This window comes from Streptomyces sp. NPDC057445, assembly GCF_042802855.1.
Taxonomy (GTDB): Bacteria; Actinomycetota; Actinomycetes; order Streptomycetales; family Streptomycetaceae; genus Streptomyces.
Genome location: NZ_JBHVDH010000016.1, coordinates 110520 through 168190, shown reverse-complemented (window position 1 = coordinate 168190; position 57671 = coordinate 110520). Strand labels below are relative to the sequence as shown.

The 57671-nt window shown below is 70.2% G+C and carries 48 protein-coding genes (2 of these 48 cut by a window edge); 33 read left to right on the top strand and 15 right to left on the bottom strand.

Going from position 1 to position 57671, the window contains the following annotated elements; genetic code table 11:
* The 3 genes from ACFU5O_RS27670 to ACFU5O_RS27660 form a co-directional block, all read right to left on the bottom strand.
* Positions 1-1012 carry the 5' portion of an MFS transporter gene (locus ACFU5O_RS27670; RefSeq protein ID WP_384244655.1) on the bottom strand. The gene continues 272 nt to the left of window position 1, outside the view, so the window shows 1012 of its 1284 coding nt (coding positions 1-1012); its start codon is at positions 1010-1012; its stop codon lies off the left edge, out of view.
* Between the two features lie 137 nt (positions 1013-1149).
* Positions 1150-1806, bottom strand: coding sequence for an MBL fold metallo-hydrolase (locus ACFU5O_RS27665; protein WP_384244653.1), 657 nt, complete (start codon positions 1804-1806; stop codon positions 1150-1152).
* A gap of 21 nt (positions 1807-1827) precedes the next feature.
* On the bottom strand, positions 1828-2529 hold the full coding sequence (locus tag ACFU5O_RS27660) for a maleylpyruvate isomerase family mycothiol-dependent enzyme (protein ID WP_384244652.1): 702 nt from the start codon (positions 2527-2529) through the stop codon (positions 1828-1830).
* Positions 2530-2762: 233 nt separating this feature from the next.
* On the opposite strand from ACFU5O_RS27660, the gene uvrA reads away from it, so the two are divergent.
* Entirely contained in the window at positions 2763-5798 is a 3036-nt protein-coding gene (gene uvrA, locus ACFU5O_RS27655; protein ID WP_384244651.1) for an excinuclease ABC subunit UvrA, read from the top strand.
* Between the two features lie 329 nt (positions 5799-6127).
* Here the strand turns inward: uvrA and ACFU5O_RS27650 are convergent, their stop codons facing one another.
* Positions 6128-7048 (bottom strand): carbohydrate kinase, encoded by a 921-nt coding sequence (locus ACFU5O_RS27650; protein ID WP_384244650.1) that lies wholly within the window; start codon positions 7046-7048, stop codon positions 6128-6130.
* A 163-nt stretch (positions 7049-7211) separates the two neighbouring features.
* Between ACFU5O_RS27650 and ACFU5O_RS27645 the strand changes: the two genes are divergently transcribed.
* From ACFU5O_RS27645 to ACFU5O_RS27575, 15 genes are all read left to right on the top strand, one after another.
* Positions 7212-7640, top strand: coding sequence for a Rieske (2Fe-2S) protein (locus ACFU5O_RS27645; protein ID WP_384244648.1), 429 nt, complete (start codon positions 7212-7214; stop codon positions 7638-7640).
* A gap of 49 nt (positions 7641-7689) precedes the next feature.
* On the top strand, positions 7690-9780 hold the full coding sequence (gene uvrC / locus ACFU5O_RS27640; RefSeq protein ID WP_384244647.1) for an excinuclease ABC subunit UvrC: 2091 nt from the start codon (positions 7690-7692) through the stop codon (positions 9778-9780).
* The gene (gene rapZ, locus ACFU5O_RS27635; protein WP_384244645.1) at positions 9777-10817 is read left to right on the top strand and encodes an RNase adapter RapZ; all 1041 of its coding nucleotides are present in this window, start codon (positions 9777-9779) and stop codon (positions 10815-10817) included. The genes uvrC and rapZ overlap by 4 nt, the downstream gene beginning before the upstream one ends.
* Positions 10814-11848, top strand: a complete 1035-nt coding sequence (gene yvcK / locus ACFU5O_RS27630; protein WP_384244644.1) for a uridine diphosphate-N-acetylglucosamine-binding protein YvcK — start codon at positions 10814-10816, stop codon at positions 11846-11848. The genes rapZ and yvcK overlap by 4 nt, the downstream gene beginning before the upstream one ends.
* Complete coding sequence (gene whiA, locus ACFU5O_RS27625; RefSeq protein WP_093653140.1) at positions 11839-12828, top strand: DNA-binding protein WhiA; 990 nt, start codon at positions 11839-11841, stop codon at positions 12826-12828. Before yvcK ends, whiA begins: the two co-directional genes overlap by 10 nt.
* Before the next feature lie 957 nt (positions 12829-13785).
* Positions 13786-16725, top strand: coding sequence for a M14 family zinc carboxypeptidase (locus ACFU5O_RS27620; protein WP_384244643.1), 2940 nt, complete (start codon positions 13786-13788; stop codon positions 16723-16725).
* Positions 16726-16916: 191 nt separating this feature from the next.
* Positions 16917-17921, top strand: a complete 1005-nt coding sequence (gap, locus tag ACFU5O_RS27615; RefSeq protein ID WP_384244641.1) for a type I glyceraldehyde-3-phosphate dehydrogenase — start codon at positions 16917-16919, stop codon at positions 17919-17921.
* A gap of 108 nt (positions 17922-18029) precedes the next feature.
* Entirely contained in the window at positions 18030-19250 is a 1221-nt protein-coding gene (locus ACFU5O_RS27610; RefSeq protein ID WP_384244640.1) for a phosphoglycerate kinase, read from the top strand.
* A gap of 39 nt (positions 19251-19289) precedes the next feature.
* A complete protein-coding gene (tpiA, locus tag ACFU5O_RS27605; protein ID WP_384244670.1) occupies positions 19290-20045 on the top strand; it encodes a triose-phosphate isomerase in 756 nt (251 codons plus the stop codon).
* A 144-nt stretch (positions 20046-20189) separates the two neighbouring features.
* Positions 20190-20420, top strand: coding sequence for a preprotein translocase subunit SecG (secG, locus tag ACFU5O_RS27600; protein WP_384244669.1), 231 nt, complete (start codon positions 20190-20192; stop codon positions 20418-20420).
* 110 nt (positions 20421-20530) lie between these two features.
* Positions 20531-20866 (top strand): RNA polymerase-binding protein RbpA, encoded by a 336-nt coding sequence (locus ACFU5O_RS27595; protein WP_338675831.1) that lies wholly within the window; start codon positions 20531-20533, stop codon positions 20864-20866.
* A gap of 237 nt (positions 20867-21103) precedes the next feature.
* On the top strand, positions 21104-22321 hold the full coding sequence (locus ACFU5O_RS27590; RefSeq protein WP_384244638.1) for an MFS transporter: 1218 nt from the start codon (positions 21104-21106) through the stop codon (positions 22319-22321).
* A 56-nt stretch (positions 22322-22377) separates the two neighbouring features.
* Entirely contained in the window at positions 22378-24051 is a 1674-nt protein-coding gene (pgi, locus tag ACFU5O_RS27585) for a glucose-6-phosphate isomerase (RefSeq protein ID WP_384244668.1), read from the top strand.
* A 13-nt stretch (positions 24052-24064) separates the two neighbouring features.
* A complete protein-coding gene (locus ACFU5O_RS27580; RefSeq protein WP_384244637.1) occupies positions 24065-24565 on the top strand; it encodes a PH domain-containing protein in 501 nt (166 codons plus the stop codon).
* Positions 24562-26064 carry a PH domain-containing protein gene (locus ACFU5O_RS27575; protein WP_384244635.1) on the top strand — a complete coding sequence of 501 codons (1503 nt, stop codon included), beginning with the start codon at positions 24562-24564 and terminating at the stop codon, positions 26062-26064. Before ACFU5O_RS27580 ends, ACFU5O_RS27575 begins: the two co-directional genes overlap by 4 nt.
* 773 nt (positions 26065-26837) lie before the next feature.
* On the opposite strand, the gene pgl is transcribed toward ACFU5O_RS27575, so the two are convergent.
* From pgl to tkt, 5 genes are read right to left on the bottom strand one after another with little or no spacing between them, the layout of a single operon-like run.
* A complete protein-coding gene (pgl, locus tag ACFU5O_RS27570) occupies positions 26838-27620 on the bottom strand; it encodes a 6-phosphogluconolactonase (protein WP_384244634.1) in 783 nt (260 codons plus the stop codon).
* Positions 27617-28663 (bottom strand): glucose-6-phosphate dehydrogenase assembly protein OpcA, encoded by a 1047-nt coding sequence (gene opcA / locus ACFU5O_RS27565; RefSeq protein ID WP_384244633.1) that lies wholly within the window; start codon positions 28661-28663, stop codon positions 27617-27619. Before opcA ends, pgl begins: the two co-directional genes overlap by 4 nt.
* Positions 28660-30192: a glucose-6-phosphate dehydrogenase gene (gene zwf / locus ACFU5O_RS27560; protein ID WP_384244632.1), complete on the bottom strand. Its 1533-nt coding sequence runs from the start codon at positions 30190-30192 to the stop codon at positions 28660-28662. The genes opcA and zwf overlap by 4 nt, the downstream gene beginning before the upstream one ends.
* Positions 30193-30197: 5 nt before the next feature.
* Positions 30198-31340, bottom strand: coding sequence for a transaldolase (gene tal, locus ACFU5O_RS27555; RefSeq protein WP_384244631.1), 1143 nt, complete (start codon positions 31338-31340; stop codon positions 30198-30200).
* 34 nt (positions 31341-31374) lie between these two features.
* Positions 31375-33477 carry a transketolase gene (gene tkt, locus ACFU5O_RS27550; protein WP_384244630.1) on the bottom strand — a complete coding sequence of 701 codons (2103 nt, stop codon included), beginning with the start codon at positions 33475-33477 and terminating at the stop codon, positions 31375-31377.
* 364 nt (positions 33478-33841) lie between these two features.
* Between tkt and ACFU5O_RS27545 the strand changes: the two genes are divergently transcribed.
* From ACFU5O_RS27545 to ACFU5O_RS27535, 3 genes are all read left to right on the top strand, one after another.
* Positions 33842-34789: a heme o synthase gene (locus ACFU5O_RS27545; RefSeq protein ID WP_384244628.1), complete on the top strand. Its 948-nt coding sequence runs from the start codon at positions 33842-33844 to the stop codon at positions 34787-34789.
* Between the two features lie 196 nt (positions 34790-34985).
* Positions 34986-35339, top strand: a complete 354-nt coding sequence (locus ACFU5O_RS27540; RefSeq protein ID WP_384244627.1) for a hypothetical protein — start codon at positions 34986-34988, stop codon at positions 35337-35339.
* Positions 35340-36169: 830 nt separating this feature from the next.
* On the top strand, positions 36170-37252 hold the full coding sequence (locus ACFU5O_RS27535) for an amidohydrolase family protein (RefSeq protein WP_384244626.1): 1083 nt from the start codon (positions 36170-36172) through the stop codon (positions 37250-37252).
* A gap of 27 nt (positions 37253-37279) precedes the next feature.
* Here ACFU5O_RS27535 and ACFU5O_RS27530 read toward each other — a convergent pair whose 3' ends face one another.
* Entirely contained in the window at positions 37280-38248 is a 969-nt protein-coding gene (locus ACFU5O_RS27530; RefSeq protein WP_384244666.1) for a heme A synthase, read from the bottom strand.
* Positions 38249-38346: 98 nt separating this feature from the next.
* Entirely contained in the window at positions 38347-41040 is a 2694-nt protein-coding gene (locus ACFU5O_RS27525; protein WP_384244624.1) for a tetratricopeptide repeat protein, read from the bottom strand.
* A 228-nt stretch (positions 41041-41268) separates the two neighbouring features.
* Here ACFU5O_RS27525 and ACFU5O_RS27520 point away from each other — a divergent pair, with 228 nt between their 5' ends.
* Positions 41269-42393, top strand: coding sequence for a glycosyltransferase family 4 protein (locus ACFU5O_RS27520; RefSeq protein WP_384244623.1), 1125 nt, complete (start codon positions 41269-41271; stop codon positions 42391-42393).
* Here ACFU5O_RS27520 and ACFU5O_RS27515 read toward each other — a convergent pair.
* Genes ACFU5O_RS27515 through ACFU5O_RS27505 form a run of 3 tightly spaced genes read right to left on the bottom strand, consistent with a single transcriptional unit; the run spans position 42361 to position 46250 of the window.
* Complete coding sequence (locus ACFU5O_RS27515; RefSeq protein ID WP_384244622.1) at positions 42361-44481, bottom strand: glycogen debranching N-terminal domain-containing protein; 2121 nt, start codon at positions 44479-44481, stop codon at positions 42361-42363. The genes ACFU5O_RS27520 and ACFU5O_RS27515 overlap by 33 nt on opposite strands.
* A gap of 42 nt (positions 44482-44523) precedes the next feature.
* Complete coding sequence (locus ACFU5O_RS27510) at positions 44524-45291, bottom strand: ABC transporter permease (RefSeq protein WP_384244665.1); 768 nt, start codon at positions 45289-45291, stop codon at positions 44524-44526.
* 32 nt (positions 45292-45323) lie between these two features.
* Positions 45324-46250 carry an ABC transporter ATP-binding protein gene (locus tag ACFU5O_RS27505; protein WP_384244620.1) on the bottom strand — a complete coding sequence of 309 codons (927 nt, stop codon included), beginning with the start codon at positions 46248-46250 and terminating at the stop codon, positions 45324-45326.
* 133 nt (positions 46251-46383) lie between these two features.
* Between ACFU5O_RS27505 and ACFU5O_RS27500 the strand changes: the two genes are divergently transcribed.
* The 10 genes from ACFU5O_RS27500 to ACFU5O_RS27455 all read left to right on the top strand — a co-directional run bounded on the left by ACFU5O_RS27500 (position 46384) and on the right by ACFU5O_RS27455 (position 54458).
* A complete protein-coding gene (locus ACFU5O_RS27500; protein WP_384244619.1) occupies positions 46384-47148 on the top strand; it encodes a DUF72 domain-containing protein in 765 nt (254 codons plus the stop codon).
* 235 nt (positions 47149-47383) lie between these two features.
* On the top strand, positions 47384-48151 hold the full coding sequence (locus ACFU5O_RS27495) for a helix-turn-helix transcriptional regulator (protein ID WP_384244618.1): 768 nt from the start codon (positions 47384-47386) through the stop codon (positions 48149-48151).
* Positions 48148-49569 (top strand): Fe-S cluster assembly protein SufB, encoded by a 1422-nt coding sequence (gene sufB / locus ACFU5O_RS27490; protein WP_384244617.1) that lies wholly within the window; start codon positions 48148-48150, stop codon positions 49567-49569. The genes ACFU5O_RS27495 and sufB overlap by 4 nt, the downstream gene beginning before the upstream one ends.
* A 59-nt stretch (positions 49570-49628) precedes the next feature.
* On the top strand, positions 49629-50810 hold the full coding sequence (gene sufD / locus ACFU5O_RS27485; protein ID WP_384244616.1) for a Fe-S cluster assembly protein SufD: 1182 nt from the start codon (positions 49629-49631) through the stop codon (positions 50808-50810).
* Positions 50810-51127 (top strand): non-heme iron oxygenase ferredoxin subunit, encoded by a 318-nt coding sequence (locus ACFU5O_RS27480; protein ID WP_017948817.1) that lies wholly within the window; start codon positions 50810-50812, stop codon positions 51125-51127. Before sufD ends, ACFU5O_RS27480 begins: the two co-directional genes overlap by 1 nt.
* Positions 51128-51134: 7 nt before the next feature.
* Positions 51135-51899: a Fe-S cluster assembly ATPase SufC gene (sufC, locus tag ACFU5O_RS27475; RefSeq protein WP_384244615.1), complete on the top strand. Its 765-nt coding sequence runs from the start codon at positions 51135-51137 to the stop codon at positions 51897-51899.
* Positions 51896-53164: a cysteine desulfurase gene (locus ACFU5O_RS27470; protein ID WP_384244614.1), complete on the top strand. Its 1269-nt coding sequence runs from the start codon at positions 51896-51898 to the stop codon at positions 53162-53164. Before sufC ends, ACFU5O_RS27470 begins: the two co-directional genes overlap by 4 nt.
* A gap of 13 nt (positions 53165-53177) precedes the next feature.
* A complete protein-coding gene (sufU, locus tag ACFU5O_RS27465; RefSeq protein ID WP_384244613.1) occupies positions 53178-53642 on the top strand; it encodes a Fe-S cluster assembly sulfur transfer protein SufU in 465 nt (154 codons plus the stop codon).
* On the top strand, positions 53639-54034 hold the full coding sequence (locus tag ACFU5O_RS27460; RefSeq protein ID WP_384244612.1) for a metal-sulfur cluster assembly factor: 396 nt from the start codon (positions 53639-53641) through the stop codon (positions 54032-54034). Before sufU ends, ACFU5O_RS27460 begins: the two co-directional genes overlap by 4 nt.
* 58 nt (positions 54035-54092) lie before the next feature.
* Positions 54093-54458 (top strand): VOC family protein, encoded by a 366-nt coding sequence (locus ACFU5O_RS27455; RefSeq protein WP_384244610.1) that lies wholly within the window; start codon positions 54093-54095, stop codon positions 54456-54458.
* Here the strand turns inward: ACFU5O_RS27455 and ACFU5O_RS27450 are convergent.
* Positions 54448-55608, bottom strand: a complete 1161-nt coding sequence (locus ACFU5O_RS27450; RefSeq protein WP_384244609.1) for a hypothetical protein — start codon at positions 55606-55608, stop codon at positions 54448-54450. The genes ACFU5O_RS27455 and ACFU5O_RS27450 overlap by 11 nt on opposite strands.
* 113 nt (positions 55609-55721) lie before the next feature.
* Here ACFU5O_RS27450 and ACFU5O_RS27445 point away from each other — a divergent pair, with 113 nt between their 5' ends.
* From ACFU5O_RS27445 to dapD, 3 genes are all read left to right on the top strand, one after another.
* Entirely contained in the window at positions 55722-56042 is a 321-nt protein-coding gene (locus ACFU5O_RS27445) for a DMT family transporter (RefSeq protein WP_384244608.1), read from the top strand.
* Positions 56042-56584, top strand: a complete 543-nt coding sequence (locus ACFU5O_RS27440) for a TetR/AcrR family transcriptional regulator (protein ID WP_384244606.1) — start codon at positions 56042-56044, stop codon at positions 56582-56584. Before ACFU5O_RS27445 ends, ACFU5O_RS27440 begins: the two co-directional genes overlap by 1 nt.
* Before the next feature lie 156 nt (positions 56585-56740).
* Positions 56741-57671 carry the 5' portion of a 2,3,4,5-tetrahydropyridine-2,6-dicarboxylate N-succinyltransferase gene (gene dapD, locus ACFU5O_RS27435; RefSeq protein ID WP_384244605.1) on the top strand. It continues 59 nt past the right edge of the window, so the window shows 931 of its 990 coding nt (coding positions 1-931); the start codon lies at positions 56741-56743; its stop codon lies beyond the right edge, outside the window.

Here is a 57671-nt window from a genome sequence, read left to right as displayed (position 1 = left end):
CGGCGAACATCGTGATGAACGCCAGCAGGGCTCCGAGGAAACCGACGAACATCAGCAGCGGCTTCGCGGTCTGGAGCAGCGCCACCATCGGAAACATCCAGAGCACGGTGGCGGTGCAGCCGATGAGGCAGAGCGGTCGCCGCCCGTAGCGGTCGCCGAGCAGGGCCGCCACAGGTGTGGCCGCCCCCTTGATCGCCACCGCGGCCATGATGCAGCCGAGCATGGTCGTACGGCTGACCCCCAGCTTCTCGGTGCCGTACGCGAGCGACCAGGTGGAGACGGCGTAGAACACGGCATAGCCGACCGCCAGCGCGCCGGCGGTCAGCAGCACCAGCCGCCAGTGCCCGTGGAGCACCTCGGCGAGCGGCAGCCGGGCCGGTTCGGTGATCTCCCGGAACTGCGGGGTCTCGGCCAGCGAGCTGCGCAGCAGCAGGCCGCCGGCGGCGAGCAGACCCGCCGCCCAGAAGGGCACCCGCCAGCCCCACTCCTGGAACTGGGCATCGCTCAGGGTCGAGGACAGTGCCAGCATCACCCCGTTGGCCAGCAGGAACCCGACGGCGGGCCCGATCTGCGGGAAGCTCGCCCACAGTCCGCGGCGGGCCGCCGGCGCGTGCTCGGCGGTCAGCAGTACGGCCCCGCCCCACTCCCCGCCGAGCCCGAGACCCTGCACAAAGCGCAGCACCAGCAGCAGGAGTGGTGCGGTGACACCGAGCGTCGCGTACGACGGCACACAGCCGACCAGAACGGTGGCCAGACCGGTCAGCATCAGCGAGGCGAACATCACCGGCCGCCGTCCGTACCGGTCACCGATGTGTCCGAAGAGCACGGAACCGAGCGGACGCGCGATGAAGCCGACCGCGAACGTGCCGAAGGCGGCCAGTGTCCCCGCGAGCGGGGAGAAGGTCGGAAAGAACAGCGGCCCGAGCACCAGCGCGGCGGCGGTGCCGTACACGAAGAAGTCGTAGAACTCCACGGCGGTCCCGGCGAGGGAGGCCGCAGCGAGCCGGGTCATGGAAGGGGGATCGGTCGGGACAGGAGGGGACGGAGTGTGATTTTTGCGCACGTGGCGCCAACTACCCGTGATCGTCCCGGGTTACGGGGGCGCACGGAAGCACAGTGCGCCCCCTGAGGGGCGGGGAGGGGTGGTGGCTACCAGCCGCGTGCGCGCCACTCCGGCAGATGCGGCCGCTCGGCGCCGAGGGTGGTGTCGTTGCCGTGCCCCGGGTAGACCCAGGTCTCGTCCGCGAGTGTGCCGAAGAGCTTGGTCTCCACGTCGTCGATCAGGCTGTTGAAGGCCTTGGGGTCCTTGTGGGTGTTGCCCACCCCGCCCGGGAAGAGGCAGTCCCCCGTGAACACATGGGGGTGGCCGTGCGGGTCGTCGTAGACCAGGGCGATCGATCCCGGGGTGTGGCCGACGAGTCGGCGGGCGGTGAGCTCGACGCGGCCCACCCGGATCGTGTCGCCGTCCTCGACCGGCACATCGGTCGGTACGGGGATGCCCTCGGTGTCGTACCGGCCGGCATAGGTGCGGGCTCCGGTGGCCTCGACCACATCCGCCAGCGCCTGCCAGTGGTCGCCGTGCCGGTGGGTGGTGACGACGGACGCGATGCCGTCGTCACCGATCAGCCGGAGCAGGGTCTCTGGCTCGTTCGCCGCGTCGATCAGAAGCTGCTCGCCGGTGGTCCGGCAGCGCAGCAGGTACGCGTTGTTGTCCATCGGTCCGACCGCGACCTTGGAGATCATCAGGTCCGTCAGCTCGTGCACATCCGCCGGACCGCCGACCTTCACCGCTCCGCTGTATGTCATGGGGTCAGCGTACTCAGCCGACTAGAGCGGCGGCAGCACGGGAAGGGGACCGCCCGAGACCTCCAGGGCCGTGCCGTCGCGGCGGCCCGCCAGCCAGCCGAGCAGGTCGGCGGCCGTTCCCCTGAGGGCCACTGGACCGCCTTGCGCGCCGCCGCCCGTCGTCCAGGTACGGCCTGCGGTGTCGGTCAGGCCGGTCGACGGCACGTCCTTGTGTCCGGCGAACCGCTCGGCGAGGAAGTCGATCTCCCGCGTGGTGAACTCCTCGGGGAGGTCCTCCAGCTCGTAGCCGACGCCGAGGTCGACGTGGTGGAGCTCGACCTCGACGAGCCGCCGGAAGGGGATCCGGGCCGCCGCGTCCTTGACTCCGTTGCGCAGCTCGACCGAACGGTCCCAGCTCGTGTCCCCGGCCCCCTGGGCGGTGCCCGTGGCGTGGAAGCGGGCGCCGGTCCTGCGCAGGTCGTCGAGCTGGACGCCGAGCGGCCGGGGCGCGTCCCGCTCGATGTCGGCGTCGCGGGCCTCGGCGCTCAGGTACATGGGCCGGCCTTCGAGGACATTGACGAGGGCGTCGGCGTTACGGGCGATATGGGCGAGGACGTGGCCCCGGCTCCAGCCGGGGAGCCGTGACGGCGTGGCCACCGCCGCGTTGTCCAGTCCGGCGGTCGCACCGAGGAGCCGTTCGGTCGCTTCGCGTACAGAGGCCAGGTCGCGCACGGGATCGATCATGGGGAAGACGATAGCCGCGCCACACGTTCGAGTGAAGGTGGCTCAGCATCGCCGGAAATCGAATGCGCGTGCTATAGGCTCGGTGGAGGCATCCTTGATAGCCGGGCATCGAATCGTCCGGCAGTCATCGGTCTCGTGGTCCCCCTAGCCTGGAGCAGTCCGGGGCGGGGGCTGTGCCCCCGAATTCTTCTCACGACCTGTTACGACCTCTTCAAGAAAGGTGCGGACCCGGCGTGGCCGACCGTCTCATCGTCCGTGGCGCTCGCGAGCACAATCTCAAGAACGTCTCGCTCGACCTCCCGCGTGACTCACTCATCGTCTTCACCGGGCTCTCGGGGTCGGGCAAGTCGTCTCTCGCGTTCGACACGATCTTCGCCGAGGGACAGCGCCGGTACGTCGAATCGCTGTCCTCGTACGCCCGGCAGTTCCTGGGCCAGATGGACAAGCCGGACGTCGACTTCATCGAGGGCCTTTCACCGGCCGTCTCGATCGACCAGAAGTCCACCTCGCGCAACCCTCGCTCGACGGTCGGCACGATCACCGAGGTCTACGACTATCTCCGCCTGCTCTTCGCGCGGATCGGCAAGCCCCACTGCCCCGAGTGCGGCCGCCCCATCTCGCGCCAGTCGCCGCAGGCCATCGTCGACAAGGTGCTGGAGCTGCCGGAGGGCAGCCGCTTCCAGGTGCTCTCGCCGCTGGTGCGCGAGCGCAAGGGAGAGTTCATCGATCTCTTCTCCGACCTCCAGACCAAGGGCTACGCCCGGGCCAGGGTCGACGGGGAGACGATCCAGCTCAGTGACCCGCCCAAGCTGAAGAAGCAGGAGAAGCACACCATCGAGGTGGTCGTCGACCGCCTCACGGTCAAGGACAGCGCCAAGCGCCGGCTCACCGACTCCGTGGAGACCGCGCTCGGCCTCTCCGGAGGCATGGTCGTGCTCGACTTCGTCGACCTCCCCGAGGACGACCCAGAGCGCGAGCGGATGTACTCGGAGCATCTGTACTGCCCGTACGACGACCTGTCCTTCGAGGAGCTCGAGCCCCGCTCCTTCTCCTTCAACTCCCCCTTCGGCGCCTGCCCCGACTGCACGGGTATCGGTACGCGCATGGAGGTCGACCCGGAGCTGATCGTCCCCGACGAGGAGCGCTCGCTCGACGAGGGCGCGATCCACCCGTGGTCCCACGGCCACACCAAGGAGTACTTCGGACGGCTGATCGGCGGTCTCGCCCAGGCGCTCGGCTTCAGCACGGACATGCCGTGGGCCGGGCTGCCCCAGCGTGCCAAGAAGGCCCTGCTGTACGGGCACAAGACCCAGGTCGAGGTCCGCTACCGCAACCGGTACGGCAGGGAGCGGGCGTACACCACCCCCGCCTTCGAGGGCGCGGTCTCCTTCGTCAAGCGGCGCCACAGCGAGGCCGAGAGCGACTCCAGTCGTGAGCGCTTCGAGGGCTATATGCGCGAGGTGCCCTGCCCGACCTGTGAGGGCACGCGCCTCAAGCCGATCGTTCTCGCGGTCACGGTGATGGGGAGGTCGATCGCCGAGGTCGCCGCCATGTCGATCAGTGACTGCGCCGACTTCCTCGGCGAGCTGAAGCTCAACGCCCGTGACAAGAAGATCGCGGAGCGGGTGCTCAAGGAGGTCAACGAGCGGCTGCGGTTCCTGGTCGACGTCGGCCTCGACTATCTCTCGCTGAACCGCGCCGCGGGCACACTCTCCGGCGGTGAGGCGCAGCGCATCCGGCTCGCCACCCAGATCGGCTCCGGGCTCGTGGGAGTGCTCTACGTGCTGGACGAGCCGTCCATCGGCCTGCACCAGCGCGACAACCACCGGCTCATCGAGACCCTCGTCCGGCTCCGGGACATGGGCAACACGCTGATCGTCGTGGAGCACGACGAGGACACCATCAAGGTCGCCGACTGGGTCGTGGACATCGGCCCGGGTGCAGGCGAGCACGGCGGCAAGGTCGTCCACTCAGGACCGCTGAAGCAGCTTCTGGCCAACAAGGAGTCGATGACCGGGCAGTATCTGTCCGGGAAGAAGTCCATCCCGACACCGGACATCCGGCGCCCCGTGGACGCGACCAGGCAGCTGACCGTGCACGGCGCCCGGGAGAACAACCTCCGGGACATCGACGTGTCCTTCCCGCTCGGCGTCCTCACCGCCGTCACCGGAGTCTCGGGCTCCGGTAAGTCGACGCTGGTCAACGACATCCTTTACACGCATCTGGCGCGTGAGCTCAACGGCGCCAAGTCGGTGCCCGGGCGGCACACACGGGTGGACGGGGACGACCTGGTCGACAAGGTCGTGCACGTCGACCAGTCGCCCATCGGCCGTACGCCCCGGTCCAACCCGGCCACGTACACCGGAGTCTTCGACCATGTCCGCAAGCTCTTCGCGGAGACGATGGAGGCGAAGGTCCGCGGCTATCTGCCGGGTCGCTTCTCCTTCAACGTCAAGGGCGGGCGCTGCGAGAACTGCTCGGGCGACGGCACGATCAAGATCGAGATGAACTTCCTGCCCGATGTGTACGTCCCGTGCGAGGTCTGTCACGGTGCGCGCTACAACCGGGAGACCCTGGAGGTCCACTACAAGGGCAAGTCCATCGCCGAGGTGCTGGACATGCCGATCGAGGAGGCGCTGCACTTCTTCGAGGCGGTGCCGACGATCGCCCGCCATCTGAAGACGCTGACCGAGGTGGGACTGGGATACGTCCGGCTCGGGCAGCCCGCTCCGACCCTGTCGGGCGGTGAGGCGCAGCGGGTCAAGCTGGCGAGCGAGCTCCAGAAGCGGTCCACGGGCCGCACGGTCTATGTCCTCGACGAGCCGACCACCGGTCTGCACTTCGACGACATCTCGAAGCTCATCACGGTTCTGTCCGGCCTGGTCGACAAGGGCAACTCGGTGATCGTCATCGAGCACAACCTGGACGTCATCAAGACCGCGGACTGGGTCGTGGACATGGGCCCCGAGGGCGGGAGCGGCGGTGGCCTCGTCATCGCCGAGGGCACGCCGGAGCAGGTCGCGGGGGTCCCGGCGAGTCACACCGGCAAGTTCCTGCGGGACATCCTCGGAGCGGACCGCATCAGCGACGCGGTCCCGCCGCAGTCCCGCAAGAGCGCGCCCGTGCGGAAGACGGCCGCGAAGAAGACAGTCGCGGCGAACTCCACTCCCACCAAGAAGGCCGCCACGGTGAAGACGGCCACGGCCAAGACGGCCACGGCCAAGACGGCGAAGACCGCAACGACACGGGCCCGGGCCCGCAAGGCCTGAGCCGCCGGGCGTGTACAGCCCTGCCGCTGCCCGGGGGTGGCAGGGCTGTACGACGGCTTTCGCCGAGGTCGCGAAGGCCGTGTCATCGGCTTCCGCTGCCCGCTGCCCGCTGCCCGTCGCCTGCCGCCTGCCGCCCGCGTCGGCGAGAGCCGCGCAACCGGGTGGCGCGGCTCTCGATCGACAGCGGGCATACCGGAGCGCCACCTTGCCGCGCCCCGATCACTGCGTCCCAAGCGCGGCACGTGCGCGGCTCGTGCGCGGCCCTCTACCGCCGGCGGTCTTCGGCACGCCTACGGGCAGGCCCGGCCCTCCACCGCGGCAGCCCCCGATCAGTCCAGCTCGGATGCGTACGGGGGCTCCGCGCCCGTGCGGGAGCAGGTCAGCGCAGCCGCGCGGGCCGCGAAAGCGAGGACCTCGGCCCAGGCGGGCCCGTCGAGGGCCCGCAGGGCGTCGGGGGAGAGGGCGTCCCTGCACGCCAGAGCATGGAGCAGCGCCGCGTTCACGGTGTCGCCCGCGCCTATCGTGTCCGCCACCCTCACCGGCACCGCGGGGACGGAGGTCTCCGCCCCGTCGCGGGTGAGCACCGTGAGTCCCCGGTCGCCACGGGTCAGCACCACCGCCGCCGGACCGCCCTCCGCCGGCCAGCGCCCGGGATCGCCCCCGAGCCACTGCGCGTCGTCCTCGGACACCTTCAGCAAGGACACCGAGGGCAGCCAGCCCGAGAAGCGTGCCCGATAGGCGGCGGGGTCGGCGATCAGCCCGGGGCGGATGTTCGGGTCGAGGAGCGTGAAGGTCCCCCGCCCCGCCTCGCGCCGCAGCAGCGCCTCGTACGCGCTCGCCCCCGGCTCCAGCACCAGCGAGCACGTACCGAACGCCAATGCCCTTACGGTCCCCGGAAGTTCCGGTGGGAGCTCGAAGAGTCGGTCCGCGGTGCCGGACGCGTAGAAGCCGTACCTCGCGGAACCGTCAGCCCCGACCGAGGCGACCGCGAGCGTCGTCGGTTCCGGACCGCGCTGCACCAGCGCTGTCCCGACCCCCGCCGTGCGCAGTCCGCCGAGCAGTGCCTCGCCGAAACCGTCCGTCGAGACACGGGAGCAGAAGGTGACGGACGCGCCCAGCCGCCCGAGCGCCACGGCCGTGTTGTACGGTCCGCCGCCGAGCCGTGGAAGCAGCGCCGGCAGGGGTGCGCCGTCGGTCGCGGCCCGCTGCGGGACCAGGTCGATAAGGGACTCACCGGCGACGACGATCACGGCTGAAAACGTAACTCATCGTTCCGATCGGCGACAGTGCGTCCGGGACCGGGCCCGCCCAGGACCCGGTCGCCGGCGCCGTGATCTGCGCCGGTATCGTCGGGTCTGTTCCGACGCCCGCGCCTCATCCGCGCCCGCACCCGCCCCGACCAGTGGAGAGCCGATGTCCGGCCAGCCGACCGCCCGCCGCACCGTGCTGAAAGGCGCGGCCCTCGCCGGGGCCGCGGGGCTGGGGGTCGCGGCCTGCTCCACCGAGTCCAAGCTCGGCCACGCCCAGGTGCCCACCCCGACCGCACCCGTCGACCTCGGCGCAGCGGACGCGGTCCCGGTCGGCGGCGCCAAGCTCTACCGCGAGCAGCGCCTCGTCGTCCACTGCCCTGCCAAGGGCCAGTACAAGGCTTTCAGTGCCCAGTGCACCCACGCCGGCTGCGTCCTGGAGAAGCTGGAAGGCACCGAGGGCAACTGTCCCTGCCACGGCAGCCGGTTCGACGTCACCACCGGCGAGGCCCTCCAGGGTCCGGCGACCGTGCCGCTGCCGGAGGTCCCGGTCAGCGTCCGGGGCGGAAAGCTGGTCGCGGGCCCGGAGGCGTAAGCCCCTCGCCGGAGCCCGGTTGTCGGCAGCCGCCAGTAGGGTGGGCGGCATGGCAGACCCCTCCAGCTACCGCCCCAAGCCGGGAGAGATTCCCGACTCGCCAGGGGTCTACAGGTTCCGTGACGAGCACCGCCGGGTGATCTACGTCGGCAAGGCGAAGAGCCTGCGGCAGCGTCTCGCCAACTACTTCCAGGACCTGGCGAGTCTGCACCCGCGCACGCGCACGATGGTCACGACCGCGGCCTCCGTGGAGTGGACGGTCGTCTCCACCGAGGTGGAGGCGCTGCAGCTGGAGTACACCTGGATCAAGGAGTTCGACCCCCGGTTCAACGTGAAGTACCGGGACGACAAGAGCTATCCGTATCTCGCGGTCACGATGAACGAGGAGTTTCCGCGGGTCCAGGTCATGCGCGGGGCCAAGCGCAAGGGCGTGCGCTACTTCGGTCCTTACGGGCACGCCTGGGCGATCCGCGAGACCGTCGATCTGATGCTCCGGGTCTTTCCCGTGCGGACCTGCTCCGCAGGGGTCTTCAAGAATGCCGAGCGGACCGGCCGCCCCTGCCTCCTCGGCTACATCGGCAAGTGCTCGGCGCCCTGCGTATCGCGGATCACCGGGGAGGAGCACCGCGAACTGGCCGAGGAGTTCTGCGACTTCATGGCCGGCCGTACCGGGACGTACATCCGCCGCCTGGAGAAGGACATGATGGCGGCGGCCGAGGAGATGGAGTACGAGCGGGCGGCCCGGCTCCGCGACGACATAGAGGCCCTGAGGCGGGCCATGGAGAAGAACGCCGTCGTGCTGGCCGACGCCACCGACGCCGATCTGATCGCGGTCGCCGAGGACGAGCTGGAGGCGGCCGTCCAGATCTTCCATGTACGGGGCGGCCGGGTGCGCGGTCAGCGCGGCTGGGTCACCGACAAGGTCGAGGCGGTCGACACCGCGGGTCTGGTCGAGCACGCGCTCCAGCAGCTGTACGGGGAGGAGAGCGGCGACGCCGTCCCCAAGGAGGTGCTGGTCCCGGCCCTCCCCGAGGATCTGGACGCGGTCACGCAGTGGCTGAGCGGCCGGCGCGGGGCGAACGTCTCGCTGCGCATTCCGCAGCGCGGGGACAAGAAGGACCTGATGGCCATGGTCGCGCGCAATGCGCAGCAGGCCCTGGTCCTGCACAAGACGAAGCGCGCCAGTGATCTGACGACCCGCTCCAGGGCCCTGGAGGAGATCGCGGAGGCGCTCGATCTGGACTCGGCGCCGCTCAGGATCGAGTGCTTCGACATCTCGCATCTGCAGGGTGAGGACGTCGTCGCGTCCATGGTCGTCTTCGAGGACGGGCTGCCCCGCAAGAGCGAGTACCGGCGCTTCCAGATCAAGGGGTTCGAGGGCCAGGACGACGTCCGCTCGATGCACGAGGTGATCAGCAGGCGCTTCAAGCGGTATCTCGCCGAGAAGGAGAAGACGGGGGAGTGGGATCTCGCCGCCGACGGTGGTGGACCGGCCGCCGGGAACGGTGAGACCGGAGGCCTGACCCCCGCCGAAGCCGCGGCCGGCATCCCCGCCGAGATCCGCACCGAGGACAACGGCAGGCCGAAGCGGTTCGCGTACCCTCCCCAGCTCGTGCTCGTCGACGGCGGACAGCCGCAGGTCGCCGCAGCCCAGCGGGCCCTGGACGAGCTGGGAATCGACGACGTCGCCGTCTGTGGCATCGCCAAGCGGATGGAGGAGATCTGGCTGCCCGGGGAGGACGACCCGGTTGTGCTGCCGCGCTCCAGCGAGGGGCTGTATCTCATCCAGCGCGTCCGTGACACCGCTCACGATTTCGCGATCCGCTACCAGCGCTCCAAGCGCTCCAAGCGTCTGCGCACCAGCCCGCTCGACGACATCCCCGGGCTCGGCGAGACCCGCAAGAAGGCTCTGATCAAGCATTTCGGCTCGGTGAAGCGGCTTCGGCAGGTCACAATCGAGCAGATCTGCGAGGTGCCCGGCATGGGCCGGAAGACGGCCGAGTCCGTCGTCGTGGCCCTCGCCCGGACGGCCCCGGCCGCGCCTGCCGTGAATATGGCGACAGGAGAGATCATTGAAGAGGAAGCGGATTACGGGGCAGAGGCAACACGCACGACCGAGGACGGGGGAAACACGGAATGACCGGCCAGGACAGAACCGAGCAGCAGGCCGCGAGCGCTGATCCCGGCGGCACAGGCCGACCGGGCGGCGCCACTCAGCACGATGCCGCCGGGCGGCCGGACGGCCCGGACCGAGACGAACACGGAGCAGGAGACGTGAGTACGGATACGACCGAGGCCGGGCAGGCCGCCGAGGCGGCCATCCCCGAGCTGGTGATCATCTCCGGTATGTCGGGCGCGGGCCGCAGCACCGCGGCGAAGTGCCTGGAGGACCTCGGCTGGTTCGTCGTCGACAACCTGCCGCCCGCGCTGATTCCCACCATGGTGGAGCTCGGCGCACGTTCCCAGGGCAATGTGGCCCGTATCGCCGTCGTCGTCGACGTGCGCGGCAGGCGGTTCTTCGACAACCTCCGCGAGTCCCTCGCGGACCTCGACGCCAAGCAGGTCACCCGGCGGATCGTCTTCCTGGAGTCGTCCGACGAGGCCCTGGTGCGTCGTTTCGAGTCCGTGCGGCGCCCGCACCCGCTGCAGGGCGACGGCCGGATCGTCGACGGCATCGCCGCCGAGCGGGACCTCCTGCGGGAGCTGCGCGGCGACGCCGACCTGGTGATCGACACCTCCAGCCTCAACGTCCACGAGCTGCGGGCCAAGATGGACGCCCAGTTCGCGGGCGACGAGGAGCCGGAGCTGCGGGCCACGGTCATGTCGTTCGGCTACAAGTACGGCCTGCCGGTCGACGCCGACCTCGTGGTGGACTGCCGCTTCCTGCCGAACCCGCACTGGGTCCCGGAGCTGCGGCCGTTCACCGGCCTCAACGACGAGGTGTCGGGTTATGTGTTCAACCAGCCCGGCGCCAAGGAGTTCCTCAACCAGTACACGGAGCTGCTGCAGCTGATCGCGGCGGGCTACCGGCGCGAGGGCAAGCGGTATGTGACCATCGCCGTCGGCTGCACCGGCGGCAAGCACCGCTCCGTCGCCATGTCCGAGAAGCTCGCCGCCCGCCTCGGCTCCGAGGGGATCGAGACCGTCGTCGTCCACCGTGACATGGGGCGCGAGTGACCGGTCGTAATCTCCGTCTGCGCCGGCTGCGGGGCAGCGACGCTGCGCGCACCGGCCGCAGGCGCGGCACCCAGCCCAAGGTCGTCGCGCTCGGCGGGGGAATGGGCCTTTCGGCATCGCTGGCGGCGCTGCGCCGGATCACCGGTGACCTCACCGCGGTCGTCACCGTCGCCGACGACGGCGGCTCCAGCGGCCGGCTCCGGGAGGAACTCGGCGTGCTGCCGCCCGGCGATCTCCGCAAGGCGCTCGCGGCGCTGTGCGGCGACGACGACTGGGGCCAGACCTGGGCCAGGGTCATCCAGCACCGTTTCCAGTCACAGGGCGACCTGCACGAGCACGCGGTCGGCAATCTGCTGATCGTCGCCCTGTGGGAGCAGCTCGGCGATCATGTACAGGCCCTGGACCTGGTCGGCAGGCTGCTCGGTGCGCACGGCCGGGTGCTGCCCATGTCCGCCGTGCCGCTGGAGCTGCAGGCCCTGGTCAAGGGGCACGATCCGGACCTGCCCGACGAGATCCGGACGGTCCGGGGGCAGGCGACGGTCGCCCTGACCCGGGGCGAGGTGCAGTCCGTGCACCTCGTGCCGAACGATCCGCCCGCTGTTCCGGAGGCGGTCGAGGCCGTCCTCGACGCCGACTGGGTGGTGCTCGGACCGGGCTCCTGGTTCTCCTCGGTGATCCCGCATCTGCTCGTCCCCGAGCTGCTGGACGCGCTCGTGGAGACGAAGGCCCGGCGGGTTCTGTCCCTCAACCTCGCGCCACAGCCGGGAGAAACGGAAGGGTTCTCTCCGCAGCGTCATTTGGAGGTTTTGGGACGACACGCCCCTAAACTCGCCCTGGACGTGGTGCTGGCCGACGAGGCCGCCGTGCCCGACCGCGAGTCCCTCGCCGACGCCGCCAAGCGGCTCGGTGCCGCGGTCGAGCTCGCGCCGGTGGCCAGGCCCGACGGTACTCCGAAGCACGACCCGGAGCTGTTGGCCGCCGCGTACGACCGTATTTTTCGGATGCATGGAAGGATCGGCCCATGGCGATGACGGCAGCGGTGAAGGACGAAATCTCCCGGCTCCCCGTCACCCGGACCTGCTGCAGAAAGGCAGAGGTCTCGGCGATCCTCCGGTTCGCGGGCGGACTGCACCTGGTCAGCGGCCGCATCGTGATCGAGGCGGAGCTGGACACGGGGATCGCGGCGCGCAGACTCCGCAAGGACATCCTGGAGATCTTCGGGCACTCCTCGGATCTTGTGGTGATGGCTCCCGGCGGGCTGCGGCGCGGTTCGCGCTACGTCGTACGGGTCGTGGCGGGCGGCGATCAGCTGGCCCGCCAGACCGGTCTCGTCGACGGCAGGGGCCGCCCGATCCGCGGGCTGCCCCCGCAGGTCGTCTCCGGGGCCACGTGTGACGCAGAGGCGGCCTGGCGCGGGGCGTTCCTGGCGCACGGTTCGCTGACCGAGCCGGGCCGGTCCTCCTCGCTGGAGGTGACCTGCCCGGGCCCGGAGGCCGCGCTGGCGCTCGTCGGCGCCGCCCGCCGGCTCTCCATCGCCGCGAAGGCCCGCGAGGTGCGTGGTGTCGACCGTGTCGTGGTCCGTGACGGTGACGCGATCGGCGCCCTGTTGACGCGCCTCGGCGCCCATGAGTCGGTGCTGGCCTGGGAGGAGCGGCGGATGCGCCGCGAGGTCCGCGCCACCGCCAACCGCCTCGCCAACTTCGACGACGCCAATCTGCGCCGTTCGGCCCGTGCCGCGGTGGCCGCGGGGGCCCGGGTGCAGCGTGCCCTGGAGATCCTCGGCGAGGAGGTGCCCGAGCACCTCGCCGCCGCCGGCCGGCTCCGCATGGAGCACAAGCAGGCGTCCCTGGAGGAGCTGGGTGCCCTCGCCGACCCGCCGCTGACGAAGGACGCGGTCGCGGGCCGTATCCGCCGTCTCCTGGCGATGGCCGACAAGCGTGCCCAGGACCTCGGCATCCCGGGCACGGAGTCCAATCTGACGGAGGAAATGGCCGACGGCCTGGTGGGCTAGGGGCCTCTCGTCCGGGTCGTGCCGGGCTCGCGTGCCCTGGCGCCGCGAGCCGCCGGACGGCAACCATGCCTTGCGGTCCGCACCTCGATGCGTTGCCGTCGGTCGTCGACGTCCCCCGGCTATCGCTGGGAGGTGCCCCCACCGCGGGGGCTCCTTCCTCGGCCTTGCGAGGTACGCCGCCGGACCCGCCGCAGGGCGGGGCTCGCGGGGAGATCATCCTCGTACTGGACGTACTTGGACGACTCCGGCAACGCGGCGAGTGTGCGTGCCGCGGATACTTCCCGGGCGAAGCTCCGGGGGAGTCGCGAGCCGGGCGGGAGTTCGCGAACACGGTCCGGGTCGTTTCCGCGAAGCAGCGCCGTCCGCCCGAAGGGCGGGGCCTGCGACGTCCGGTGCTGGGGGCACTCCCTCCCGACTTCGCCGGGGGTACCTCCCCCGTGCCCGAAGGGCCACGTGGGAGTTCGCGAGGCGGTGGGGCCCCGTCCGGCCGGAGGCCGGGGAGAGGTCGTCCTCGTACTGGACGTACTTGGACGGGCCCGACAACGCAGCGAGCGGGCATCTCCCGTGCCCGAAGGGTCACTGGGGAGTGCGTGCCCGGAGGTACCTCCCAGGCGAAGCTCCGGGGGAGTCGCGGGCCGGGCGGGAGTTCGCGGACACGGCCCCAGGACCTGGGCGGGCGCCTTCCCGGGTCCCGCGGTCTCGGGCCGGGTTTCCGATGAACTCAGGTACCCCTTCCGGGCCCCGGTGTCCGTGCTCGAGCCCCGGACGGGCTTGATGTTTGTGGCCGGGAGACACAGCCATCTCCCTCAACTCCCCGCTGCCGACGCACACATGGGCGTCGCCGGCGGCGTTTCGGCCGCATCGCCCCGGAAGAGGGAGGCCATCTTGACATGATCATGAACTGTCATGAGCCTGGCATCTGTTTTCTTTCGCGACAGACGACAGCAAGGGGGGCCAATGAGACGAAGAGCGAGATCGATCCTCGCCGCGACCTCACTCCTGATCGCCGGCCTGGCGGCCGCACCGTTCGCCCAGGCGGAGGAGGGCGGGGGCGACGCCGGACTCTCCGTATGGCAGGCCGAAGTCAGCAAGGAACAGGTGCCACTGCTCCTCGAGGCCGGAGCCGACGGCCATGAACTGACCGAGCAGGTACCGGACAAGGGCACCGCCACCGTCGAGGTGTTCCTCACCGACGACCAGGCCGGTGCGCTCCGCGAACGAGGCGTGAGCCTCACCGAGCACACCGTCCCGGCCGCCGCGAAGAGGCGTGCCGCGGCCGCGGGCGACGGGGTCTACCGGCCCTACGGCGGCGCCGGAGGCCTCAAGGAGGAGATCCTCTCCACCGCCCGGGCCAACCCGTCGCTCACCAAGGTCGTCAGCATCGGCAAGACGCTCAAGGGCCAGGACATTCTGGCCCTGAAGCTCACCAAGGGCGCCGACAAGTACCGCGACGGAGCGAAGCCGTCCACCCTCTACATGTCCAACCAGCACGCCCGTGAGTGGATCACCCCCGAGATGACCCGGCGGCTGCTCCACCACTACCTCGACGGTTACGGCAAGGATCCGCGCATCACCAAGGTCGTGGACAGGACCGAGCTCTGGTTCCTGCTCTCCGCCAACCCTGACGGCTACGACTTCACCCATGAGTCCGCGACCAACCGGCTCTGGCGCAAGAATCTGCGCGACAACAACGGCGACGGTCGCATCACCACCGGCGACGGCGTCGACCTCAACCGGAACTTCGCCTACAAGTGGGGTTACGACAACGAGGGTTCGTCCCCCAACCCGGGAAGCGAGACCTACCGCGGCCAGGGCCCGTCGTCCGAGCCGGAGACGGTCGCGCTCGACCGCTTCGAGAAGCGCATCGGCTTCGAGTACGGCGTCAACTACCACTCCGCCGCCGAGCTGCTGCTGTACGGCGTGGGCTGGCAGGTCGCCACCCCGACCCCCGACGACGTGCTCTACAAGGCGCTCGCCGGGACGCCAGGCAACTCCGCCGTCCCCGGCTACTACCCCCAGGTCTCCTCAGAGCTCTACACCACCAACGGTGAGGCCGACGGCCACGCGGCCAACGTCAACGGGATGATGATGTTCACCCCGGAGATGACCACCTGTCAGACAGTTTCCGCCGCCGACCCGAACGACGCGTGGAAGCCCCAGGACTGCCAGTCCGGCTTCAACTTCCCCGACGACGAGAAGCTGATCCAGGCCGAGTTCGCCAAGAACGTCAACTTCGCGCTCGCGGTCGCCGAGACCGCCGGCCACCCCGACCAGCCCTCCTCCCCGGTCGGCGTGACGGCCCCCGACTTCACCGTCGACCCCTTCACCACCTCCTACGCCCGCGGCGGCGACCAGGAGGTCTCCGTCACCGTCCGGAAGTCGGTGCGGGACAAGGAACTCAAGTACCGGGTCAACGGCGGCCGTACGTACGACATGGCCCTCAAGCCGTGGAAGGGCGGCGGGACCTACGGCGGCGAGGACAACATCCGCTTCGACCAGTACCGGGCCAAGGTCAAGGACGGAGACGTCGGCGACAAGGTCGAGGTCTGGTTCACCGGCGAGACCCGAGGCGGAAGGCCCACCTCCAGCGAACACTTCACCTACACCGTCGCGCCGCGTCCGAAGGCCGACACCGTGGTGATCGCCGAGGAGGGTGCGACCGCCCAGCACGCCCAGAAGTACGTCGACGCGCTGAAGGCCAACGGCCGCAAGGCCGTCGTCTGGGACGTCGCCACCCAGGGCGCGCCTCATCCGCTGGGCGTCCTCGGTCACTTCTCCACCGCGGTCCACTACACCGGCGCGGTGGCCCCGGGCGGCCCCACCCAGCTCGCCGTCCGTGACTTCCTCAACGAGGGCGGGAAGCTGATCGAGGCCGGTGAACTCGCCGGCGGCAACGCCCAGGTCGGCCGCGCCGCGACCAACGACTTCAGCCAGTACTACCTCGGTGCGTACGGCCGCGCGTCCGCCACCACCGCCACCGGCTTCGAGGGTGCCGGAGGCCTCGGCGGGCTCACCGGTCCGCTGAGCGGCGCCACGGGCAACCCGCTGAACGCGGCCGGTGCGTACACCGTCACCTCCGACACCCTGCCGGCGGCGGACTTCCCGCAGTTCAGCAGTGCACAGGCGGGCCGCTACAGCGGCGTCACCAACCCCTATGCCCCGTACGCGGGACGGTCGATGGTCTCCGCCACGCACGAGGACAACGACTGGAAGCGCCTCACCAGGACCGTCGACCTCACCGGTGTCGCGGCGGCCGACAAGCCGCAGCTGAGGCTCGCGCTCAACTGGAACACCGAGCCGGGCTACGACCACGCGATCCTGGAGGCGCACACCGTGGGCGCCGAGGACTGGACGACACTCCCCGAGGCGAGCGGGCTCACCGGAACCGCCGTCCCCGACGAGTGCGAGGCCGGGTTCTTCCTCAACGGCCATCCCTTCCTGCGCCATTACCTCACCCTGGGCGCCGGCGGCTGCACCGCGGCCGGTACCAGCGGATCGTGGAACAGCTTCACCGGCTCCTCGGCCGGCTGGAAGCAGGTCTCGTTCGACCTGAGCGCCTACGCGGGCAAGAAGGTCGAGCTCTCGGTCAGCTCCGTCACCGATCCCGGCAGCGGTGGACGCGGAGTCTTCGTCGACAACGCGGCCCTGTTCGCCGGGGGTACGGAGAAGGACGGCGAGGGCTTCGAGACCTCTCTCGGTCCCTGGACCACTCCGGGTGCCCCCGAGGGCAGTCCCGAGGTCGCGGGCGACTGGGCGCGCTCCGGCGAGCTCTTCGTCTCGTACGCGGCGGTCACGACGCGCGACACGGTCCTGCTCGGCTTCGGACTGGAGCACATCGCCGAGCCGGCGGCCCGCAACCGGCTCCTCGGAAAGGCGCTGACAGTACTCCGTCGCTGACGTTGCGTGGCCATTTCCCCGCCCGGGAAGGGCGGCCCGCATCCTACTCACGGGTACGGGCCGCCGCCTCGTTTCCCGCCGTGGCCGATGTCACTGCCGGGCTCCCGGAGGGGTAGGGTCGTAGGCGGTCGGGGACATCCCATACAGCTCGCCGGCGTCGAAACCCGGCGTACCAACGAGGAGATCGGTTCGTGACGATCCGCGTAGGCATCAACGGCTTTGGCCGCATCGGTCGTAACTACTTCCGCGCGCTGCTGGAGCAGGGTGCAGACATCGAGATCGTGGCTGTCAACGACCTGGGTGACACCGCGACCACCGCCCACCTGCTGAAGTACGACACCATCCTGGGCCGCCTCAAGGCCGAGGTGACCCACACCGCCGACACCATCACCGTCGACGGCCACACCATCAAGGTGCTCTCCGAGCGCAACCCGGCCGACATTCCGTGGGGTGAGCTGGGCGTCGACATCGTCATCGAGTCGACCGGCATCTTCACCAAGAAGGCCGACGCCGAGAAGCACATCGCCGGTGGCGCGAAGAAGGTCCTCATCTCGGCTCCGGCCAGCGACGAGGACATCACCATCGTCATGGGCGTCAACCAGGACAAGTACGACCCGGCGAAGCACAACATCATCTCCAACGCTTCCTGCACCACCAACTGTGTGGCGCCGATGGCCAAGGTCCTCGACGAGAACTTCGGCATCGTCAAGGGCATGATGACGACGGTCCACGCGTACACGAACGACCAGCGCATCCTGGACTTCCCGCACAAGGACCTGCGCCGCGCCCGCGCCGCCGCGGAGAACATCATCCCGACCTCGACCGGTGCCGCGAAGGCCACCGCCCTGGTCCTTCCGCAGCTCAAGGGCAAGCTGGACGGCATCGCCATGCGCGTCCCGGTCCCGACCGGCTCCGTCACCGACCTGGTTCTCGAGCTCGACCGCGAGGTCACCAAGGACGAGATCAACACCGCCTTCCAGAAGGCGGCCGAGGGCCAGCTCAAGGGCATCCTGGAGTACACCGAGGACCCGATCGTCTCCTCGGACATCGTGAACTGGCCGGCCTCCTGCACCTTCGACTCGCTGCTGACCATGGTCCAGGGCAAGCAGGTCAAGGTCGTCGGCTGGTACGACAACGAGTGGGGCTACTCCAACCGCCTCGTCGACCTGACCGTGTTCGTCGGCAGCCGGCTCTGAATCACCTGCCGGTAGGCATCTCGATGTGAGCCGCAGGGCTCGGGCAGCGCAACGGCGCGCTGTCTGGGCCCTGTCGCTTGTCCTCGACCTCCTTAGGAGTCACCAAGCATGAAGACGATCGACGAACTTCTCGCCGAAGGCGTCACCGGCAAGCGGGTCTTCGTCCGCGCCGACCTCAACGTGCCGCTCGACGGCACCACCATCACCGACGACGGCCGTATCCGCGCCGTGCTGCCGACCGTGAAGGCCCTGGCCGACGCGGGCGCGCGGGTTGTCGTCGCCTCGCACCTGGGCCGCCCGAAGGGCGCCCCCGACTCGGCCTTCTCGCTCGCCCCCGTGGCGGCCCGTCTCGGTGAACTGCTCGAAAGCTCTTCCGGTGAAGTGGCGTTCGCGACCGACACGGTCGGCGAGTCGGCCCGCAGCACCGTCGACGCCCTGGCCGACGGCCGGGTCGCCGTCATCGAGAACCTCCGCTTCAACCCCGGCGAGACGTCCAAGGACGACGCCGAGCGCGGCGCCTTCGCCGACGAGCTCGCGACCCTCGCCGATGTGTACGTCGGCGACGGCTTCGGGGCCGTCCACCGCAAGCACGCCTCGGTCTACGACCTCCCCGCGCGTCTGCCGCACGCTGCCGGCTACCTGATCGCCACCGAGGTCGCCGTGCTGAAGAAGCTCACCGACGACGTCAGGCGGCCCTACGTCGTCGTCCTCGGCGGCGCCAAGGTCTCCGACAAGCTCGCCGTCATCGACGCGCTTCTCGGCAAGGCCGACCGGCTGCTGATCGGCGGCGGCATGGCGTACACCTTCCTCAAGGCCAAGGGCTACGAGGTCGGCATCTCCCTCCTTCAGGAGGACCAGATCCCGACGGTGACCGAGTACATGGAGCGCGCCGAGAAGAACGGCGTCGAGCTGGTGCTTCCGGTCGACGTCCTCGTCTCGTCCGAGTTCCCGGACCTGAAGACCAAGGCCCCGGCCGAGTACACCACGGTCGACTCCGACAAGATCCCCTCCGACGAGGAGGGCCTGGACATCGGCCCGAGGACGCGTGAGCTGTACGCGTCGAAGATCGCCGATGCCGAGACCGTGTTCTGGAACGGCCCGATGGGCGTCTTCGAGCACCCCGACTTCGCGGGCGGCACCCGCGCGATCGCCCAGGCGCTCGTCGACAGCTCCGCCTTCACCGTCGTCGGCGGTGGCGACTCGGCCGCCGCGGTCCGTACCCTCGGCTTCGACGAGAACGCATTCGGACACATCTCGACCGGTGGCGGCGCGAGCCTCGAGTACCTCGAGGGCAAGACGCTTCCCGGCCTCGCCGCACTGGAGGACTGAACAAAAGTGACTGCTGCTTCCCAAGAGCGCACCCCGCTGATGGCGGGCAACTGGAAGATGAACCTCAACCACCTCGAGGCCATCGCCCACGTCCAGAAGCTCGCCTTCGCCCTGACGGACAAGGACCACGACGCCGTCGAGGTCGCCGTCCTGCCGCCCTTCACCGATCTGCGCTCGGTGCAGACCCTGGTGGACGGCGACAAGCTCAGGATCAAGTACGGCGCCCAGGACCTCTCGGCGCACGACTCCGGTGCCTACACCGGTGAGATCTCGGGGTCCATGCTCGCCAAGCTGAAGTGCGCGTACGTGGCCGTCGGTCACTCCGAGCGACGCCAGTACCACGGCGAGTCCGACGAGCTCTGCAACGCCAAGGTCAAGGCCGCGTTCAGGCACGGTCTGACCCCGATCCTCTGCGTCGGCGAGGGCCTGGACATCCGCAAGGCCGGCGAGCACGTCCGGTACACGCTGAACCAGATCGACGGCGGTCTGAAGGACATCCCGGCCGACCAGGCCGAGTCCGTCGTGATCGCCTACGAGCCCGTCTGGGCCATCGGCACCGGAGAGGTCGCCACCCCTGAGGACGCCCAGGAGGTCTGCGGGGCGATCCGCGGGCGCCTTGCCGAGCTGTACGGCCAGGAGCTTGCCGACAAGGTCCGGATCCAGTACGGCGGCTCGGTGAAGGCCGGGAACATCGCGGCGATCATGGCGCAGCCCGATGTGGACGGCGCCCTGGTCGGTGGGGCCTCGCTCGACGCGGACGAGTTCGTCAAGATCGTCCGGTTCCGCGACCAGTGAGTAGGCCGTAGGGCCGATCCGTCGTACCCTTGCGGGGGCCGAGGCTTTCGGGCCCGGCCCCCGTCTTCTTGAGCGACTGTTCGGATGGATCAGTCGCCGAGTTACAGTCCTGTCCCGTCCGAGGAAGTTGGTCCAGCCGTGATCATGGGGTTCTCGATCGCCCTCATCGTCTTCAGCCTGCTGCTGATGCTGCTGGTGCTGATGCACAAGGGAAAGGGCGGCGGCCTCTCCGACATGTTCGGTGGCGGCATGCAGTCCTCCGTCGGCGGCTCCTCGGTCGCCGAGCGCAACCTCGACCGCATCACCGTCGTGCTCGGTCTGATGTGGTTCGCGTGCATTGTCGTACTTGGTCTGCTGGTGAAGCTGGACGGCTGAGCCACCGCGGGCGTCCCGGGGGTGGGGGTGTAACTCCAATCACTGGACGCGCGTTGGGCCTTACGTAGACTGGGGCATCTTCGAGCACCATCACGCAGGGAGTTACGACCGTGGCAAGTGGCAACGCGATCCGGGGAAGCCGGGTCGGAGCGGGGCCGATGGGGGAGGCCGAGCGGGGCGAGTCCGCACCGCGTCTCCGCATCTCCTTCTGGTGCTCGAACGGGCACGAGACGCAGCCGAGCTTCGCCAGTGACGCACAGGTTCCGGAGCACTGGGACTGCCCGCGCTGCGGGTTCCCGGCCGGCCAGGACCGGGACAATCCGCCGGACCCGCCGCGCACCGAGCCGTACAAGACGCATCTGGCGTATGTACGGGAGCGCCGCAGCGACGCGGACGGGGAGGCGATCCTCGCCGAGGCGCTCGCCAAGCTCCGGGGCGAGATCTGAGCGGTTGACGCTCATCCACTGACAGCGGGCCCGGCCCACGCAGGAATCGACCGATTCCCGTGTGGGCCGGGCCCGACGCGTTCACGTGCCGTGCCTGAGGCGCCCGTCCTCCCCGCCGTGGCCCGATCCGCTCCCTCGGGCCCAAGCCGACTGTCGTCCACCGGAGTTCGGGACGTTGTCAGTGGTGCCCTCTACGGTCGTGTGCGACGGACGCTCACGGCCGCAGAGGGGGAGCGCGTGACAACAGCGGAAGCGGTGGACACCGCCCGGGCGACGCCGACGTGGAGCGGCGGATTCGGGCGGCTGTGGACCGCGGCTGTCGTATCGAAGTTCGGCGACTCTCTGCGTACCGCCGCGATGCCGCTGCTCGCCGCATCGCTCACCGGTGATCCGCTGCTCATCGCCTCGGTGACGGCGTGCGGATATCTGCCGTGGCTGCTCTTCGGGCTGCTCGGCGGCGCGCTCGCCGACCGGGTCGACCAGCGGCGGGCGATGTGGGCGGTCGATCTGGTCAGGGGCGTGCTGATGGCCGCGTTCGCCGTCGCCGTGGCCCTCGGCCATGCCTCGATCGCCCTGCTGATCGCGGTGGCCTTCGCGCTCACGACCCTGCAGACGCTGTTCGACAACGCGGCGACGGCCCTGCTGCCGTCGCTGGTGCCCGCGGAGGCGCTCGGCAGCGCGAACACCCGGCTGGCGACCGGGCAGCAGATGGCGGGCACGTTCCTGGCCGGCCCGCTGGTGCCGGTGCTGCTCGTCGCGGGCGCCGCCGCGCCGTACGCGGCGGATGCGGCCACGTACGGACTGGCGGCGCTGCTGGTCGCCTCGCTGCGGGTGGCGGGGCCCGAGCGGGGGCCACGCAAGGCCGGGTCCACCCTGCGGGCCGAGATCGCAGAGGGCCTGCGCGCGCTCTGGCGGGACCGGACGCTCCGGGCGCTGTGCATCGCCACCACCCTGTGCAACATCGGGATGGGCGCGCTCATCGCCACGCTGGTCCTGCACGTCACCCGCCGGCTCGACGCGGGCAACGGCGGCTATGCCGCGGTCATCACGGCGTACGGTGCGGGCGCCGTCGCCGGAGGGCTGCTCGCGCGCCGGATGTCCGAGCGGATCGGCAGGATACGCAGCGTGTTCCTGGCCGGGACCGTACAGACAGGCTGCCTCTTCGCCATGGGGACGGTCCGTGAGCTGTGGGTGACGATCGCGGCGATGGCCCTGTTCGGTCTCATGGGACTGGTGTGGAACACCAACCAGGTCACGCTGATGCAGGAGCGCAGTCCCGAGGGCATGCTCGGCCGGATCGGCTCCGCGTTCCGTACGGCCGCGGTCGCGGGGGCTCCGCTCGGGGCCGTGCTCGGCGGCGCGGCCGCGGCCGGATGGGGTCTGAACACGCCGGCGCTGCTGGCGGCAGGACTGTTCACGCTCGCCGTCGCGTCGCTGACCCCTCAGATCAATTAGGTTGGTGGAGCAGCGGGGCACGCAGGCAGGTACGAGAAGAAGTGGGCTGAATGTCAGTGAATACGGAAAGCCGTACCCGGCTCAACCGGATGCCCGAATGGGCTGCTCTGGTCAAGCACCGTGAGCAGTTGGGCGACACTCATCTGCGGGAACTGTTCGCCGCCGACGCGGGCCGTGGCAGCCGGTACACCCTGCAGGTCGGCGACCTCCACCTCGACTACTCCAAGCACCTGGTGACCGACGAGACGCTCGCGCTGCTGCGCGAGCTCGCCGCGGCCACCGATGTCGCAGGGCTGAGGGACGCCATGTTCCGCGGCGAGAAGATCAACATCACCGAGAAGCGGGCCGTACTGCACACCGCGCTCCGCGCTCCGCGCGACGCCGTCATCGAGGTCGACGGTGAGAACGTGGTGCCCGACGTGCACGCCGTGCTCGACAAGATGAGCGCCTTCTCCGAGCGGATCCGTTCGGGCGGTTGGACCGGCCACACCGGAAAGCCCATCAGGAACATCGTCAACATCGGCATCGGCGGCTCCGACCTCGGCCCGGCGATGGCGTACGAGGTACTGCGCTCCTACACCGCACGGGATCTGACGTTCCACTTCGTTTCGAACGTGGACGGGGCCGATCTGCACGAGGCGGTCCGCGACCTCGACGCGGCCGAGACGCTGTTCATCGTCGCGTCCAAGACGTTCACCACCATCGAGACCATCACCAATGCGACATCCGCACGCGACTGGCTGCTCACGGAACTGAAGGCCGGTCAGGAAGCCGTCGCCAAGCACTTCGTCGCCGTGTCGACGAATGCTGAGAAGGTCGGCGAGTTCGGCATCGACACGGCGAACATGTTCGAGTTCTGGGACTGGGTAGGCGGTCGCTACTCCTACGACTCCGCCATCGGGCTCTCTCTGATGGTCGCCATCGGCCCGGACCGCTTCCGCGAGATGCTCGACGGCTTCCACCTCGTCGACGAGCACTTCCGCACCGCGCCCGCCGCGGAGAACGCGCCGATGCTGCTCGGCCTGCTGGGCATCTGGTACAACAACTTCTTCGACGCCCAGTCGCACGCGGTACTGCCGTACTCGCACTATCTGAGCAGGTTCACGGCGTATCTGCAGCAGCTCGACATGGAGTCCGACGGCAAGTCCGTCGACCGCGGGGGCGAGCGGGTCGACTGGCAGACCGGGCCCATCGTCTGGGGCACGCCCGGCACCAACGGACAGCACGCGTACTACCAGTTGCTCCACCAGGGCACCAAGATCGTCCCGGCCGACTTCATCGGCTTCGCCCGGCCGGTCGCCGACCTGCCTCCCGGACTGGTGCCCCAGCACGATCTGCTGATGGCCAACTTCTTCGCCCAGACACAGGCACTGGCCTTCGGGAAGACCCCGGACGAGGTACGGGCGGAGGGCGTCGCGGACGAACTGGTGCCGCACAAGACCTTCCCCGGCAACCGCCCGACGACCACCGTCCTGGCGAACGAGCTGACGCCGTCGGTGCTGGGCCAGCTGGTCGCGCTCTACGAACACAAGGTGTTCGTCCAGGGAGCCGTCTGGAACATCGACTCCTTCGACCAGTGGGGAGTCGAGCTCGGCAAGGTGCTGGCGAAGCGGATCGAGCCCGTGCTCACCGAGGGCACGGGCGGCGAGGGCCTCGACAGCTCGACCGCCGCCCTCGTGGCGAAGTACCGCACCCTGCGCTCGCGGTCGCCCCACACGCGCGAGGCGTAGAGGGGCCGGTCCGGTGGCGGGGGAGGAGACCGTGCGGCTGAGGCCGCCGAACAACACGCTGAACGAGCGGGCCGTCGGCTGGTGGCGTACGCAGTTGCTGCTGACCACGCTGGTACCGACGGCCGTGCTCGTGGCGCTCGGAGCGTTCATCGCGCCCGCCAGGGGCTGGCTGCTGGCCGCTGCCGCCGCGGCGGCAGCCCTCGGCCTGGCAGGCACGGCCCTCTTCCCCGCCTGGTGGTACCGCGTGCACCGCTGGGAGGTCACGGACGACGCGGTGTACGTCCGCACCGGCGCGCTCTGGCAGGAGTGGCGGATCGCCCCGATGTCGCGGATCCAGACCGTGGACACCGAACGCGGCCCCCTGGAGCAGGCGTTCCGGCTCGCCACTGTCACCGTCACGACAGCCTCCTCCAGGGGCGCGATCAGGATCGAAGGCCTGGATCACGAGCTCGCGCAGGAACTGGCCGGACGGCTGACCCGGATCACCGGGGCGACGCCCGGAGACGCCACATGAGTGACGGCTGGCTGAGGCTCGACCGGCGCACCGTTCTTGTCACCGCCGTCGTCATGGGCGCAGTCGCATGTGGCGCAGGTCTGCCCGCCCTGCTCGCTCTGGCCGGCACCATGCCGTGGTGGCAGGCACTGGGCAGGGTCGTGGCGGGAGCCGCCCTGCTCATCGCGGTGGGCGCTGCCGCGGACCATGTGCGATGGCGCAGAACGCGGTACCGCATCGGGCCGGAGCGCGCCGAACTCCACACCGGACTGCTGCTGACGAAGCGCCGCTCGCTGGCCCGGGACCGTATCCGCAGCGTCGATCTGACGGCCGATCCGCTGCTGCGAATACTCGGACTGGTGAAAGTGCGGATCGGCACCGGCGAGCACACGGGGGTCGGTGAATCCACGCTGGAGCTCGACCCCGTCACCAAGGAGGAGGGCGAGCGGCTGCGCCGTGAACTGCTGGCGCGCGCCCAGCCGGAAGGCCCGGGGACGCACCGGGAGGGCGAGCTCGCCGTCCTCGACCCCCGCTGGATCCGCTACGCGCCGGTGTCCTTCGTCGCCCCGCTGCTCGGCGGTGCGGCGGCGGGCGCCGTGATGCAGGTCAGCGAATGGTTCGGCGCCCAGGGCGAGGTGATCGACTGGACGGTCGACCGGTTCCGCCACACTCCCGTCCTCTGGACGGCCGTCGTACTGGCCCTCGGGTTCCTGGCAGCCGGGGTCGTGGGCGCGCTCGGGCTCTGGGCCGAGATGTGGTCCAACTACCGGCTGGAGCGCGAGCCCGGCGGCACCCTGCGGGTGCGCCGCGGGCTCTTCACGACCCGCTCGGTCTCCATCGAGGAGCGGCGGCTGCGCGGCGTGGAGCTCGTCGAGCCGCTCGGCGCCCGGCTGTGCGGCGCTGCGCGCGTGGACGCCGTGGCGACCGGTCTGGTGAAGGACGACGACGACAAACACGCCGACCTCAAGACACTCCTGCCGGCCGCGCCACGTGCCGTCGCGGACGACGTGGTGGCGCTGGTGCTCCGCGAGGCCGGTGCGCCGACGAGCGTGCCGCTGACCCCGCATCCGCGTGCGGCCCGCACACGCAGGCTGCGCCGGTCGCTGGGGGCGGCGCTGGTCGCGGTGGTGACTCTCACCGTGCTGGGTCTGCTGGTCACCGATGTCCTCCTGTACATCGCTGCGGCCTGCGCTCCGGTTCTGCTGACGCTTGCGGTGCTGCTGGCCCTGGACGCCTACCGGAGCCTGGGCCATGCGATGGCCGGTGACTATCTGGTGGCCCGCTCCGGAACCGTCCGGCGCGGGACGGTCGCGCTCCGGCGGAACGGGGTCATCGGATGGACGCTCAAGCAGTCCTGGTTCCAGCGCCGCGCGGGACTTCTCACCCTGACCGCGACGACCGCGGCGGGCGACGGGGCGTACTCGGTGTACGACGCGGGCGAGCACGAGGTGCTCGACTTCGCCTCCCTGGTGGTTCCGGGTCTTCTGGAGCCGTTCCTCGATCGCCGGCAGGACCTCTGAGTCGGTTTCGTCGGTAGTTCTCTGTGCGTGAATCGGCACCCCGGGCCTGCCTGGCGCTCACGGATGCCGACTTCGCCCTCGACCGCGAACTCGGCGCCCGGCGGCGGGAACTGCCCAAGAATCTCCGACTCGGGACACCAGGGCCTGTCCGCTCACCGGTCCGGCCTGATCCCGACGGAAGACCCTGGCCGGCGGCGGAGGACAATTCCGGTACCGGCGAGCACAATCCCGGTATGGCCAGTTCCGGGTATTCGGGAACCCTGCTCGCCGAGAAGCCCGGTGTCCGACCCGGCCACCGCGTCGCCCTGCTGGGAGCGCCCGACGGCTGGCGGATCCTGGACCTGCCGGACGGCACCACCGTGGACGCAGGCCCTGCGGACCGTGCCGACATCGTCCTCACGGTCCACCGCAGCCGCGCCGCCTCACGGCCGCGGCCCCGGGACCGGCGGCCTTCCTCGCCGACCCCGCCGCCCTGTGGATCGCGTGGCTCCGCCGGGCCGCCGGCCACACCAGCGATATCACGGAGAACGATCTGCGCGATCTCTTCCTCCCGCTCGGACGGGTGGACGTCAAGGTCGCGGTGATCGGGGAGGACTGGTCGGGTCTCACGTTCGTCCGCCGCAGGGAGCACCGCAGGGAGCACCGCAGGGTGTGACGCCACAGAGGGGCCTGCCCCACAGAGGCAGCCGCCTCCGGTGAGGCGTGCCGGGAACGCCGACGGCCCGGTCCGCAAGCGCGGAACCGGGCCGTCCGGACAAGGCAGGGCCGGAGGCTCAGGGCGAAGCCGGCGGGTACAGCTCCCGCGGGAGCTGGGACGCCGCCGCCGAGTCGAGGAGCCAGAGCGTCCGTGACCGGCCGTACGCGCCCGCCGCCGGAGCCTGGATCTCACCCGCTCCCGACAGGGCGATCGCCACCGCGTTCGCCTTGTCCTCGCCCGCGGCGAGGAGCCACACCTCGCGCGCCGCCCGGATCGCCGGGAGCGTCAGTGAGATCCGGGTCGGCGGGGGCTTCGGGGCGCCGTGGACGCCCACCACCGTGCGCTCGGTCTCCCGGACCGCGGGGTGCTCGGGGAACAGGGACGCGACATGCGTGTCCGGGCCGACGCCCAGCATCAGCACATCGAAGGTCGGGACGTCCCCGTGGTCCTCAGGGCCGGCCGCGGCGGCGAGCTCCGCGGCGTGGGCGGCGGCCGCCGCGTCCGCGTCATTGCCGTAAGGGCCGTCCGACGCGGGCATCGGACGGACCCTGGACGGGTCCACCGGGACCGAGTCCAGCAGGGCCTTGCGGGCCTGGGTGACGTTGCGCTCGGGATCGCCCTCGGGCAGGAACCGCTCGTCACCCCACCACAGGTCCAGCCGCGACCAGTCGATCGCGTCCCTCGCCGGAGCGGCGGCGAGTGCGGCCAGCAGGGCGTTGCCGTTGCGCCCGCCGGTGAGGACCACCGACGCGGAGCCACGCGCGGCCTGGGCGTCCACGACCTTCGTGATCAGCCGTGCCGCCGCGGCCTGCGCCATCAGTTCCTTGTCGCGATGGACGACGAGCTGAGGGGCGCTCACTTCGTGGCCGCCTTCTTGGCCGCGGTCTTCGCCGCGGTCTTCTTGGCCGCGGTCTTCTGTGCCGTCCCCGGTGCGGACGCGGCCTCGCCGCCGGCGTCCGCCAGTTCGGCCGACTCGTCGTTCAGCCGGCCCACCCCGTACCGCAGGGCCGCCGCAAACACCTCGTCCGGGTCCAGCCGCCGCATCTCCTCGGCGATCAGCTCGGCCGTTTCACGCCGCTTCAGCGCCACTCCGCGGTCCGGCTGGCCCTCGATGGACAGCGTCGCCAGCGAGCCGTCCGCCCGGTCCAGCCCGATCAGGCCGTTCTTCGTCTGAAGGCGTACGGACGTGAGCCCGGGACCCGACGACGCCGAGCGCTTCACCGGCACCTGCAGGCGGTCGCCGAGCCACATCCCCAGCAGTTCGCAGCTCGGGTTGAACTCCTCGCCCACCACCTCGGCCGCCGTGACCTCCCAGGGAGCCTGGTCCAGCGCCGCCGCGAGCATGGAGCGCCACGGGGTGATCCGGGTCCAGGACAGATCCGTGTCGCCCGGGGTGTAGGTATCCGCGCGGGCCGCCAGCTCGGCGACCGGCTGCTCGCAGGCGTAGGTGTCGATGACCCGGCGCTGGGCCAGCGCGCCCAGCGGGTCGGCCGCCGGGTCGCCCGGCGCGTTCACCGGCCACCACACGACGACCGGTGCGTCCGGCAGCAGCAGCGGCAGCACCACCGACTGGGCGTGGTCGGTCACCTCGCCGTACAGCCGAAGTACGACCGTCTCGCCGGTGCTGCCGGCGTCCGCGCCCACCCGAACCTCGGCGTCGAGGCGCGTCTGCGCCCGGTCGCGCGGCGAGCGCGAGACCCGCTTGATGACGACGAGCGTGCGCGAAGGGTGCTCGCGGGACGCGTCGTTGGCGGCCTTCAGCGCGTCGTACGCGTTCTCCTCGTCCGTGACGATGACGAGGGTGAGGACCATGCCCACGGCAGGTGTGCCGACCGCCCGCCGCCCCTGCACCAGGGCCTTGTTGATCTTTCCGGAGGTGGTGTCCGTAAGGTCGATCTTCATGGCCGACGCCAGCTCCGTCCGTCTCGTGCGAGCATTTCGTCCGCCTCGACCGGGCCCCACGTCCCGGCCGGATACTGCGCGGGCCTGCCGTGCCTCTCCCAGAACTGCTCGATCGGGTCGAGGATCTTCCAGGACAGCTCGACCTCCTCAACCCTCGGGAAGAGGTTGGAGTCACCGAGCAGCACATCGAGGATCAGCCGCTCGTACGCCTCGGGACTGGACTCCGTGAAGGACTCGCCGTACGCGAAGTCCATCGAGACGTCGCGCACCTCCATCGACGTGCCCGGCACCTTCGAACCGAACCGCAGGGTCACGCCCTCGTCCGGCTGGACCCGGAACACCAGGGCGTTCTGCCCCAGTTCCTCCGTGGCGGTGCGGTCGAAGGGGGAGTGCGGGGCGCGCTGGAAGACGACCGCGATCTCCGTGACCCGGCGGCCCAGCCGCTTGCCCGTACGGAGATAGAACGGGACGCCCGCCCAGCGACGGTTGTCGATCTCCAGCTTTATGGCCGCGTAGGCGTCGGTCTTCGAGTTGGGGTCGATGCCCTCTTCCTCGAGGTATCCGACCACCTTCTCGCCGCCCTGCCAGCCCGCGGCGTACTGCGCGCGCACCGTGCCGGTCGCCAGGTCCTTCGGCAGCTTCACGGCGCCCAGCACCTTGGTCTTCTCCGCCGCCAGGGCGTCCGCCTCGAAGGACGCGGGCTCCTCCATCGCGGTCAGCGCGAGCAGCTGGAGCAGATGGTTCTGGATGACGTCACGCGCGGCGCCGATGCCGTCGTAGTAGCCGGCTCGGCCGCCGATGCCGATGTCCTCGGCCATGGTGATCTGGACATGGTCGACGTACGACCGGTTCCAGAGCGGCTCGAAGAGCGTGTTGGCGAAGCGGAGCGCCAGGATGTTCTGGACGGTCTCCTTGCCCAGGTAGTGGTCGATCCGGAACACCTGGTCCGGGTCGAAGACCTCGTGGACGATCTTGTTGAGGTCCTGGGCGGAGGCCAGGTCGTGACCGAAGGGCTTCTCGATGACGGCACGCCGCCAGGAGCCCTCCTTCTGCTCGGCCAGGCCGTGCTTCTTCAGCTGCTGGACGACCTTGGGGAAGAACTTCGGCGGTACCGACAGATAGAACGCGAAGTTGCCGCCGGTGCCCTGGGCCTCGTCGAGTTCCTTGATCGTCTTCTTCAGCGTCTCGAACGAGTTGTCGTCGTCGAAGGTGCCGGGGACGAAACGCATTCCCTGGATGAGCTGCTGCCACACCTCCTCGCGGAAGGGCGTCCGGGCGTGCTGTTTGACGGCGTCGTGGACTTCCTGTGCGAAGTCCTGGTCGTCCCAGTCGCGGCGGGCGAAGCCGACGAGTGAGAAGCCCGGCGGCAGCAGGCCCCGGTTGGCGAGGTCGTAGACGGCAGGCATCAGCTTTTTACGTGACAGATCGCCTGTAACGCCAAAGATCACCAGGCCCGACGGCCCCGCGATGCGCGGGAGCCGTCGGTCCTTGGCGTCACGAAGCGGGTTGGCTCCGTGTGCGGGAGTCAAGGTGTTCAGCCCTCCGAGGGAGCGAGGCGCTGGAGCTCCGCCTCGGTCGACTTGAGCAGGTCGTTCCAGGACGTCTCGAACTTGTCGACGCCCTCGTCCTCCAGCAGCTGGACCACGTCGTCGTACGAGATCCCGAGCTTCTCGACGGCGTCGAGCTCGGCGCGCGCCTGCTCGTAGCGTCCGCGCACCGTGTCGCCCGTGACCTCTCCGTGGTCGGCCGTCGCCTCCAGCGTGGCCTCCGGCATGGTGTTCACCGTGCCCGGGGCGACCAGTTCCACCACGTACATCGTGTCCTTGAACGCCGGGTCCTTGACGCCGGTCGAGGCCCACAGCGGGCGCTGCGGGTTGGCCTGCGCCTTGTCCAGCGCGGCCCAGCGGTCGGAGGGCGACGTCGACTTGTCGGCCGAGCCGAACACCTCCTCGTACGCCTGGTAGGCGAGGCGGGCGTTGGCGATGGCCGCCTTGCCGCGCAGCTGCTTCGCCTCGTCCGTGCCGAGGGCGTCCAGTCGCTTGTCGATCTCGGTGTCCACCCGGGACACGAAGAACGACGCCACAGAACGGATCTTCGACAGGTCAAGGCCGGCGGCCTTCGCCTTCTCCAGACCGGCCAGGTAGGCGTCCATCACCTCGCGGTAGCGCTCCAGCGAGAAGATCAGCGTGACATTGACGCTGATGCCGAGGCCGATGACCTCGGTGATCGCCGGCAGACCGGCCTTGGTCGCCGGAATCTTGATGAAGGTGTTCGGCCGGTCCACCAGCCAGGCCAGCTGCTTGGCCTCGGCGATCGTCGCCTTGGTGTGGTGCGCGAGGCGCGGGTCGACCTCGATCGACACACGGCCGTCCTGGCCGCCCGTCGTGTCGAAGACCGGACGCAGCACGTCCGCGGCGTCGCGGACGTCCGCCGTCGTGATCATGCGGAGGGCTTCCTCGACGGTCACCTTGCGGGCGGCGAGATCGGCGAGCTGCTGCTCGTAACCGTCGCCGGACGAGATGGCCTTCTGGAAGATCGACGGGTTGGTGGTGACGCCCACGACGTGCTGCTGGTCGATCAGCTCGGCGAGGTTGCCGGACGTGATCCGCTTGCGCGACAGGTCGTCGAGCCAGATCGCCACGCCTTCGTCGGAGAGGCGCTTGAGTGCGTCTGTCATGAGAGTTGCATCTCCTACTAGTCGTATACCGGCGTCAGCGCGCGGCGGCTTCGATCGATTCCCGGGCGGCGGCGGCCACGTTCTCGGGCGTGAACCCGAACTCGCGGAACAGCACCTTGCCGTCGGCGGATGCCCCGAAGTGCTCCAGCGAGACGATGCGGCCCGCGTCCCCGACGTAGCGGTGCCAGGTCAGACCGATACCGGCCTCGACCGCTACACGCGCCCTCAGCGACGGAGGCAGGACGCTGTCCTTGTACGCCTGGTCCTGCTCCTCGAACCACTCGACGGACGGCATCGAGACGACCCGTGTCGGGATGCCCGCGGCCTGCAACTGCTCGCGCGCCTCCACGGCCACGTGCACCTCGGAGCCGGTGCCGATCAGCAGGACCTGCGGCGCAGCGTTCTGCCCCTCGGGCCCTTCGGCCTCGAACAGCACATAACCGCCCTTGGCGGCATCCTCGTTGGGCTCGTACGTCGGAACGCCCTGGCGGGTCAGCGCCAGACCGTGCGGGGCGCCCACACCGAACTTCTTGGTGTAGCGCTTCAGGATCTCGCGCCACGCGATCGCGGTCTCGTTGGCGTCGGCCGGGCGCACGATGTTCAGGCCCGGGATGGCGCGCAGGGAGGCCAGGTGCTCCACCGGCTGGTGGGTGGGGCCGTCCTCGCCGAGACCGACCGAGTCATGCGTCCAGACATAGGTCACCGGCAGGTGCATCAGCGCGGACAGGCGCACGGCGTTGCGCATGTAGTCGGAGAACACCAGGAAGGTGCCGCCGTAGATACGGGTGTTGCCGTGCAGTGCGATGCCGTTCATCGCCGCGGCCATCGCGTGCTCGCGGATGCCGAAGTGGAGGGTGCGACCGTAAGGGTCGGCCTCCGGCAGCGGGTTGCCCTCCGGGAGGAACGACGAGGTCTTGTCGATCGTCGTGTTGTTCGACCCGGCGAGGTCGGCGGAGCCGCCCCACAGCTCGGGGATGACCTCGCCCAGCGCCTGCAGGACCTTGCCGGAGGCGGCGCGGGTGGCGACCCCCTTGCCCGCCTCGAACACCGGGAGCTTCTCCTCCCAGCCCGTGGGCAGCTCGGTCGAGCGGATCCGGTCGAACTCGGCGGCGCGCTCCGGGTCGGCGGCACGCCACTCGGCGAAGGCCTTCTCCCACTTCTCCCGCGCCTCACGGCCGCGGTCGAGGGCCTTGCGGGTGTGCGCGATGACCTCGTCGGAGACCTCGAACGTCTTCTCCGGGTCGAAGCCCAGGACCCGCTTCGTGGCCGCGACCTCGTCCTCGCCCAGCGCCGAGCCGTGCGCCGCCTCGGTGTTCTGCGCGTGCGGGGCGGGCCAGGCGATGATCGAGCGGGCCGCGATGAAGGAGGGACGCTCGGTCTCCTCCCGGGCGGCCTTGAGCGCCTCGTACAGGCCGACCGGGTCCAGGTCGCCGTTCGGCAGCTGCTCCACGCGCTGGACGTGCCAGCCGTAGGCCTCGTACCGCTTCAGCGTGTCCTCGGAGACCGCGGTCTCGGTGTCGCCCTCGATCGAGATGTGGTTGTCGTCCCACAGCAGCACCAGGTTGCCGAGCTTCTGGTGGCCGGCCAGCGAGGACGCCTCGTGGGAGATGCCCTCCTGGAGGCAGCCGTCACCGGCGACGACCCAGATGTTGTGGTCGAAGGGGGAGGCGCCGGGGGCGGCGTCCGGGTCGAACAGACCGCGCTCGTAGCGGGCGGCCATGGCCATGCCCACCGCGTTGGCGACACCCTGGCCCAGCGGCCCGGTGGTGGTCTCCACGCCGACCGTGTGACCGTACTCCGGGTGACCGGGGGTCTTGGAACCCCAGGTGCGGAAGGCCTTGAGGTCGTCCAGTTCCAGGCCGTACCCGGCCAGGTAGAGCTGGATGTAGAGGGTCAGGCTGGAGTGACCCGCGGAGAGGACGAACCGGTCACGGCCGGTCCAGTCCGCGTCGGCGGGGTCGTGGCGCATCAGCTTCTGGAAGAGGACGTACGCCGCGGGGGCCAGGCTCATGGCCGTCCCCGGATGGCCGTTGCCGACCTTCTGTACGGCGTCTGCGGCAAGGACGCGGACGGTGTCCACGGCCCGCTGGTCCAATTCGGTCCACTCGAGGTCTGTGGTGGTCGGCTTGGTGCTCACCCTGGGTCAGGGCTCCTCTCCACATGTTCGTGTCCCGGTGACTAGGGGCGTACCGGGCGTTGTCGAGCCTACCCTCGCAGCAGGGCGCGTCCTTTCGAGAGCACGTCTCTCCCCTCGGACACTGCCCGCACTGCCAGGGTGCGCTCCGTGGCTCGACTTCGCCTCCTGTCGCTGATCCCGACGGTCAATACGTTCCGTCCACCCGCAGCGCTCAACACGACCCCACCCCCGCGAAGATCGGCATGCGGCCAACGTCTAGAGTGGCGTGGTACGCGCAAGTCTTCACCGGGATTCGCCCCCATGGCCCTTCGGTATGGGATGTGCCCCCGCGGGACTTGCTGGGATTTCTCTGTCAGGGGTGTGCGTGACGGCCGTCGAGTCCCGACCCGCAGGGGTCGTCTTGACTCCCAGCCCGGGGGGCCATCGGCCGTTCGGGGCCCGCGTCAAGGCGTTCGTGGCGCTCACGAAGCCCCGGATCATCGAGTTGCTGCTGATCACCACCGTGCCGGTGATGTTCCTGGCGGCGCAGGGTGTGCCCGACCTCTGGCTCGTGGTCGCCACATGCATCGGCGGATACCTCTCCGCGGGCGGTGCCAACGCGCTCAACATGTACATCGACCGCGACATCGACGCCCTGATGGACCGTACGTCGCAGCGCCCCCTCGTGACGGGAATGGTCTCGCCGCGCGAGGGCCTGGTCTTCGGTCTCAGCCTCGCGGCGGTCTCCACGCTCTGGTTCGGGCTGCTGGTCAACTGGCTCTCCGCCGCGCTCGCGCTCGGCGCGCTCCTGTTCTACGTCATCGTCTACACGATGCTGCTGAAGCGGCGCACCTCGCAGAACATCGTGTGGGGCGGCATCGCCGGCTGTATGCCGGTGCTGATCGGCTGGTCCGCCGTCACCAACTCGATGTCGTGGGCCGCGGTCATCCTCTTCCTGGTCATCTTCTTCTGGACGCCGCCGCACTACTGGCCGCTGTCGATGAAGGTGAAGGACGACTACGCACGCGTCGGCGTGCCGATGCTCCCGGTCATCGCCTCGAACCAGGTCGTCGCCCGCCAGATCGTGCTCTACAGCTGGGTGATGGTCGCCGTCTCGCTGCTGCTGACACCGCTCGGGTACACCGGCTGGTTCTACACGGCGGTGGCGCTGGTGACGGGCGGCTGGTGGCTGTGGGAGGCGCACGCGCTGCAGAGCAGGGCGAAGACCGGCGCGACGGGCGGCAAGCTCAAGGAGATGCGGCTCTTCCACTGGTCGATCACCTACGTCTCGCTGCTCTTCGTGGCGGTGGCGGTGGACCCCTTCCTGCGCTAGTGGCTCTGCGGCCGATTCGCTGATCCGCCGATCTCAGGGACGGGCCGGTGGTCCCGCCCGTCCTCTGCTCTCTCCGTGCCCGTGCCCGTGCCCGTGCCCAGTGCACGTTCCCTGCCGCGGGCCCGGACGGTGGCGTGGCCCAGGCCACGTGGCCCGGCGGTCGCCGGTGGATCTACCCGCGAGTAGCATCCTGTTCATGGCAGACACCCAGCAGGTCGACGAGACCGCGCCCAAGTCCGACGCCCGCGCCGAGCGCAAGGCGGCGAAGCTCGCCAAGCAGATCGGCGCCTTCGCCAAGGCGCACGGCGGCGCCGAAGGGCAGCTCGCGTACATCGGGCAGGTGGGCACCCGCATCGTGCTCGTCGGCGAGGACGGTGGCTGGGGCGACCTCGTCGCACCGACGCACGCCATCGCGGTGAGCGCCGCCGAGAAGTCCGGCATCACCCTGCACGAGTCCTTCGACGGCGAGTTCGCGGCGAAGGTCCGCACGGGCCCGTACGAGTGGACCCGCATGGCCGGTATCCAGCTCGGCGGCCCGAAGAACGACTGACGCAGCGCGGCCGAGGACTCGTCGGCGGCTGCTGCGGCTGCGGGCGCGAATGCGTCACGCGAACGCCGCGGCATCGCCCGTGCCCGGGTGCCGGGGCACACCGGTCCAGGAGGCCGGCGATCTGCCCTGCACCCGCCTCGCGCTGATCCACCCCCAGTACGCGCGCGGGTCGACCGGCGCCGACGGCAAGGCGGCGCATCGCCCGTGCCCGGCCGCCGTCCCGTGCGCTCCGGCGTCCCTTCCTCGGCCCGCGCGCGGCGTCCGAGGGGCCCTGCATTGCCCGTGCGACAGGCCCTGCATTGCCCGCGCCCGGCCATCGGGAGCATTGCCTGTGTGTGTCGGCCATCGGTCCCGTGTGCTGCGGCGGCTTCTCTTCCTCGGCCGGCGTGTGACGCCCGACAGGGCCTGCCGGCTGAGCGAGCGCCTCGCAGGTGACCCGGCCGTCCGTCGGCATCGCGTGCTCCCGCACGTACGGCCGGGGAGTCCCCCCTGGGGCTGACTCCCTGGAGCCCGATGACCGGTGCCGAGCCGCCGTGCCGGTGTACGGGAGCTTCCGCGCCCCCGGGCCCGGGGCGGCGCCGATCGTCCGGTTCGCGACGTCCCGTCCGGGGCACCGGCGCCTGGCCAGGCCGGGGCGCCGCCGTCGGGCACCCGCGGTCTCCACCTCGCCTCCGCTTCCCGGCAGGCAACGGCCGCGCTGCCCGCGGCCCCGGTCCCCACTGGCTCCCTCGCGCGGCGCAAGACCCAGAGGCCGCCCGGCGATGGGCAACACCTCGCGCGGGGCTCACCCGTTAGGACGTGTGGAAGCACGCCACCGCTGGGAGCCCCGGATGATCGATACGCCGTCCTTGGTGGATCAGTACTGCCACGGTGTCCTCCGCACCGAGCTGGGTCTCGGCACGTTCGAGGCTCACCTGGGCAGGACCGCCGGACCGCCCGCGCCCGGCACCACCTTCTTCGACACCCAGACGGGCTTCGCCGTCCGTCGCTGGTGTCCACCGCTCCTCGGTCTGGAGCCCCACTGCCCGCCCGCGCACTATCTCGCCCGCCGCAGGGAGCTGGGCGTCCTGGAGTCAGGCAGACGGCTGCTGCGCGCCAGCGGCATCTCCACCTATCTGGTGGACACCGGGCTGCCCGGAGATCTCACGGGACTCCCCGAGATCGCCGCCACGGGCGCCGCCGAGGCACATGAGATCGTCCGCCTCGAGCAGCTGGCCGAACAGGTCGCGGACACCTCCGGGACCGTGGACAGCTTCCTGGCGAATCTTGCCGAGGCCGTGCACGGCGCCGCCGGATCGGCCGTCGCCTTCACCTCGGTCGCGGGCGTACGTCATGGACTCGCCCTTGCCCCCGAGCCGCCGGGGCCCGGCGAAGTGCGTGGTGCGACGGGACGATGGCTGGCAGGGCGCCAGGCCGGGGGCCGGCTCACCGACCCCGTGCTGCTGCGCCATCTCCTCTGGATGGCGGTCGCGTCCGGACGGCCGCTGCAGATCCACGTCGGGGTCGACGATCCGCTGCTGCTCACCGGCTTCGCGTCGGCCACCACGGGCCTCGGCACCGATCTCGTCCTGCTGCACGGCTATCCGTACCACCGCCATGCCGCCCATCTGGCGAGTGTCTTTCCGCATGTGTACGCCGATGTCGGGCCCGCGCTCGCCCACACCGGAGCCGGGGCCGCCTCCGTACTCGCGGAGATCCTGGAGCTGGCGCCGTTCGGGAAGCTGCTGTTCTCCAGTGGTGCGCGGGGGCTTCCCGAACTGCATGTGGTCGGTGCGCGCATCTTCCGCCAGGCGCTGGGGCGGGTGCTGAGCGACTGGGTCGTCGACGGCGCATGGTGCCGTGCGGACGCCCAGCGGGTGGCCGGGATGATCGCGGCGGACAACGCCCGCCGCGTCTACGGACTCGCCGGGTGAGGTACGGGCCGGTGCTCCCGGCCGTCCCTAGACCGGCGCGAGTTCCGTGTCCGGCCGGGCCGGAGTCGCGGAGGTCTCCAGCGGGCGCTCACGCAGGCTCAGTGCGAGCCGGAGCACGGCGATCCACATCAGCGAGGAGCCGAGCATATGAGCTCCGACCAGCACCTCCGGCACATCCGTGAAGAACTGCACATAGCCGATGGCGCCCTGCGCGAGCAGCACGATCAGCAGGTCCCGGGCGCGGGCCCGGGTGTCGTCCGGAGCGTCCACCACGCGCAGTACCAGCCACATCGCCACCGCGAGCGCGCACACCAGCCAGGCCAGCGCGGCGTGCACATGGGCGGCGTCCACCCAGTCGAACGGCATCCGCGGCACCTCGCTGCTGTCGCCCGCGTGCTTGCCGGAGCCGGTCACCGTGGTCCCCACCGCGATCAGCAGTCCGGAGGAGACCAGCAGCACCCAGGACAGCTTCCGTACCGGACGCGGTACCCGCGGCCGCGGGGCGCCGTCGCCCTCGCCCGCCCGGAGCCAGGTGACCGTGGCCACCGTCAGCAGGGCGTTGGCGGCCAGGAAGTGCCCCGCCACGGTCCACGGGTTGAGGCCCGCCCACACGGTGATACCGCCGAGGACGGCGTTGCTCATCACGACCCAGAACTGGGCCCAGCCGAGCCGGGTGAGCCCGCGCCGCCACGGCTTTGTGGAGCGCGCAGCGATGATCGCCCAGCCGACCGCGGCCGACAGGACGTACGTCAGCATGCGGTTGCCGAACTCGATGGCACCGTGGATGCCCTGCTCGGGCGTGGCGAAGAGGCTGTCGTCCGTGCACTTGGGCCAGGTGTCGCAGCCGAGACCGGAGCCGGTCAGCCGGACCGCGCCGCCGGTGACGATGATGACCACGCTCATCACGACGGCGGAGAGCGCGGCGCGCCGGACGGTCCGGGGTGACGGTGTCCAGCGCTGGGCGATATAGGCGAGGGGGGTCTGCACGGCGACTATCGTAGGGGGCCGCTTGTGCAAGCTTTCACGAGGGGGACGACCCCGCACGAAACGCCAGGCCACGAACCTGGACACGGCACCTCGGGGCGCGAGGACGCTCAGGGCGACGAGTCGTTCCACAGCGCCCGGTGGACAAGCTCCGCCCTGGCGCGCAACTCGGCGGCCCGCTCATGGCCGGTGGTGCACTCGGCCAGATGTGTGTACACGGCCACCAGGGAGGGATGGCTGCTCCCGAGGGTCGCCACGAAGATCCGTTCCGCCTGTCGCAGCACCCGCTCTGCCCCTTCCCGGTCGCCGGCCGCGCGCAGCACCGGGCCGAGTCTCGACAGCGTCTTCGCCCGGTAGTGATGGTCCGGGCCGTATGCGGAGACATAGATCTGCTCGGCCTCGCGCAGGGTCCGCGCCGCTTCAGGGATGCGGCCCTGGGCGAATCGGAGGGAGCCCAGCTTGTTGAGGCAGGCCGCGTATTTGTGCGCCTCGGTCTCACGCCGCTTCAGGTGAAGTGCAAGGACCGGGGCGAGCAGCTCGTCCGCCTGGGCGATCCTGCTCCGGGCCTGCCTGTGGAGATCCCGGCGACGCAGCGGATGCCGGGTCGCCCGCGCCCTCTTACGGCACTCCTCGCCCTGTCGGCGCAGCACATCGGCGAGGAACTTCGCCACCTGCGAGGTCTCGAAGTCCTCGACGCCGCGGTATTCACGGAAGACGGAGAGCGCCTCCCTCAGCTCCCGCTCGGCGGTGACGAGATCGCCCCGGTCCTGGGCGACGATCCCCAGGTCGCGTCTGAGCATGGCCCGGAAGACCACATGCTCGCCGGGCTCGGTGGACCCGCGGCTCGGCACACGGTCGCCCGCCCGCTCGTAGCAGGCCACCGCGGCGGAGAGCCGTCCCGCATTGCGGTGGATCATGCCCGCTTCCTGCTCGGCCACGGCCCAGTCCAGGGTCTCCCAGCCCGACCCCTGGCTCTCGTAGATCTTGATCGCCTCCTGGACGGCCTCCAGACCCTCGTCGAAGCGGATCCGCTCCCGGAGGATGCCCCCGTACTGCCGTCGGCACTGGGCCTGCAACTGCAGGAACGCGGTGTCCCCCGCATGCTCCTGGCACAGGGCCAGCGCTCTGCGGCAGGCGGTCTCTGCACGGTCCAGATCCGCGAGCAGATAGTGCTGGCGGGCGATGCCCAGCCGGGCGGTCGCCAGTCCCAGCGCGTCCCCGGTGCCGAGCTCCCGCAGACCGGCCTCCTGTGTCAGACAGGCCAGCGCCTGCACCCAGTCGCAGCGGTGCTCCTGATATACGCCGACCCGGTGCAGCAGGCGCACCAGCGCCTCGGGGTCGTGCGAGGCCCCGAGCCCGCCGTCGGTGTCGTCGGCCCAGGCAAGCTCCTTGGCGACGGCCTCCACATGCGGCATCAGCCGTTCGCAGTCGCCCCGTGAGTCCAGCTGCTCCGGTGTTTGCGGGAACGCCGCCTCGAGCAGCCGGACCGCCGCCTGCGACCACTCCAGCCGCTCGGGCCCGCTCATCCGGCGCCGTATGAACATCTGCACGCGTGGATGGATCCCGTACGTCACCGGTCCGGCCCGGCCGTCGCCGCTGCGGGTCAGGAGCGAGTGGTCGACCAGCTTCAGCACCAGCCGGTTGAACTCCGGCTGGACCTCCATCACGTGGCGCAGCCGCTGCGGTACCACCGCACGGTGGCGGAACAGCATGACCCGTGGCACGTCCTCGGAGGCCAGGAACGAGCACAGCCGCAGCAGATCCTCGGCCGCGGGCGCGGTGGCGGCGATCCGCTCGATCGCCAGCCGGAAGGTGTCGGCGTCGCTGTCCGCGCTCTCCTCAGGCAGCCGTCCCAGGTAGTCCTCGACGGTGATCTCCGCCTGGTCGATGTACGCTCCGGCCTGCTCCAGGGCCAGCGGAAGCCAGCCGAGTTGCCGCCCCAGCGTGGCCAGATGCGACTCGTCCCCGTCCCTGGCTCCGATCCTGGCCCGCAGGAACGCCAGGCCGTCCGTGTCGCCGAGCGCGGTCAGCTCGACCGGTTCGGGACACAGCCCGTCCCATCCCTCCCGCAGCTGAGTGGTGATCAGGATCTCGCCCTCGCCCTCCGGCGGCAGGAACGGCTGCAGGTCGAGCGTGCCGTCTCCCCGCGCCCCCGGACGCTCACGGTCCCGGAAGCGCCGGACGTCGTCGTACACCAGCAGCCAGCCCGGGTTGTCCCGCAGCCATGCCCATAACTTGACGAGGACGACGTTCTTCGACTCGTGGTCGGGAACGCCGACACATGCGGCGAGCTCGAGCAGCTCCCCGCGCAGCCGGTCGGGGGTGGACGCGTTCAGCCACCAGGTCAGGCAGTGCTCGTCCAGATGGGTCCGGGCGTGTGCGACCGCCAGCTGTGACTTTCCGACGCCCCCCATGCCGTGGATGACGCAGGCCCGCTGCCCGTCCAGCCGGGTCCGGCGTCCACGGGCCGGCTCCGCCGGTCCCAACGCGGCCTCGATCCCGGCGAGTTCCTCGCTGCGCCCGGTGAAGTACCGCGACAGCACGGGCAGATTGTGCGGAGGAGGGGACAGCAGTGCGCCGCCGTCCTCCTGCTCGGGTGTGCGAGGGGCGGGTGTTCGCGCGAAGAAGGCCGCGGCCCCTCCCATCAGCGCGGTGCCACCGGCGAGCCCCCAGAGCAGGAACCCGCTGGCGTTCTGCGCGAGCAGGGGAAGAGTCGCCGCCCCCGCGGCGGCGGTGGCAGCCAGCCCGGCCGCGAGCCTGCGGCGGCGTACGGGCGTGCGGCCGGCATGGGTCTGAGCGGACATCGGCTCCCCCTCCGTCATGTCCCTGCGTGCGCTGCCCGGTACAGTCAGATTGTCCGGTGAACAGACCGCCGACTCCTATATGGCCGCAAGAGAATTTGGCTACCATCTGCGCTTCGCGTATTCGATCGGTACGGAGGCGGCGTGGACCCGAGGGAAAAGGATCAGCCGACGGGGCGTGGAATGCGCATCGCGCTGGTCCACTGGTCGTTTCCGCCCAGTGTGGGAGGCGTGGAATCCCATCTGTGGGACTACTCGCGGCTGCTGGCGCAGCGCGGCCACGACGTCACCGTCCTCACCGGCACACCCGCCGCCACCGATCCCGGTCAACCGGGCGTACGGGTCCTCACCCATCCGGCACTCGATCTGGCCGAACCCGCCCCCGGGCGCGGTCGGATCCCCGCTCTGACCGAATGGTTCCGGCAGGTCCTCACCGCGTACGGCATCCAGATCGTCCACGGCCACAACCTGCACCACTTCCGCGAGGCCCCCGCCCTCGGTCTCTCTGCCCTGCGCCCGGAACTGGGCCTCGCGCTCCTGCACACGTACCACTCGCTGTGGCGCGAGCCCGAGAGCCTCGCCTTCGCCAAGGTCTGCGCGGGGTGGGACCGGCACTACGCCGTCTCGGAGTTCCTGAGGGCGGCCTGCGCCGACGCCCTCGGCATCGAGACCGAGCGCACCTACCTGGGCATCGACACCGCCCCGTACGAGACCGTCGCACCCCTCGACACCCGGCCCCGGAGCGGCACGGTCCTGTTGCCCGCCCGGCTCATCCCCGACAAGGGCGCCATGCTCGCACTGGAGGCCGTGCACCGGATCATCCGGGAGGAACGCTGCGAGTTCGAGCCCCGTCTCGTTCTCACCGCGACCCGGCAGACCGTCGATTTCCACGGCGAGAGGATCGGATTCCGGGAACTGCTGGAAAAAGAGATCGCGGACCGCGGAATGGTGCACGCGGTCGATTTCGTGGAGGCCGGAGTCGATCAAATGCGAGCGCTGTACGAACAGTCGACGGTCGTGGTCTATCCGTCGGTGTTCGCCGAGCCGATGGGCCTCGCCCCTCTCGAGGCGATGTGCGCGGCCCGGCCCGTGGTCGTCACCCGGATGGGCGGTCTGGACGAAGGTGTCGACCAGGACGGCATGATCGGCCATCTCGTACCGGACCGTGACGAGGAGAAGCTGGCCGGCCACATCGCACGGCTTCTCGACGACCGGGTCGCGGCCCGGGAGATGGGCCTGCGCGGCCGCAAGCATGTGAAGACCCACTTCGACCAGCGCGCCATCTACCTCGCGCGGATGGAACAGGCCTACGGGGAGCTGTTGTCACGTGGTGTCGGCGCGCCAGCCGCCGGGTAGCCCGGAGACCTCCGCCCGGCCCGTGGACCCCACCCGTACCGTCGGTCGGGCATCGCCGAGCCTCAGTCCCTCGACAGCCAGCGGACCCAGCAGAGCGGGCGGCACCGGCCGTACCCGCAGCACCTTTCCGGCGGCGTCCGGACGCAGCCCCAGCAGCGCCGCGAGTATCGCCACACCGGAGGCCGCGGACCAGCCCTGGGGGCGGCACGCCGCCGGATAGGCCAGCGGAGCCGGGGAGTTGCCGGTGCGGGCGTCGCCGCCGTACAGCTCCGGCATCCGGTACGAGAAGTGCACTGCCGCGTCGAGCAGTCCGTCGACGAGTGCCACCGCCTCCTCGTGGCAGCCGGTGGCACACAGCCCCTGAACCGCGATGGCCGTGTCGTGGGTCCACACGGAACCGCCGTGGTAGCTCAGCGGGTTGAAGCCCGGCACCGCGGCCGAGCGGCTCCGCAGCCCCCACCCGGAGTTCAGATCGGGAGAGGCCAGCCATGCCGCGATGTCCCGGCAGCCGTCCGGATCGAGGATCCCGGAGCAGAGCAGCTGGCCCATGTTGGAAGCGGGCCCGCTCACGGGAGTCAGCGAGCGGCCCACCGCGATCGCCGCGTAGCGCGGTGCCGGACCGTCCTTCGCCTCGATCCAGAACGCCTCCGCGAACCGCTTGCGCAGCGCCGCCGCCCAGCCGCGCAGCGACTCCGCCCGGTCGTGCAGGCCGCGCGTGCCGAGCAGCTCCGCGAGACCTGTGGCCGCCTCGTACGCGTAGCCCTGGACCTCGCAGAGCGCGAGCGGCGGCTCGATCCGGCGGCCCTCCGCGTCACGCACCGCGTCGGCGGAGTCCTTCCAGGACTGATGGAGCAGGCCGCCGGGACGTGGGTAGTAGCGCAGCAGTCCGTCCTCGTCGCGGCGGCTGGTCTCCACCACCCACTCCATCGCACGCTGCGCATGGGGCAGCAGCGCGTCGACGTCGGCATCGGGCAGCCCCCAGTGCCAGGCCTCCACCAGGAGCGAGACGAACAGAGGCGTGGCGTCGACCGAGCCGTAGTAGTGGGACGGCAGCCGCAGACCGTGACCGTGCTGGGCCTCGGCCGGTCGCAGTTCGTGCAGGATCCGGCCGGGAGCCTCCTCGCGGAACACGTCGTGGACGGTGCCCTGGCGGCGGGCGAGCGCCCACAGCGTGCCGCGGGCCAGCTCCGTGGACAGCGGCAGCAGCATCCGTGCCGACCAGATCGAGTCCCGCCCGAACAGCGTGAGATACCAGGGGCAGCCCGCCGCGATGAACTGGTCCTCCGGGGCACCGGCGCCGGCACGCTGCGGATCCGCGAGGCGCAGCGCCCGCAGATCGGCCAGTCCCCGGCGCACCAGCCCGACCAGCCGCCGGTCACCGCGTACGACGGGTTCGGACCACGGGACGTACGACGACGGGGCGACCGGATGGCCCGGCGGGTCGGGAACGGCCCGTCCGGTGACCGACAGCCCCGCACGCCAGGACGCGCCGGGCGGCAGGACGACCCCGTCCCAGGTGAAGGTGCCGCCCTCCGGGCCTCCCGACACCTCGGGCGTGGCCTCGTACTCCACGGCACGGACATGGGCGCGGCCGGTGCGGGAGCGCCAGCCGAGGCCGGGGCCGCCCTTGGCCACCGAGCAGGGGAGGGACCGGCCGGTGAGCCCGCGCTTCACATCGGCGATGTCGGCCAGGTCGGTGGCGACGGCCACCTCGATCCGTAATCGGCGGGCGACCGTGCCGACGTTGTGCAGGCTCACCGTCTCGCCCTCGCCCGCCGTACGGATCCGCTCGACGATCAGCGTCGGGTCGTCGGTGCGGTCGCTCGGATAGCGGTGGACGGAGGTGAAGCGGACCCGGTCGGGGCCGAGCGGCTGCACCCCGATCGGTTCGGGCTCACGGTCGTCGATCAGCAGACAGACGGTGTGCAGGAGTCTGCGGTCGTGGTCGTAGAAGCCCTCGGCCCTGGCTCCGCGGAGCTGGCCGTCACGGGGTGAGGCGGCGAACGCGGGAGCCGCGACGCAGATCACCACATCGTGCAGCAGGGGCTGCAGAGCACGTCCTCCGGGTACCTCGGCCGTCTCGAACACAGGGCGGGTTTTCCCACTCCGTGGTGCGGTCACTCCCGCGGCTCACTCCCAGCGGAAGAACTTTGCCGCCGCGCCCAGCCCCAGTACCGCCCACCCCGCCAGGATCCCGAGATCACCCCAGGGCGTCCCGGCACCGTGCTGGAGCACGTCGCGCAGCCCGTCGGAGAGCGCCGAGATGGGCAGCAGGCCCAGCACGGACCGAGCCGCGTCCGGGAACCTGTCCAGCGGGACGATCACCCCGCCGCCCACGAGGAGCAGCAGGAAGACCAGATTCGCGGCGGCCAGGGTCGCCTCGGCCTTGAGCGTGCCGGCCATCAGCAGCCCGAGACCCGAGAACGCGGCCGTTCCGAGCACGAGCAGCAGAAGCACGGAGACCGGGTTGCCGTGCGGGGACCAGCCGAGCCCGAAGGCGATCAGCGTCAGCAGGACGATCTGCAGCACCTCGGTGACCAGGACGGACAGCGTCTTCGCGGTCATCAGCGCCCAGCGGGGGAGCGGCGAGGCGCCGAGCCGCTTGAGCACGCCGTAGCGCCGTTCGAAGCCGGTGGCGATGGCCTGGCCCGTGAAGGCGGTGGACATCACGGCGAGCGCGAGGACGCCCGGGGCGAGGAAGTCGACGGGCCTGCCCGCGCCCGTCTCGACGATGTCGACCGTCGAGAAGAGCACCAGGATCAGCGACGGGATGACCACCGTCAGCAGCAGCTGCTCGCCGTTGCGCAGCAGCATCTTCGTCTCCAGCACCGCCTGCGCCGTGATCATCCGCGCGACGGGAGCGGCACCGGGGTTCGGCGCGTACGTACCAGGCCTCACGCCGGTACCCCTGTCCGTGGTCACCTCAGCCGTCACGACCGCAGCTCCTTTCCCGTCAGCTCCAGGAAGACGTCCTCCAGTGTGTGCCGCTCCACCGAGATGCCGTCGGGCATCACCCCGTTCTGGGCACACCAGGAGGTGACCGTGGCGAGCAGCTGCGGGTCCACCGTGCCGGAGATCCGGTACGCGCCGGGCGTCAGCTCCGCCGCGGCCGTGCCGTCCGGCAGTGCCTTCAGCAGCGAGCCCACGTCGAGGCCGGGACGCCCGGTGAAGCGCAGGGTGTTCTCGGCGCCGCCGCGGCACAGCTGCTCCGGGCTGCCCTGGGCGACGACGCGGCCCGCGTCGATGATCGCTATGTCGTCCGCGAGCTCCTCGGCCTCGTCCATGAAGTGCGTGGTGAGGACGACGGACACCCCGTCGGTGCGCAGCTCGCGCACCAGGTCCCAGGTGGACCGGCGGGCCTGCGGGTCGAGCCCCGCGGTCGGCTCGTCCAGGAAGACCAGCTCGGGGCGGCCGACGACGGCCATCGCGAGCGCGAGGCGCTGCTGCTGGCCGCCGGACAGCCGGCGGTAGGTCGTACGGCCGCAGGAGCCGAGGCCGAGGCGCTCGATCAGGGCGTCCACGTCCAGCGGGTGAGCGTGCAGTTCGGCCATGTGGCGGAGCATTTCCTCGGCCCTGGCGCCGGAGTAGACGCCGCCGGACTGGAGCATCACCCCGATCCGGGGGCGCAGCCTCGCCGCGTCGGCCACCGGGTCGAGGCCGAGGACACGCACCGTCCCGGAGTCGGCGCGGCGGTAGCCCTCGCAGGTCTCGACCGTGGTGGTCTTGCCTGCCCCGTTGGGGCCGAGGACGGCGGTCACCGTGCCGGCGCGGACGTCGAGGTCGAGCCCGTCCACGGCGGTCCTGGCTCCGTACCGCTTCACCAGGCCCCGGACCTGGACGACGGACTCGTTCTTCATGTCCGGAAGTCTAAGGATCCGGGGAAGGCCTCCGGGCCGCCGGGTCCGGATCCCGCCACGGACGAGGGATTCCGGCAGGTGCCCGGGCCGGAAGGGTCCGGGTGAGTTCCCGAGGACGGGGAAGGATCACCTCATGCCCGTGCTCATCGGCACCTCCGGGTGGCAGTACAAGGACTGGCGCGGCGAGTTCTACCCCGAAGGGGTGCCCCAGCGCCTGTGGCTGGAGGAGTACGCCCGGCACTTCGTGACCGTCGAGAACAACAACGTCTTCTACCGGCTCCCCGAGCCGAAGACCTTCGCCGACTGGCGCGAACGCACTCCTGACGGGTTCGTGCTGGCGGTGAAGGCGAGCCGCTATCTGACGCACATCAAACGGCTGCGCGACCCGGAGGAACCCGTCCGGCGGCTGCTGAGCCACGCCGAAGGGCTGAAGGAGCGGCTGGGGCCCGTGCTGCTCCAGCTCCCGCCCGGTCTCCGGTCCGATCCGGGGGCTCTGGACGCGACGCTCGCCTGCTTCCCGAGCCGGGTGCGCGTGGCGGTCGAACCCCGGCACGAGTCCTGGTGGACGGACGAGGTCAGGGACGTGCTGAAGAGCCGCGGGGCGGCCCTGTGCTGGGCGGACCGCGGTTCCCGGCCGGTGACACCGCTGTGGCGGACGGCCGACTGGGGTTACGTACGGCTCCACGAGGGCCGGGCGGAGCCCTGGCCGCGGTACGGGCGCCAGGCCCTGTCCGCCTGGGCCGGGCGCATCGCCGACGCCTGGCCGGACCGGGCCGACGTCTTCGTGTACTTCAACAATGACCCGGGTGGCGCAGCCGTCCGGGACGCGCGCGCGTTCATCCGTGCGGCCTCGTCCCGGGGGTGCACGGTGCCGGCGGCTCCGGGTGGTGGCAGCTGAGGCGGGCGGAGGAGCCGGTGGGCGGGGGACTCGGCGGGAGGTGGACAAAACGCCCGGTCACAGGGGTCGCGGCGATCTTCCGGGTCCGCGCGGCGGCGTCCGGCAGGCCCTGGGAAACGATCTCGCGAGTGATCATTTCCGCAGGTCAGGTTAGGTTTCCCTAAGTGATGCACGGCACCGTCCGTCCTGCGGGACCGGCTTGTCAGTCTCTCGGGAATTACGCAACAATGGTGTTGTGAAATACGGTCGAGCTGTCGGGGAGCCCCCCCAGGAGGAGCTCGCGACCGGGGAGCGCTCCACGCGCAACCGGGTCGCGCGGTCCATCCTGGACCACGGGCCGTCCACGGTCGCCGACCTCGCGACGCGGCTCGGCCTCACCCAGGCCGCCGTGCGCCGCCATCTCGACGCGCTCGTGAACGACGATGTCGTCGCCGCGCACGAGAAGCGTGTGTACGGGGCGCGTACGCGCGGCCGTCCCGCCAAGGTCTTCGCGCTCACCGACTGCGGCCGGGACGCCTTCGAGCAGTCGTACGACAAGCTCGCCGTGGACGCCCTGCGCTGGATCGAGGAGAACGCGGGAGGGGAAGCGGCCGTGGCCGCGTTCGCCCGCGACCGGATCGAGGCGCAGGCCGAGGCGTACCGCGCGGCCATCGAGGCCGCGGAGCCCGAGGACCGCACCGAGGCACTTGCCAAGGCGTTGACCGCCGACGGGTACGCTGCTACGGCCCGTAACGCGCCCGTCGGCGAGCAGCTGTGCCAGCACCACTGCCCGGTGGCCCATGCCGCCGAGCGGTACCCGCAGCTGTGCGAGGCGGAGACGGAGATCTTCTCCCGCCTGCTCGGTACCCATGTGCAGCGTCTGGCCACCATCGCCCACGGCGACGGGGTCTGCACGACCTTCATCCCGAAGGCGGGCGGCGGCGGCACGAGCGGCAGCGACAGCACCACCACGAAGACCGACACATCAGCATCTGCAAGCACGTCCGGGAGGAACCCCGCATGACTCTCCCCACGGAGACTGCCCACCCCGAACTCGAGGGTCTGGGCACGTACGAATACGGCTGGGCCGACTCCGACGTCGCAGGCGCCTCCGCCAGGCGTGGTCTCTCGGAGGACGTCGTCCGCGACATCTCCGCGAAGAAGAACGAGCCGGAGTGGATGCTGAAGCTGCGGCTCAAGGGTCTGCGCCTGTTCGACAAGAAGCCGATGCCGAACTGGGGCTCCGACCTGTCGGGCATCGACTTCGACAACATCAAGTACTTCGTGCGCTCCACCGAGCAGCAGGCCGCCTCCTGGGAGGAACTGCCGGAGGACATCAAGAACACGTACGACAAGCTCGGTATCCCGGAGGCGGAGAAGCAGCGCCTGGTCGCCGGTGTCGCCGCTCAGTACGAGTCCGAGGTCGTCTACCACCAGATCCGTGAGGACCTGGAGGAGCAGGGCGTCATCTTCCTCGACACGGACACCGCGCTGAAGGAGCACCCGGAGCTCTTCAAGGAGTACTTCGGCACGGTCATCCCGGTCGGCGACAACAAGTTCGCCTCGCTGAACACGGCCGTGTGGTCCGGCGGCTCGTTCATCTACGTGCCCAAGGGCGTCCACGTGGACATCCCGCTGCAGGCCTACTTCCGTATCAACACGGAGAACATGGGCCAGTTCGAGCGGACGCTGATCATCGTCGACGAGGACGCCTACGTCCACTACGTCGAGGGCTGCACCGCTCCGATCTACTCCTCGGACTCCCTGCACAGCGCCGTGGTCGAGATCATCGTCAAGAAGGGCGGCCGCTGCCGCTACACGACGATCCAGAACTGGTCGAACAACGTCTACAACCTGGTCACCAAGCGTGCCGTGGCGTACGAGGGCGCGACCATGGAGTGGGTCGACGGCAACATCGGCTCCAAGGTGACCATGAAGTACCCGGCCGTCTACCTGATGGGTGAGCACGCCAAGGGCGAGACGCTGTCCATCGCCTTCGCGGGCGAGGGCCAGCACCAGGACGCCGGCGCCAAGATGGTCCACATGGCCCCGAACACCTCGTCCAACATCGTCTCCAAGTCGGTGGCACGAGGCGGCGGCCGCACCTCCTACCGCGGTCTCATCGAGATCGGCGAGGGCGCTCCGGGCGCGAAGTCCAACGTCCTGTGCGATGCGCTGCTGGTCGACACGATCTCCCGCTCCGACACCTACCCGTACGTGGACGTCCGCGAGGACGACGTCTCCATGGGTCACGAGGCCACCGTCTCCAAGGTCTCGGAGGACCAGCTCTTCTACCTGATGAGCCGCGGCATGACCGAGTTCGAGGCGATGGCGATGATCGTGCGCGGCTTCGTCGAGCCGATCGCCAAGGAACTGCCCATGGAGTACGCCCTCGAGCTCAACCGGCTGATCGAGCTCCAGATGGAAGGCGCGGTCGGCTGAGGCCACCGTCCCCGCCCATCAGCACCGACTTATCCGAGAAAGCGAGCACTACGACAGCCATGGCTGAGGCTCAGAACATTCCGGCGGGCTCCACCACCGCCGGGTCGATCGCGGTGGCCGCCGAGTCCACCGTCGCCACGCGCATGAGCGCGCCCCCGTCCTACGACGTGGCGGACTTCCCCGTGCCGCACGGGCGTGAGGAGGAGTGGCGGTTCACCCCGCTGGACCGCCTCGCCGGGCTGCACGACGGCACCGCGGTCGCCACCGCGGGCGGCGTGACCGTCGAGGTCAGCGCCCCCGAGGGCGTCACGGTGGAGACGGTCGGCCGCGACGACGCGCGGCTCGGCTCCGCGGGCACGCCGGCGGACCGGGTCGCCGCCCAGGCCTACTCCTCCTTCGAGAAGGCCTCGGTCGTCACGGTTCCCAAGGAGGCCGTGCTCAGCGAGCCCATCCGTATCGCCGTGCACGGTGAGGGCGGTACCGCCTTCGGCCACCAGCACATCGAGCTGGGCGCCTTCGCTGAGGCCGTCGTCGTCATCGACCACACCGGTGAGGCGGCCCTGGCCGCCAACGTCGACTACGTCCTGGGGGACGGCGCCAAGCTGACGGTCGTCTCCGTCCAGGACTGGGACGACAAGGCCGTCCACGTCGCCCAGCACAATGCGCTGATCGGGCGGGACGCCACCTTCAAGTCGATCGTGGTCACCTTCGGCGGCGACGTGGTACGCCTCCACCCCCGTGTGTCGTACGCGGGCACCGGCGGAGAGGCCGAGCTCCTCGGTCTGTACTTCACCGACGCGGGCCAGCACCAGGAGCACCGCCTGCTGGTCGACCACAACACCCCGCACTGCAAGTCCAACGTCGCCTACAAGGGCGCGCTGCAGGGTCAGGACGCACACGCCGTCTGGATCGGTGACGTGCTCATCGAGGCCAAGGCCGAGGGCACCGACACCTACGAGATGAACCGCAACCTCGTCCTCACGGACGGCGCGCGGGTCGACTCCGTGCCGAACCTGGAGATCGAGACCGGCGAGATCGTCGGCGCCGGCCACGCCTCCGCCACCGGCCGCTTCGACGACGAGCAGCTGTTCTACCTGATGGCCCGCGGCATCCCGGAGACCGAGGCCCGCCGCCTCGTCGTCCGTGGCTTCTTCGCGGAGCTGGTCCAGCAGATCGGTCTGCCGGACGTCGAGGAGCGCCTCATCGCCAAGATCGATGCCGAGCTGGAGGCGTCCCTCTGATGGCATTCGTCCGCGCCTGTGGGCTGAGCGAGCTGGAGGAGGACACCCCGAAAAGGGTGGAACTCGACGGCACGCCGGTCTCCGTCGTCCGCACGGAGGGCGAGGTGTTCGCGATCCACGACATCTGCTCCCACGCGAACGTCTCGCTCTCCGAGGGCGAGGTCGAGGACTGCCAGATCGAGTGCTGGCTGCACGGTTCCAGCTTCGACCTCCGCACCGGCAAGCCGTCCGGCCTTCCCGCGACGCGCCCCGTCCCCGTGTACCCCGTAAAGATCGAAGGGGACGATGTGCTCGTCTCCGTCACCCAGGAGTCCTGAGTCACCCATGGCAACGCTTGAAATCCGCGACCTGCACGTCTCCGTCGAGGCCGAGAACGGCCCCCGGGAGATCCTCAAGGGCGTCGACCTGACCGTGAAGCAGGGCGAGACCCACGCCATCATGGGCCCCAACGGCTCCGGCAAGTCGACCCTCGCCTACTCCCTCGCGGGCCACCCCAAGTACACGATCACCAGTGGCACCGTGACCCTGGACGGCGAGGACGTCCTCGAGATGTCCGTCGACGAGCGCGCCCGCGCCGGTCTCTTCCTCGCCATGCAGTACCCGGTCGAGGTCCCGGGCGTCTCGGTCTCCAACTTCCTGCGCACCTCCGCCACCGCGATCCGCGGCGAGGCCCCCAAGCTGCGTACGTGGGTGAAGGAGGTCAAGGAGACCATGGAGCGTCTCCAGATGGACCCCGCCTTCGCCGAGCGCAACGTCAACGAGGGCTTCTCCGGCGGTGAGAAGAAGCGCCACGAGATCCTTCAGCTGGAGCTTCTCAAGCCGAAGATCGCGATCCTCGACGAGACCGACTCCGGCCTCGACGTCGACGCGCTTCGCACCGTCTCCGAGGGCGTCAACCGCGTCCATGAGACCGGCGAGGTCGGCACCCTGCTGATCACGCACTACACGCGCATCCTGCGCTACATCAAGCCCGACTTCGTTCACGTGTTCGCGAACGGCCGCATCGCCGAGTCCGGCGGCGCCGAGCTCGCCGACAAGCTGGAGTCCGAGGGCTACGAGGCATACACGAAGGGTGGCGTATCCGCGTGATCCCTCCCCACCAGGGGCTCTCCGGCCTCCTCGACACCGAGGCAATCCGCAAGGACTTCCCGATCCTGGATCGCCTGGTCCACGACGGCAAGAAGCTCGTGTACCTGGACAACGCGGCGACCTCGCAGAAGCCGCGCCAGGTGCTCGACGTGCTCAACGGCTACTACGAGCGGTACAACGCCAACGTCCACCGCGGCGTGCATGTGCTCGCCGAGGAGGCCACGGCGCTGTACGAAGGCGCCCGCGACAAGGTCGCGGCGTTCATCAACGCGCCGAGCCGCGACGAGGTGATCTTCACCAAGAACGCGTCGGAGTCCCTGAATCTCGTGGCGAACATGCTGGGCTGGGCCGATGAGCCCTACCGCGTGGACCGCGAGACCGAGATAGTCATCACGGAGATGGAGCACCACTCCAACATCGTTCCGTGGCAGCTGCTGGCGCAGCGTACCGGCGCGAAGCTGAAGTGGTTCGGCCTCACCGACTACGGCCGCCTCGACCTCTCCAACATCGAGGAGATCATCACGGAGAAGACGAAGATCGTCTCCTTCACGCTGGTCTCCAACATCCTGGGCACGGTCAACCCGGTCGAGCAGATCGTCCGCCGTGCGCAGGATGTCGGCGCGCTCGTTCTCATCGACGCCTCGCAGGCCGCCCCGCACATGCCGCTGGACGTCCAGGCACTGGGCGCCGACTTCGTGGCCTTCACCGGGCACAAGATGTGCGGTCCGACCGGCATCGGCGTGCTCTGGGGCCGCCAGGAGCTGCTGGAGGACCTCCCGCCGTTCCTGGGTGGCGGCGAGATGATCGAGACCGTGTCGATGCACTCGTCGACGTACGCGCCCGCGCCCCACAAGTTCGAGGCCGGTACGCCCCCGATCGCCCAGGCCGTCGGCCTCGGTGCGGCCGTGGACTACCTCAGCGCGATCGGTATGGACAAGATCGCGCAGCATGAGCACGCGATCACCGAGTACGCGGTCCGGCGCCTGCAGGAAGTCCCCGATCTGCGGATCATCGGCCCGGTCACGGCCGAGGACCGGGGTGCGGCGATCTCCTTCGTGCTCGGGGACATCCACCCGCACGATGTGGGGCAGGTGCTCGACGAGCAGGGCATCGCGGTCCGGGTCGGCCACCACTGCGCACGGCCGGTCTGTCTGCGGTACGGAATTCCTGCGACCACGCGGGCGTCGTTCTATCTGTACTCCACGCCGGCCGAGGTGGATGCGCTCGTCGACGGCCTGGAGCACGTCCGTAACTTCTTCGGGTGAGGGACTAACCGCTGTGAAGCTTGATTCGATGTACCAGGACGTCATCCTGGACCACTACAAGCACCCGCACGGGCGGGGCTTGCGGGACGGCGACGCCGAGGTGCACCACGTCAATCCGACCTGCGGCGACGAGATCACCCTCCGGGTGAAGTACGACGGCACGGTCATCGAGGACGTCTCGTACGAGGGCCAGGGCTGCTCCATCAGCCAGGCGTCGGCCTCCGTGCTGAACGACTTGCTCGTCGGCAAGGAGCTGGCACAGGCGCAGAAGATCCAGGCCACCTTCCTGGAGCTGATGCAGTCCAAGGGCCAGGTCGAGCCCGATGACGCGATGGAGGAGGTGCTGGAGGACGCGATCGCGTTCGCCGGTGTCTCGAAGTATCCGGCGCGGGTGAAGTGCGCGCTGCTGAGCTGGATGGCGTGGAAGGACGCGACCGCGCAGGCACTGGGCGAGAGCGCCGAAAGGAAGACGGTATGACCGAGAACCCCGAGACCACGGCGGAGAAGGACTGGCCGGACGAGGAGACCTTCTCGTCCAAGGCCGCGACGCCGACGAGCACGAAGGCCTCCGAGGAGGAGGTCCGTGAGGCCCTGTACGACGTCGTCGACCCCGAGCTGGGCATCGACGTGGTCAACCTCGGGCTGATCTACGGCATCCACATCGACGACTCCAACGTCGCCACGCTGGACATGACGCTGACGTCCGCGGCCTGCCCGCTGACCGATGTGATCGAGGACCAGGCCAAGGCGGCGACCGACGGTATCGTCGGCGAGCTGAAGATCAACTGGGTCTGGATGCCGCCGTGGGGTCCCGACAAGATCACGGACGACGGGCGTGAGCAGCTGCGCGCCCTCGGCTTCAACGTCTGACACTCCGGCAGAGCCGGACCACCGACATCGGCCATGCCCGCCAGGCACACTGGCGGGCATGGCCGTTCGTCTGTACCACCTCGTCGTCGATGCCCGCGATCCGTCAGGCCTGGCGCGCTTCTGGCGCCAGGTACTCGACTGGAAGGTGCTCTTCGAGGCCGAGGACGAAGTCGTCATCGGCGCCGACGAGTTCGCGATGCCGGGCATGTGCTTCGTGCCGGTGCCGGAGAGAAAGACCGTCAAGAACCGGCTGCACATCGATCTCAACCCCGACGATCAGGACGCCGAGGTGAACAGGATCCTCGCGCTCGGGGCCCGGCGGGCCGACGTCGGGCAGGAGGCGGACGTGAGCTGGGTGGTCCTCGCGGACCCCGAGGGGAACGAGTTCTGTGTGCTGAGGCCCAAGAGGTCGCTCACGGACTGAACGGCGGACCGTCGGGCGCGGGCGGACCGGACGGCCCGTAAGGGCCGGCGGGCATCGGCGGTTCCGGAGTCAGCGGCGTTCCCGCCGCCTCGGCAAGGGCCGGGGCCAGGTTCTCCTTGCGCAGGCGCTCGTCGACGTACAACAGGCCGTTCACCAGGGGAGGCACGATCGACACGATGATCTGACCGATCAGGCTGACGACCATGGCGAAGATCATGAAGCCGGCGATCGAGACGAGGGCTTCGGTGACGTCGTCCTCCTGGCCGGCGCCTGACGTGGCGAACGTGCCCTGGAACATGCCCGCGACGTTCACGAGCTGCTGCAACAGCATGTTCACGGCCGCCGCCATCGCCTGGCCCAGCAGCGAGATGCCGAGGACCCGCCACCAGTCGCCGCGCACCAGTTCGGATGAGCGGCGCAGCGCCTGGACCGGCCCCTGGTTCTCGAAGACGGCGACGGCCGGGGCGAAGGTGAACCTCACCCAGAGCCAGATCGCGAGCGGGATGGTCGCCAGCGCGCCCAGGAAGCCGAGCAGCGCGAGCCAGCCCGCCCCCGCGACGTCGTCCTGGGGGGCGAAGGCCAGGATGGAGGCCACCACGGCAAGCATCGCCAGGGCCACGGGGACGAGCACGATGAGCCCGCTGAGGAAGGCAACACCGAGCACCGCCGGCGTCCGTGGCGCGGCTCGGCGGAATACGGCGCCGAAGGTCGTGGGACGGCCGAGGACCGCGTCCTGGAGGATGACGGGGACGGCCGCCTGCAGCATCGCCGACGCGAGCAGCATCGACACCATGGCGATCAGCCACACGCAGAAGAAGGCGGCGAGCAGCGGCGCGAACTGGTCCCAGGCGGGGTCCGAGCCCGCCGAGGTGTTCACCAGCGCCCGGAACTCGTCGTTGACCGCGGAATAGGCGACGGCGATCGCGGCCAGGACGACCAGGACCGCGGCTCCGTACACGGCGAAGGCGGTGCCGAGCAGCTGCTTCCAGTAGCGGCCGATCGTCGCGAACGCGCCGTTGAAGATGTCGCCGAGCGCGAGCGGGCCCAGCGGTATCACTCCGGGCTTCGGCAGCGGGGGCGGCGCCCAGCCGCCCCATCCGGGCGTCCCCGGCGCGGCGCCGTACGGGCCCCACCCCATGTTGTCCGACATGTTCCCCACCCCATGTGTCCTGTTCTCGTCCCCGGTTTTCCGGGACACGGTAGCGGGCCAGGACATGCCAATGCTGCGTACGCCCGTACATATCGTTGTGTACGCTTGTACGCATGGGATATGGACTGCTGGCCGCGGCCATCGCGGCAGAGGTGGCCGGCACGACGGCCATGAAGTACAGCGAGGGCTTCACCAGGCTGTGGCCCTCGCTGATCACCGTGGTCGGCTATGTGCTCGCCTTCACGCTGCTCGCCCAGACGCTGAAGACGATGTCGGTGGGCACTGCCTACGCGATCTGGGCCGGGGTCGGCACCGCCGCGGTGGCCGCGATCGGCATGCTCTTCCTGAACGAGTCCATGAGCCCCGCGAAGATCGCGGGCATCGTGCTCGTGGTCGCGGGCGTCATCGTGCTCAACCTCGGCGGTGCGCACTGATGGGTGGGGGAAGGAGGTACGACCCCGAGCGGCGGCAGCGCATCATCGACGCCGCGATCCGGGTGGCCGCGACCGGCGGCCTCTCGAGGCTCAGCCATCGCACGGTCGCGGCCGAGGCCGATGTGCCGCTCGGCTCGACGACGTACCACTTCGCCTCTCTGGACGAGCTGCTCATCGCCGCCCTGCGGCAGGCGAACGAGGGCTTCGGCAGGACGCTGCGGGAGAGCGGCGCGCTCGCCGCCCCGGACGCCGATCTCGCCGAAGTGCTCGCCCGGCTCATGGGGGAGTGGCTCGGTGGTGAACGCACCGGTGTGGAGCTGGAGTACGAGCTCTATCTGGCCGCCCTGCGCCGCCCGGCCCTGCGTCCGGTCGCGGCGGAGTGGACCGACGGGGTCGTCGACGTTCTCTCCCGCAGGACGGACCCGGTCACCGCGCGGGCGCTGGTCGCCCTGATGGACGGCATCTGCCTGCAGGTGCTGCTGACGGACGCGGTGTACGACGAGGCATACGCGAGGGAGATGCTGGGGCGGGTGCTGCGCTGACCGGTGGGTCCGACCCGTGTCGCCGCCGACACCCCGGAAGCCGGCCGGGGTCGGTGCCCGCCGCTCACCGGGCAGGCGCGGCCCGGCCAGGGAGACCCGCGACCGGGAGGTGAGACCGGTTGGCCCGTGCGCGGCCCCGCCGGTTAGGTTCTCCTCATGACCGACACCACTGCTCCTCGCACCACCGGCGCCGTCGCCGCCGGCCTTGCCACCATCGCCGGCGACGGTACCGTTCTCGACACCTGGTTCCCCGCTCCCGAGCTTGCCGACCAGCCCGGTCCGGCCGGTACCGAGCGCCTGTCGCCCGACCAGGCCGTGAACCTCCTCGGTGAGGGCGCTGTCAAGGCCGTCGGTCTGGACGCCCGCCGCGGGGTCGAGGCCGTCGCCGTCCGTACGGTCATCGCCTCGCTCGACGACAAGCCGCTCGACGCGCACGACGCCTATCTGCGTCTGCATCTGCTCTCGCACCGTCTGGTGAAGCCGCACGGCCAGAACCTGGACGGTCTCTTCGGGCTGCTCGCGAACGTCGCCTGGACCTCGCTCGGCCCCGTCGCGGTCGACGACGTCGAAAGGGTGCGGCTCAACGCCCGCGCCGAGGGCCTGCACCTCCAGGTCACCTCGATCGACAAGTTCCCGCGGATGACGGACTACGTCGCCCCCAAGGGCGTCCGGATCGCCGACGCCGACCGCGTCCGGCTCGGCGCGCACCTCGCCGAGGGCACCACCGTGATGCACGAGGGCTTCGTCAACTTCAACGCCGGCACGCTGGGCACCTCCATGGTCGAGGGCCGGATCTCCGCGGGAGTCGTGGTCGGCAACGGCTCCGACATCGGCGGCGGCGCCTCCACCATGGGCACCCTCTCCGGAGGCGGCAACGTCATCATCTCCATCGGCGAGCGCTGCCTGGTCGGTGCAGAGGCGGGCGTCGGGATCGCGCTCGGCGACGAGTGCGTCGTCGAGGCCGGTCTGTACGTCACCGCGGGCACGCGCATCACGATGCCCGACGGCCAGATCGTCAAGGCCCGTGAGCTCTCCGGCGCCTCGAACATCCTCTTCCGCCGCAACTCGGTGACCGGCGCCGTCGAGG

Coding starts and splice junctions, on each gene's coding strand:
- ACFU5O_RS27445 (WP_384244608.1), top strand. CDS start 55,722: ATGGGATATGGACTGCTGGCCGCGGCCATCGCGGCAGAGGTGGCCGGC.
- ACFU5O_RS27620 (WP_384244643.1), top strand. CDS start 13,786: ATGAGACGAAGAGCGAGATCGATCCTCGCCGCGACCTCACTCCTGATC.
- sufB (WP_384244617.1), top strand. CDS start 48,148: ATGACTCTCCCCACGGAGACTGCCCACCCCGAACTCGAGGGTCTGGGC.
- sufC (WP_384244615.1), top strand. CDS start 51,135: ATGGCAACGCTTGAAATCCGCGACCTGCACGTCTCCGTCGAGGCCGAG.
- tpiA (WP_384244670.1), top strand. CDS start 19,290: ATGGCGGGCAACTGGAAGATGAACCTCAACCACCTCGAGGCCATCGCC.
- ACFU5O_RS27540 (WP_384244627.1), top strand. CDS start 34,986: ATGGCAGACACCCAGCAGGTCGACGAGACCGCGCCCAAGTCCGACGCC.
- rapZ (WP_384244645.1), top strand. CDS start 9,777: ATGACCGGCCAGGACAGAACCGAGCAGCAGGCCGCGAGCGCTGATCCC.
- ACFU5O_RS27500 (WP_384244619.1), top strand. CDS start 46,384: ATGCCCGTGCTCATCGGCACCTCCGGGTGGCAGTACAAGGACTGGCGC.
- ACFU5O_RS27460 (WP_384244612.1), top strand. CDS start 53,639: ATGACCGAGAACCCCGAGACCACGGCGGAGAAGGACTGGCCGGACGAG.
- ACFU5O_RS27525 (WP_384244624.1), bottom strand. CDS start 41,040: ATGTCCGCTCAGACCCATGCCGGCCGCACGCCCGTACGCCGCCGCAGG.
- ACFU5O_RS27645 (WP_384244648.1), top strand. CDS start 7,212: ATGTCCGGCCAGCCGACCGCCCGCCGCACCGTGCTGAAAGGCGCGGCC.
- uvrC (WP_384244647.1), top strand. CDS start 7,690: ATGGCAGACCCCTCCAGCTACCGCCCCAAGCCGGGAGAGATTCCCGAC.
- ACFU5O_RS27535 (WP_384244626.1), top strand. CDS start 36,170: ATGATCGATACGCCGTCCTTGGTGGATCAGTACTGCCACGGTGTCCTC.
- ACFU5O_RS27440 (WP_384244606.1), top strand. CDS start 56,042: ATGGGTGGGGGAAGGAGGTACGACCCCGAGCGGCGGCAGCGCATCATC.
- ACFU5O_RS27450 (WP_384244609.1), bottom strand. CDS start 55,608: ATGTCGGACAACATGGGGTGGGGCCCGTACGGCGCCGCGCCGGGGACG.
- whiA (WP_093653140.1), top strand. CDS start 11,839: ATGGCGATGACGGCAGCGGTGAAGGACGAAATCTCCCGGCTCCCCGTC.
- secG (WP_384244669.1), top strand. CDS start 20,190: ATGGGGTTCTCGATCGCCCTCATCGTCTTCAGCCTGCTGCTGATGCTG.
- opcA (WP_384244633.1), bottom strand. CDS start 28,663: ATGAAGATCGACCTTACGGACACCACCTCCGGAAAGATCAACAAGGCC.
- ACFU5O_RS27505 (WP_384244620.1), bottom strand. CDS start 46,250: ATGAAGAACGAGTCCGTCGTCCAGGTCCGGGGCCTGGTGAAGCGGTAC.
- ACFU5O_RS27660 (WP_384244652.1), bottom strand. CDS start 2,529: ATGATCGATCCCGTGCGCGACCTGGCCTCTGTACGCGAAGCGACCGAA.
- ACFU5O_RS27610 (WP_384244640.1), top strand. CDS start 18,030: ATGAAGACGATCGACGAACTTCTCGCCGAAGGCGTCACCGGCAAGCGG.
- ACFU5O_RS27480 (WP_017948817.1), top strand. CDS start 50,810: ATGGCATTCGTCCGCGCCTGTGGGCTGAGCGAGCTGGAGGAGGACACC.
- ACFU5O_RS27665 (WP_384244653.1), bottom strand. CDS start 1,806: ATGACATACAGCGGAGCGGTGAAGGTCGGCGGTCCGGCGGATGTGCAC.
- ACFU5O_RS27455 (WP_384244610.1), top strand. CDS start 54,093: ATGGCCGTTCGTCTGTACCACCTCGTCGTCGATGCCCGCGATCCGTCA.
- sufD (WP_384244616.1), top strand. CDS start 49,629: ATGGCTGAGGCTCAGAACATTCCGGCGGGCTCCACCACCGCCGGGTCG.
- tal (WP_384244631.1), bottom strand. CDS start 31,340: ATGACAGACGCACTCAAGCGCCTCTCCGACGAAGGCGTGGCGATCTGG.
- ACFU5O_RS27575 (WP_384244635.1), top strand. CDS start 24,562: ATGAGTGACGGCTGGCTGAGGCTCGACCGGCGCACCGTTCTTGTCACC.